51 protein-coding genes, 3 pseudogenes and 2 riboswitches (1 of these 56 only partly in view) are annotated in these 56,194 nt (G+C 71.7%); of the genes and pseudogenes, 36 read left to right on the top strand and 18 right to left on the bottom strand.

Going from position 1 to position 56,194, the window contains the following annotated elements; genetic code table 11:
• Positions 1–125 precede the first annotated feature (125 nt).
• The 3 genes from ACFY9I_RS30645 to ACFY9I_RS30655 form a co-directional block, all read right to left on the bottom strand.
• Entirely contained in the window at positions 126–1,679 is a 1,554-nt protein-coding gene (locus tag ACFY9I_RS30645; protein WP_391007455.1) for a methyltransferase domain-containing protein, read from the bottom strand.
• Between the two features lie 275 nt (positions 1,680–1,954).
• Positions 1,955–2,368 (bottom strand): transposase, encoded by a 414-nt coding sequence (locus ACFY9I_RS30650; RefSeq protein ID WP_391007457.1) that lies wholly within the window; start codon positions 2,366–2,368, stop codon positions 1,955–1,957.
• A 179-nt stretch (positions 2,369–2,547) separates the two neighbouring features.
• Positions 2,548–3,282, bottom strand: coding sequence for an alpha/beta hydrolase (locus ACFY9I_RS30655; protein ID WP_391007458.1), 735 nt, complete (start codon positions 3,280–3,282; stop codon positions 2,548–2,550).
• 295 nt (positions 3,283–3,577) lie between these two features.
• Between ACFY9I_RS30655 and ACFY9I_RS30660 the strand changes: the two genes are divergently transcribed.
• From ACFY9I_RS30660 to ACFY9I_RS30675, 4 genes and pseudogenes are all read left to right on the top strand, one after another.
• The gene (locus ACFY9I_RS30660; RefSeq protein ID WP_391007460.1) at positions 3,578–4,165 is read left to right on the top strand and encodes a hypothetical protein; all 588 of its coding nucleotides are present in this window, start codon (positions 3,578–3,580) and stop codon (positions 4,163–4,165) included.
• Between the two features lie 235 nt (positions 4,166–4,400).
• Positions 4,401–4,778 (top strand): nuclear transport factor 2 family protein, encoded by a 378-nt coding sequence (locus tag ACFY9I_RS30665; protein ID WP_391007462.1) that lies wholly within the window; start codon positions 4,401–4,403, stop codon positions 4,776–4,778.
• 351 nt (positions 4,779–5,129) lie between these two features.
• Positions 5,130–5,556: pseudogene (locus ACFY9I_RS30670) on the top strand (Lrp/AsnC family transcriptional regulator).
• 160 nt (positions 5,557–5,716) lie between these two features.
• A pseudogene (locus tag ACFY9I_RS30675) lies at positions 5,717–5,896 on the top strand (phospholipid carrier-dependent glycosyltransferase); the annotation flags it as partial.
• On the opposite strand, the gene ACFY9I_RS30680 reads toward ACFY9I_RS30675, so the two are convergent.
• On the bottom strand, positions 5,841–6,779 hold the full coding sequence (locus ACFY9I_RS30680; RefSeq protein WP_391007464.1) for an NAD(P)-binding domain-containing protein: 939 nt from the start codon (positions 6,777–6,779) through the stop codon (positions 5,841–5,843). The pseudogene ACFY9I_RS30675 and the gene ACFY9I_RS30680 sit on opposite strands and share 56 nt — an antisense overlap.
• A gap of 148 nt (positions 6,780–6,927) precedes the next feature.
• Between ACFY9I_RS30680 and ACFY9I_RS30685 the strand changes: the two genes are divergently transcribed.
• The 3 genes from ACFY9I_RS30685 (at position 6,928) to cobM (ending at position 9,854) form a co-directional block, all read left to right on the top strand.
• On the top strand, positions 6,928–7,524 hold the full coding sequence (locus ACFY9I_RS30685; RefSeq protein WP_391007466.1) for a TetR family transcriptional regulator C-terminal domain-containing protein: 597 nt from the start codon (positions 6,928–6,930) through the stop codon (positions 7,522–7,524).
• A 345-nt stretch (positions 7,525–7,869) separates the two neighbouring features.
• On the top strand, positions 7,870–9,108 hold the full coding sequence (cbiE, locus tag ACFY9I_RS30690) for a precorrin-6y C5,15-methyltransferase (decarboxylating) subunit CbiE (RefSeq protein WP_391007468.1): 1,239 nt from the start codon (positions 7,870–7,872) through the stop codon (positions 9,106–9,108).
• Complete coding sequence (cobM, locus tag ACFY9I_RS30695; RefSeq protein WP_391007470.1) at positions 9,105–9,854, top strand: precorrin-4 C(11)-methyltransferase; 750 nt, start codon at positions 9,105–9,107, stop codon at positions 9,852–9,854. The genes cbiE and cobM overlap by 4 nt, the downstream gene beginning before the upstream one ends.
• A 380-nt stretch (positions 9,855–10,234) precedes the next feature.
• Here the strand turns inward: cobM and ACFY9I_RS30700 are convergent, their stop codons facing one another.
• Complete coding sequence (locus ACFY9I_RS30700; protein WP_391007472.1) at positions 10,235–11,386, bottom strand: cobalt-precorrin-5B (C(1))-methyltransferase; 1,152 nt, start codon at positions 11,384–11,386, stop codon at positions 10,235–10,237.
• 18 nt (positions 11,387–11,404) lie between these two features.
• On the opposite strand from ACFY9I_RS30700, the gene ACFY9I_RS30705 reads away from it, so the two are divergent.
• The gene (locus ACFY9I_RS30705) at positions 11,405–12,151 is read left to right on the top strand and encodes a cobalt-precorrin-6A reductase (RefSeq protein WP_391007474.1); all 747 of its coding nucleotides are present in this window, start codon (positions 11,405–11,407) and stop codon (positions 12,149–12,151) included.
• A gap of 115 nt (positions 12,152–12,266) precedes the next feature.
• Here the strand turns inward: ACFY9I_RS30705 and ACFY9I_RS30710 are convergent, their stop codons facing one another.
• The 3 genes from ACFY9I_RS30710 to cobG all read right to left on the bottom strand — a co-directional run bounded on the left by ACFY9I_RS30710 (position 12,267) and on the right by cobG (position 15,821).
• Complete coding sequence (locus ACFY9I_RS30710) at positions 12,267–13,757, bottom strand: precorrin-2 C(20)-methyltransferase (RefSeq protein WP_391007475.1); 1,491 nt, start codon at positions 13,755–13,757, stop codon at positions 12,267–12,269.
• On the bottom strand, positions 13,754–14,386 hold the full coding sequence (locus ACFY9I_RS30715; protein WP_391007477.1) for a precorrin-8X methylmutase: 633 nt from the start codon (positions 14,384–14,386) through the stop codon (positions 13,754–13,756). The genes ACFY9I_RS30710 and ACFY9I_RS30715 overlap by 4 nt, the downstream gene beginning before the upstream one ends.
• A gap of 118 nt (positions 14,387–14,504) precedes the next feature.
• Positions 14,505–15,821, bottom strand: a complete 1,317-nt coding sequence (cobG, locus tag ACFY9I_RS30720; RefSeq protein WP_391007570.1) for a precorrin-3B synthase — start codon at positions 15,819–15,821, stop codon at positions 14,505–14,507.
• Between the two features lie 118 nt (positions 15,822–15,939).
• A riboswitch (cobalamin riboswitch) is annotated at positions 15,940–16,016 on the top strand.
• Between the two features lie 93 nt (positions 16,017–16,109).
• Here cobG and cobN point away from each other — a divergent pair.
• Positions 16,110–19,739 (top strand): cobaltochelatase subunit CobN, encoded by a 3,630-nt coding sequence (gene cobN, locus ACFY9I_RS30725; RefSeq protein ID WP_391007479.1) that lies wholly within the window; start codon positions 16,110–16,112, stop codon positions 19,737–19,739.
• Positions 19,740–20,176: 437 nt separating this feature from the next.
• Here cobN and ACFY9I_RS30730 read toward each other — a convergent pair.
• Positions 20,177–20,663, bottom strand: a pseudogene (locus tag ACFY9I_RS30730) (sugar ABC transporter ATP-binding protein); the annotation flags it as partial.
• A gap of 295 nt (positions 20,664–20,958) precedes the next feature.
• Between ACFY9I_RS30730 and ACFY9I_RS30735 the strand changes: the two are divergent.
• From ACFY9I_RS30735 to ACFY9I_RS30760, 6 genes are read left to right on the top strand one after another with little or no spacing between them, the layout of a single operon-like run.
• Positions 20,959–21,810 carry a fumarylacetoacetate hydrolase family protein gene (locus ACFY9I_RS30735; protein ID WP_391007481.1) on the top strand — a complete coding sequence of 284 codons (852 nt, stop codon included), beginning with the start codon at positions 20,959–20,961 and terminating at the stop codon, positions 21,808–21,810.
• A gap of 11 nt (positions 21,811–21,821) precedes the next feature.
• Complete coding sequence (locus tag ACFY9I_RS30740) at positions 21,822–23,159, top strand: enolase C-terminal domain-like protein (protein WP_391007483.1); 1,338 nt, start codon at positions 21,822–21,824, stop codon at positions 23,157–23,159.
• Positions 23,156–23,986: an SDR family oxidoreductase gene (locus ACFY9I_RS30745; protein WP_391007484.1), complete on the top strand. Its 831-nt coding sequence runs from the start codon at positions 23,156–23,158 to the stop codon at positions 23,984–23,986. The genes ACFY9I_RS30740 and ACFY9I_RS30745 overlap by 4 nt, the downstream gene beginning before the upstream one ends.
• The gene (locus ACFY9I_RS30750; RefSeq protein ID WP_391007486.1) at positions 23,983–24,981 is read left to right on the top strand and encodes an aldo/keto reductase; all 999 of its coding nucleotides are present in this window, start codon (positions 23,983–23,985) and stop codon (positions 24,979–24,981) included. The genes ACFY9I_RS30745 and ACFY9I_RS30750 overlap by 4 nt, the downstream gene beginning before the upstream one ends.
• A complete protein-coding gene (locus ACFY9I_RS30755; protein ID WP_391007488.1) occupies positions 24,978–25,289 on the top strand; it encodes an L-rhamnose mutarotase in 312 nt (103 codons plus the stop codon). Before ACFY9I_RS30750 ends, ACFY9I_RS30755 begins: the two co-directional genes overlap by 4 nt.
• Complete coding sequence (locus ACFY9I_RS30760; protein ID WP_391007490.1) at positions 25,286–26,158, top strand: amidohydrolase family protein; 873 nt, start codon at positions 25,286–25,288, stop codon at positions 26,156–26,158. Before ACFY9I_RS30755 ends, ACFY9I_RS30760 begins: the two co-directional genes overlap by 4 nt.
• On the opposite strand, the gene ACFY9I_RS30765 is transcribed toward ACFY9I_RS30760, so the two are convergent.
• From ACFY9I_RS30765 to ACFY9I_RS30780, 4 genes are read right to left on the bottom strand one after another with little or no spacing between them, the layout of a single operon-like run.
• Entirely contained in the window at positions 26,140–27,015 is an 876-nt protein-coding gene (locus tag ACFY9I_RS30765; RefSeq protein ID WP_391007492.1) for an ATP-binding cassette domain-containing protein, read from the bottom strand. The genes ACFY9I_RS30760 and ACFY9I_RS30765 overlap by 19 nt on opposite strands.
• A complete protein-coding gene (gene cbiQ, locus ACFY9I_RS30770; protein WP_391007494.1) occupies positions 27,012–27,761 on the bottom strand; it encodes a cobalt ECF transporter T component CbiQ in 750 nt (249 codons plus the stop codon). Before cbiQ ends, ACFY9I_RS30765 begins: the two co-directional genes overlap by 4 nt.
• Positions 27,762–27,767: 6 nt before the next feature.
• Complete coding sequence (locus tag ACFY9I_RS30775; RefSeq protein ID WP_391007496.1) at positions 27,768–28,232, bottom strand: energy-coupling factor ABC transporter substrate-binding protein; 465 nt, start codon at positions 28,230–28,232, stop codon at positions 27,768–27,770.
• On the bottom strand, positions 28,229–28,936 hold the full coding sequence (locus ACFY9I_RS30780; RefSeq protein WP_391007498.1) for an energy-coupling factor ABC transporter permease: 708 nt from the start codon (positions 28,934–28,936) through the stop codon (positions 28,229–28,231). Before ACFY9I_RS30780 ends, ACFY9I_RS30775 begins: the two co-directional genes overlap by 4 nt.
• 29 nt (positions 28,937–28,965) lie before the next feature.
• Positions 28,966–29,150: riboswitch (cobalamin riboswitch) on the bottom strand.
• 246 nt (positions 29,151–29,396) lie between these two features.
• On the opposite strand from ACFY9I_RS30780, the gene ACFY9I_RS30785 reads away from it, so the two are divergent.
• The 8 genes from ACFY9I_RS30785 to ACFY9I_RS30820 all read left to right on the top strand — a co-directional run bounded on the left by ACFY9I_RS30785 (position 29,397) and on the right by ACFY9I_RS30820 (position 38,406).
• On the top strand, positions 29,397–30,143 hold the full coding sequence (locus tag ACFY9I_RS30785) for a DUF1775 domain-containing protein (protein ID WP_391007500.1): 747 nt from the start codon (positions 29,397–29,399) through the stop codon (positions 30,141–30,143).
• 95 nt (positions 30,144–30,238) lie between these two features.
• Positions 30,239–31,825 carry an ABC transporter substrate-binding protein gene (locus ACFY9I_RS30790; protein ID WP_391007502.1) on the top strand — a complete coding sequence of 529 codons (1,587 nt, stop codon included), beginning with the start codon at positions 30,239–30,241 and terminating at the stop codon, positions 31,823–31,825.
• A gap of 20 nt (positions 31,826–31,845) precedes the next feature.
• The gene (locus ACFY9I_RS30795) at positions 31,846–32,814 is read left to right on the top strand and encodes an ABC transporter permease subunit (protein WP_391007504.1); all 969 of its coding nucleotides are present in this window, start codon (positions 31,846–31,848) and stop codon (positions 32,812–32,814) included.
• Positions 32,815–32,825: 11 nt separating this feature from the next.
• Entirely contained in the window at positions 32,826–33,791 is a 966-nt protein-coding gene (locus ACFY9I_RS30800; protein ID WP_391007506.1) for an ABC transporter permease subunit, read from the top strand.
• Positions 33,792–34,240: 449 nt separating this feature from the next.
• Entirely contained in the window at positions 34,241–35,257 is a 1,017-nt protein-coding gene (locus ACFY9I_RS30805) for an oligopeptide/dipeptide ABC transporter ATP-binding protein (RefSeq protein WP_391007572.1), read from the top strand.
• Positions 35,250–35,903 carry an ATP-binding cassette domain-containing protein gene (locus ACFY9I_RS30810; RefSeq protein ID WP_391007507.1) on the top strand — a complete coding sequence of 218 codons (654 nt, stop codon included), beginning with the start codon at positions 35,250–35,252 and terminating at the stop codon, positions 35,901–35,903. Before ACFY9I_RS30805 ends, ACFY9I_RS30810 begins: the two co-directional genes overlap by 8 nt.
• Positions 35,904–36,013: 110 nt before the next feature.
• Positions 36,014–37,141, top strand: coding sequence for a HoxN/HupN/NixA family nickel/cobalt transporter (locus tag ACFY9I_RS30815; RefSeq protein ID WP_391007509.1), 1,128 nt, complete (start codon positions 36,014–36,016; stop codon positions 37,139–37,141).
• Between the two features lie 146 nt (positions 37,142–37,287).
• On the top strand, positions 37,288–38,406 hold the full coding sequence (locus ACFY9I_RS30820; RefSeq protein WP_391007511.1) for an ABC transporter substrate-binding protein: 1,119 nt from the start codon (positions 37,288–37,290) through the stop codon (positions 38,404–38,406).
• Here the strand turns inward: ACFY9I_RS30820 and ACFY9I_RS30825 are convergent.
• Positions 38,363–38,854, bottom strand: a complete 492-nt coding sequence (locus tag ACFY9I_RS30825) for a MarR family transcriptional regulator (RefSeq protein ID WP_391007513.1) — start codon at positions 38,852–38,854, stop codon at positions 38,363–38,365. The two genes, ACFY9I_RS30820 and ACFY9I_RS30825, sit on opposite strands and share 44 nt — an antisense overlap.
• 256 nt (positions 38,855–39,110) lie before the next feature.
• Between ACFY9I_RS30825 and urtA the strand changes: the two genes are divergently transcribed.
• The 5 genes from urtA (at position 39,111) to urtE (ending at position 44,149) form a co-directional block, all read left to right on the top strand.
• Positions 39,111–40,361, top strand: a complete 1,251-nt coding sequence (urtA, locus tag ACFY9I_RS30830) for an urea ABC transporter substrate-binding protein (RefSeq protein ID WP_391007515.1) — start codon at positions 39,111–39,113, stop codon at positions 40,359–40,361.
• Between the two features lie 249 nt (positions 40,362–40,610).
• The gene (gene urtB / locus ACFY9I_RS30835) at positions 40,611–41,495 is read left to right on the top strand and encodes an urea ABC transporter permease subunit UrtB (RefSeq protein WP_391007516.1); all 885 of its coding nucleotides are present in this window, start codon (positions 40,611–40,613) and stop codon (positions 41,493–41,495) included.
• Positions 41,492–42,664: an urea ABC transporter permease subunit UrtC gene (urtC, locus tag ACFY9I_RS30840; protein ID WP_391007518.1), complete on the top strand. Its 1,173-nt coding sequence runs from the start codon at positions 41,492–41,494 to the stop codon at positions 42,662–42,664. Before urtB ends, urtC begins: the two co-directional genes overlap by 4 nt.
• Positions 42,661–43,452, top strand: a complete 792-nt coding sequence (urtD, locus tag ACFY9I_RS30845; RefSeq protein WP_391007520.1) for an urea ABC transporter ATP-binding protein UrtD — start codon at positions 42,661–42,663, stop codon at positions 43,450–43,452. Before urtC ends, urtD begins: the two co-directional genes overlap by 4 nt.
• Before the next feature lie 4 nt (positions 43,453–43,456).
• A complete protein-coding gene (urtE, locus tag ACFY9I_RS30850; protein ID WP_391007522.1) occupies positions 43,457–44,149 on the top strand; it encodes an urea ABC transporter ATP-binding subunit UrtE in 693 nt (230 codons plus the stop codon).
• A gap of 130 nt (positions 44,150–44,279) precedes the next feature.
• Here urtE and ACFY9I_RS30855 read toward each other — a convergent pair whose 3' ends face one another.
• Positions 44,280–45,608: an MFS transporter gene (locus ACFY9I_RS30855; protein ID WP_391007523.1), complete on the bottom strand. Its 1,329-nt coding sequence runs from the start codon at positions 45,606–45,608 to the stop codon at positions 44,280–44,282.
• Between the two features lie 100 nt (positions 45,609–45,708).
• Between ACFY9I_RS30855 and ACFY9I_RS30860 the strand changes: the two genes are divergently transcribed.
• The 3 genes from ACFY9I_RS30860 to ACFY9I_RS30870 are packed head-to-tail and all read left to right on the top strand — an operon-like array spanning position 45,709 to position 47,654.
• Entirely contained in the window at positions 45,709–46,068 is a 360-nt protein-coding gene (locus ACFY9I_RS30860) for a metalloregulator ArsR/SmtB family transcription factor (protein WP_391007525.1), read from the top strand.
• Between the two features lie 9 nt (positions 46,069–46,077).
• Positions 46,078–46,716 carry a LysR substrate-binding domain-containing protein gene (locus ACFY9I_RS30865; RefSeq protein ID WP_391007526.1) on the top strand — a complete coding sequence of 213 codons (639 nt, stop codon included), beginning with the start codon at positions 46,078–46,080 and terminating at the stop codon, positions 46,714–46,716.
• Positions 46,713–47,654, top strand: coding sequence for an endonuclease/exonuclease/phosphatase family protein (locus tag ACFY9I_RS30870; RefSeq protein ID WP_391007528.1), 942 nt, complete (start codon positions 46,713–46,715; stop codon positions 47,652–47,654). The genes ACFY9I_RS30865 and ACFY9I_RS30870 overlap by 4 nt, the downstream gene beginning before the upstream one ends.
• Positions 47,655–47,667: 13 nt before the next feature.
• On the opposite strand, the gene ACFY9I_RS30875 is transcribed toward ACFY9I_RS30870, so the two are convergent.
• The 3 genes from ACFY9I_RS30875 to ACFY9I_RS30885 form a co-directional block, all read right to left on the bottom strand.
• The gene (locus ACFY9I_RS30875; protein WP_391007529.1) at positions 47,668–49,761 is read right to left on the bottom strand and encodes a family 43 glycosylhydrolase; all 2,094 of its coding nucleotides are present in this window, start codon (positions 49,759–49,761) and stop codon (positions 47,668–47,670) included.
• Between the two features lie 61 nt (positions 49,762–49,822).
• Entirely contained in the window at positions 49,823–50,038 is a 216-nt protein-coding gene (locus tag ACFY9I_RS30880) for a hypothetical protein (RefSeq protein WP_391007531.1), read from the bottom strand.
• Between the two features lie 615 nt (positions 50,039–50,653).
• Positions 50,654–51,544 (bottom strand): (2Fe-2S)-binding protein, encoded by an 891-nt coding sequence (locus tag ACFY9I_RS30885; protein ID WP_391007533.1) that lies wholly within the window; start codon positions 51,542–51,544, stop codon positions 50,654–50,656.
• Positions 51,545–51,732: 188 nt separating this feature from the next.
• Here ACFY9I_RS30885 and ACFY9I_RS30890 point away from each other — a divergent pair, with 188 nt between their 5' ends.
• The 5 genes from ACFY9I_RS30890 to ACFY9I_RS30910 form a co-directional block, all read left to right on the top strand.
• A complete protein-coding gene (locus ACFY9I_RS30890) occupies positions 51,733–52,782 on the top strand; it encodes an iron chelate uptake ABC transporter family permease subunit (protein WP_391007534.1) in 1,050 nt (349 codons plus the stop codon).
• Entirely contained in the window at positions 52,779–53,828 is a 1,050-nt protein-coding gene (locus ACFY9I_RS30895) for an iron chelate uptake ABC transporter family permease subunit (protein WP_391007536.1), read from the top strand. The genes ACFY9I_RS30890 and ACFY9I_RS30895 overlap by 4 nt, the downstream gene beginning before the upstream one ends.
• Positions 53,829–54,102: 274 nt before the next feature.
• A complete protein-coding gene (locus tag ACFY9I_RS30900) occupies positions 54,103–54,924 on the top strand; it encodes an ATP-binding cassette domain-containing protein (RefSeq protein ID WP_391007538.1) in 822 nt (273 codons plus the stop codon).
• A 106-nt stretch (positions 54,925–55,030) separates the two neighbouring features.
• Positions 55,031–56,047, top strand: a complete 1,017-nt coding sequence (locus ACFY9I_RS30905) for an ABC transporter substrate-binding protein (protein WP_391007540.1) — start codon at positions 55,031–55,033, stop codon at positions 56,045–56,047.
• Between the two features lie 87 nt (positions 56,048–56,134).
• Positions 56,135–56,194, top strand: the 5' portion of a protein-coding gene (locus ACFY9I_RS30910) for an ATP-grasp domain-containing protein (protein WP_391007542.1). 1,131 nt of this gene lie beyond the right edge of the window; 60 of the gene's 1,191 nt are visible here — the first part of the coding sequence; its start codon is at positions 56,135–56,137; its stop codon lies off the right edge, out of view.

Genomic DNA, 56,194 nt, shown 5'->3' on the forward strand with positions numbered 1-56,194 from the left:
GGCCCGCGCCAGTCCCCCCCCGCCGCCGGAGGTGGTCCCCTGCGGCCCGCCCCGGGGGGGGGGGGCGGCCGGCGGCGGGGCGGCGGGGGCCCGGCCCCGTCGTGCGGCGCGCGGCGTCGGAGGGCTCAGTCCCGGGACGCCACCACCCTGGTGAGGGTCAGCACGCGTCCCCCGTCACCGAGGACCGTGTCCGTCTCCCCCCGGGCTGGGCCGGCCGTCCACTCCGGGTCGCCGAACTCCGCGCAGGTGCGGCTCCACAGCAGCCACTCCCGCCAGCCGTCCTCCAGGCTGTCTGCGGTCTCCACCGAGACCACCCCGCTCCGCTCCCAGTGCCGACGCCACCACGAGGAGGTGCGGAACGTCCAGAAGTCCGCCTCCGTCTGCCACTCCGACAGGTGCTCCGGCACCGGCTCGGGGTCCAGGTCGATCGTCGTCCCCGGGGCCGCCATGCCGATCTGCCCGCCCGGCCGCACGCACCGTGCCAACGTCGGCAGATAGCGGACGTCCGTCCCGAAGTAGTGGTACGCGTCCACGCTCACGACCGCGTCGAAGTACCCGTCGGCGAAGGGCAGTTCATGCGCCTCGACGCGCATCGGCGTCACCGATCCCGCGCCCGTGTCGGTCTCGCGCAGGCGCCGCCAGTTCTCCCCGGGGGCTATCCACAAGTCGGCCGCTGTGACGTGCACGCCGAACTCCCGGGCCAAAAACACCGAGGTGAGAGCTGTTCCGCAGCCGAGGTCGAGCACCCGCATGCCCGGCTCCAGCTGCATCGCTCCGGTGAGCCACTCCGTCAGCCACAGCGGGTGCGGTCCCATCACGTTGGCCATGACCCACGCCGGGTCGTACGCCGCGCTGCGCGGATACCGCGGCAGCGTCAACCGCTCGGCCAGCACGCCGGGTTCGGCGACGGGTGACTTCCACAGCGAGACCTGCCCGCCGCCGTCGCCCGTCTCTTCGGGTTTCCGGGCGACGACCCGTGCGAGCCCCAGCGTCCGTCCCGCGTCCGCCCGCAGCATCGCGGCGACGCCGGCCGAGCCCCGCTCGGGGTCGGCCGCGAGTACCGCCTCCTCCCAGGCGAGCCAGTTCGCCGCGCCGTCCGGGAGGAGGTCCGCACGGTCGATGTCCACTTTCCCCGAGGACTCCCACAGCCGCCGCCACCACTGCGGGGTGTGCCAGCCGTTGAACTCCCAGTCCCACCACGGCGCGAGGTGCTCGGGCGCGCGGCCGTCCAGCTCCTGTGTGGTGCCCGGGGTGACGACGCCGATCTGCCCTCCGGGCCGTACGAACCGCAGCAGGGACTGCAGGAACCAGTGGTCCGTGCCGAAGTACTCGTAGGCGTCGACGCATACCACCGCGTCGAAGTACCCCTCGGCGAACTTCAGGTCGTGCGCGTCGGCGCGCAGCGGGACGACCGAGTCCTCGACGCCGGCCGCGCGGATCCGCTCCCAGTTCTCGGACGGGTCGATCCACAGGTCTGCGGCGGTGACGTGGACGCCGAACTCGCGGGCGAGGAAGACGGACGTCAGGGCGCGCCCGCAGCCGAGGTCGAGGACACGCATGCCCGGCCGGAGATCCATCGCGGCGGTCAGCTCCTCGACGAGCCAGAGGGCGTTGGGCCCCATCTGGTTCTCGAGAACCCAGTCGGCCGGGTAGGCCGCGGCGCGCGGCGCACTGCTCACGGCAATACGGTTCTGAAACTTTGTCAGGTCAAACGAAGAGTCGCTCATGGCGAGAGAAAGGTTCCTTGTCGAGGGAGATCAAGGACCCGGAGAACTGAACGGACGAAGGGTCGCGGCGTCAGCCCCGGGCCCGGAAGGCGGGGATGGCGGAAGCACTGCGCGCGGCAGCGCCGAACCCGACGGTCATCAACCCACCTCCTCATGCCTCGAACAGCTCCCCGAACGACGGCGTGCACAGTACCAGACCGCCCGTGGGCGTGGGCTCTTGGCCCGGATCACCCCCGCGCGGACCGGCCGCATGCATGAGGCGCTCGACCGTGCAGCGGGCCACCTCGAAGCCCTCGCGCAGGAGGGCGGAAGTGGTCCTTCACCATCTCTCGATCAACATCGCTCCTCGTGGCGCACAGCTCCGCGGCGAAGAAAGCCGAGGCGGACTTCAATATCGCATTCGCCCGCCGCAGTTCCCTCACCTCCCGCTCCAGCCCTGCGATCCGGGCGGTATCCGTGCCGGTGGTGCCGGGCACGATGCCCTCGTCGGTCTCGGCGCGCTTGACCCAGCCGCGCAGGGCCTCGGGGTGCACCTCCAACTGGTCGGCGATGCGCTTGATCGCACCGGCACGGCCGGCCGGATCCTTGCGGGCTTCGATCGCCAACCGCGTCGCACGCTCGCGCAGTTCGTCGGAGTACATACGGGGAGCTGCCGTGATCGGCGTCCTTCAGGGTCTTCGATGTCTCCATCAAACCCGGGGCGGTTCAGTGTTCGGCAGGGGGCCGTGTGTGAAGAGCCGAGGAGGCCGGGACCTGGCCCCAGAGGGGGAAGCATCCTGGCCGACACGGATACCGTCTGCTGGTGGCTTGACGCCCGGCGTCACTTCAGGTGCCGGGCGAGGAATCGGCCTGCTTCGTCGCCTGCGGACTGCGGGACGCCGGTGTGCCCGCCCATGTTGGCGTGCAGGGTCTTCTCCTTGGAGCCGAAGGCGTCGAACAGGTCCAGGGCCGCCTGCCGGTCGTTCCCTTCGTCGTCCCACTGCAGCAGGACGTGCAGCGGAATGGTGACCTGGCGGGCCTCCTCGAACATGGCCCGGGGGACGAAACTCCCGGCGAACAGAACGGCGGCCGAGATGCGCGGCTCGACCACCGCCAGCCGGGTCCCGATGGAGATCACTCCCCCCGAGTACCCGACCGGGCCGCCGATCTCGGGCAGCGACAGGAGGGCGTCCAGGGCGGCCTGCCATTCCGGGACCGACTTGTCGACGAGCGGGAGGATGAGGGCGTCGATGATCTCGTCGCTGACCGGCTCGCAGGCCTCCATGGCCCGGCGCAGGTCGGCGCGGGCCTGCTCAGCGGCGGGCCAACGGGGCCGGTCGCCGCTTCCGGGGAGCTCGATGGTAGCCGTGGCGAAGCCGTCCGCCGCAGCGTGCCGGGCCCGGGCCACCAGCCGGGGGTACGTCTTGCGCAACCCGAGGGGAGGGGGGCTGAGCAGGATCAGCGGCGCCGGTGCGGACGCGGATGCGGGCGTCCACAGGATGCCGGGGATCTCACCGAGGGTGAATTCGCGCTCGAGGACAGCGTCGTCGAGGCGCTGTTCAGAAGTGAAGTGCATGGTCGTACCTTTCGAGGGCGCCTTTGAACGGCGCTCCCGGACGACCTATCGCCCGACCGTGACCCCGGAGGGGAGCACCCATGTCGATACGTTCACGGGTACCACCTCCTCGCTCTCTCGCACGGCTTCCGGAAACGTAGCAGTGGCTGCCGTGGTTCCGCCAACGGGTTTTGCGGAGGCTCTGTGGCCGAACACCATGGTGTCGGAGTCTCGCCTGTCACTGGTTTCGCGATCGCCGGGCTCCGATCTCGGGGGGTCTTACGGTGCGCTGCGGGGCGGCGGATAGCGTGCGGGCATGGCGATGACGGGGAAGCGTCGGGTTCTGCACCGGCAGGGCAGCGGGTTCTGGAGGATGACGGCGAAGTGGGTTCTGGTCTTCGGGGTCCTGTACCTGCTGGACGGCGGGCTGCTCCGGTCGTGGGGCGAAGCTCTGGTCTGGCCGCTGATCGGGATCCTGCTGTGGGTGCCGTTCGGGATAGGCGTCGTCTGGTACCCGAAGAAGGACCAGCGCGTCGAGCTGACGGCGCGTGAACTGCGTGTTCGGCGCAAGCGGCTGCCGATGGAGAAGGTGCACCTGCTGCACGTGGCGCGGCTGTGGCTGGAGGGGCGGTCAACCGCGGATGACCAGCCGGTGCTCGAATGGACACGGTCCGACCGGGTGGTATGGGTGCCGCTGCGGGACGGCCGAGCGTTCGGCGTGGAGTTCCGCGACCCGGCCGCCTTCGCCAAGGTTTTCGGCGCCTTCGCGGTCGAGGCGTGCGGTGGGCCCGACATCGTCCGCGCGAGGGCCGCAGCGGAGACCTACCCGGAGCCGCGCCCGATGCGGCCCCGCCCCGCCGACGACCCGGGCTCCTGGCTGGACCTCCTGGACATCTTCAACTGACAGCCGCTAACGCCGGCGAAGGGCAGCACTCCGTCAGGGACACGGGGAACCGCACAGGGCCGGCGTTTCAGACCGACTCCCCGGGAGGCGTCTTACACGAACACCTGCCGGTCCGCGAGAGGAGTAAAGGTCACGCGCGTGATCACGGAGGTGGTCTGCGGACGCTCGGCCAGGACGCCGTCCTCGAACTTCGTTCCGAAGCCCGCGCCACCGCCACCTGTGGGAGGCTCCGTCGATGGAATCTTCGAAGGTGATCGAAAGACTGTGGGACCGGATCCAGGCTCGGGACTGGGCAGGCGTCGCCGAGTTGATCGCGGAGGATGTCGTAGTCGAGTGGCCGATCAGCCTCGAGCGCATCATCGGCCGGGAAAACTTCGTCGCGGTGAACCGTGAATATCCGGCGGGCTGGTCGATTCGGGTGCTGAAGGTGGTGGCCGAGGGCGATGAAGTCGTCTCCGAGGTCGAAGTGCCACACGACAGCCTTGGCGTCTTCCGCGCGGCATCGTTCTGGACTGTCCGTGACGGGCAGATCGTCCGTGGGACGGAGTACTGGACGAGCCTGGGAGCGGACCCGCAGCCTGAATGGCGGGCCGACCTCGTCGAACCGATGTAGTACGGCCGGCCTCTCCGAGCCCGGTCTCCATCGCACCAGGGCTGTTGGAGGCACCTGCCTCGCAGAAGGAGGCCTGGACCCGCCGCGTTCGCCGGAAGTACGGGCCCACTGGCGTGCGTCGACGGCAGTCGCCAGGCTGACCCGTGGCGCGAAGAAGCGGCCCCGTCGCCCGGATGGACAGGGCGACGGGGTCAGCGTCGGCGGGGTGCCCGTCGGCGGGGTGCCCACGCTCCAGGGCGCCGGCGTCGGGCGCGATCCGTACGGCGACGTTGCCATGTCTTTCCAGAGGCCGAACCGCAGGCCGCTCGCGCGCGCGGATCGAGGCCGACGCCGCCGCCGGGGCACGCCGCCGTGCTGAGGACAAGGAACGCTGCTGTCAGGAGCGCGGCGGCTACAAAGACGAGCAGGCCGTCGCCGACGCCGGGGACAGCGGCGAACGAAGCCCAACTCCCCGCACTGCGCGAGTCGGGGGTGATCCGCCCTACGACGGTCGAGGTGGATTCCGCCGCGGTCGACGGACGAGTGCCGGCCTTTGCCATGGTCGACTCATCCGCATGGATCGGCGACTCCGGCGAGTGCTTCGCCGCGATCCCTGAGCTGCAGGAAGCCCACATCATCGCTGGGCAGCGCGTCGGTCCTGGTCAAGGTCAGGACCGAGACGACCGAACAACTCCAAGACGTCCTGCGGCGGTTGTACGAGATCGAGGGTGTCAGCGGCACCCATGCGACGGTGGCCCTGGAGACGTTCTTCGAGAGCCCGGTGTCGACGGGAGTCTGAGCAACGCTCATGTGCCGATAGCAGGTGAACAGGTGCGAATTTCGGCCCGGGCGACGGAGCGTCATCGGCGCGCTGGAGCATGTTCGGCTTCACGGAAATCCTGGCAGAGCCGTCGGGATTCCCGTTGGCGGCCAGCTAGTGCTCCGGTCAGACTTCGTGTGGCGTGCTGCTGGGTCCGCCGGGCATGGGCGCCGAGCGCCGCAGACGGGGCGTACTGGTGACGGGCGGACTCGTCCTGCTCATCGCCTGGGACTTCATCTACTTCTTCCCGCTCTACTCAGGCTTCACGATCCCGTATCCCGACCGGCGTTCCCGACTGTGGCTGGACACCTGGTTCTGAGTTCCAGTGCGCGTAGCACGGCCACCATGTCCTCGGCCCCGTACCCCTGTTCGACGGTCTCGCCGTACAGGGCGTGGCAGACGTCGAGGAGGGGGGAGGCGAGGCCTGCCGCGCGGGCGGCTTCCGCGATCAGCCGGTTGTTCTCCAGGACGTTCGTCGCCGCGGCCTGGACCGTGAAGTCGCGGCCCAGCAGTTTCGGCCCCTTCACCCGGGAGACGGCGCTGGCCATGGGGCCCGCGTCCAGGACGTCCCGGAGCAGGCGCTGGTCGAGGCCGTGCCGGTCGGCGAAATGGAACGCCTCGGCGAGACCGGTGACCATCGTGATCAGGAAGAGGTTCACGGAGAACTTCATCAGCAGCGCGCCCGGTACCGCGCCGCAGCCGAACGTCTCCCGGCACACGGGTGCGAGCAGGGACCGTACGGTGTCGACCGTGTCCTCGTCACCTGCCAGCATCCCCACCAGTTCGCCCTGTTCGGCCGGGACACGGGAGCCGGAGACCGGCGCCTCGACGTAGCGGCCGCCCGCCGCACGGAGGTCGTCCCGCAGGCCGGTCGAGTAGGTGGCCGAGGTCGTGCCCATGTGGACGACGGTGTGCCCGGTGACGAGCGGAGCGAAGTCCGGGGTGCCGCGTCCCAGCACGGTGTCCACGGCGGTCTCGTCGGCCAGCATCAGGAACACCGTGGCGGCACGGTCGAAGACCTCGGCGGGGCTGGCCGCGATCTCGGCTCCGGCGGCATGGACGAGGTCACACCTGGCGGGGGTGCGGTTCCAGACGACGAGGGGCGTGCCGGCGCGGGCGAGGTTGAGGGCCATGGGCTGTCCCATGACCCCGAGACCGATGAAGCCGACGGTATCGACGGAATCGGCGGAATCGACGTTCACGATGCACTGCCTTTCCGGGCTGATGCGCTGTGCGGGCGTCACCGCGCGTGTGTCACCGGGGCTATGACAGCGGTCATAGTAGTCGGTGTCATGACCGTGGTCATAGTGTGAGGGCGGTGTATTCGCGTGGTGCGGTGGAGGTCGAGCGATGGCGAAGTCCGAACGAGGGCCGCGTGAGCGGATGGTCTTCAGCGCGGCCCAGCTCATCCGGCGCGGCGGGGTCGCCTCGACGGGTATGCGTGAGGTTGCCGTCCATGCCGAGGCGCCGCGCGGTTCGCTCCAGCACTACTTCCCCGGCGGCAAGGAGCAGCTCGTCAACGAGGCGGTCGGCTGGGCGGGCCAGTATGCGGGCAACCGTGTCGCCCGTTTCCTCGCCGCGCTGCCCGAGCCGACGCCGGGCGGGCTGTTCGCCGAGATGGTGCGGCAGTGGACCGACGAGTACGAGGCCACCGGTTTCGCCGGCGGCTGTCCGGTCGCCGCCGCCACGGTGGACTGCGCGGCGTCCACCGTGTCAACGCGCGAGGCGGCCGCCGCCGCGTTCGCCGGCTGGACCGGGCCGGTGGCCCGGGCCCTGACGGACATGGGGGTGCCCGAGGAGCGGTCGCGTTCTCTCGCCACACTCATGATCAGCGCCCTGGAGGGGGCGATCCTCATGGCCCGTGCCGAGCGGGACGTCCGCGCCCTGACGACCGTGGCCCGCGAACTGGTCCCGCTCCTCGACGAGGCGGTGGGCGGGCGCCACTGACGGCCGCCGGCCCGGTGCTGAAGTCGCGTCGCCGCATCGCTACATCGAGGTCGCATCGAGCAGTGCACGGAGTGACGGGAAAGCGCTTTCTGGGGTGAAGCTAGGGGTGCCGCCGTGAACGCATCAATAGATGTGTACGTGATCCTTGTCTGCATGCGTGAACGAGCATGGAGGTGCCGGTGCTCCGTTCCGCGACCTCCCTAGACGGCACATGACGGGTACCCGAGCGCGCGTGCGCGACCGCCGGGCCAGTAGAGTGCGCCCCTGTTGCCTCCCGGAGAGGCGATCGAGAGCCGTCCGCCAAGAACGAGGTAGCGCGCAGTGACCCCCGCACGACCAGGACCGATGCCTGCCGTCACCGTCGTCGGGATCGGGGCCGACGGCTGGCAAGGGCTCCCCGAGGTCTCCCGCACCACGCTGCGTGAGGCCGAGGTGGTCATCGGGGGTCGGCGCCAACTGGACCTGTTGCCGTCCGAGTGCGCGGGGGAGCGGACCGCCTGGCCCTCACCGCTGCGGCCCGCCGTGGCCGGGCTGCTCGCCGCGCACGCCGGACGCCGGATCGCCGTACTCGCCAGCGGTGACCCCATGTTCTACGGCATCGGCCGGGCCCTCGCCGAGGAGACGGAGGCCTTGCGCGTCCTGCCGCACCCTTCCTCCGTCTCCTACGCCGCCGCCCGCCTCGGCTGGCCGCTGGAGGACATCGAGGTGGTCACCCTCGTCGGGCGGCCCCTGGCCGGGCTCGCCGCCGCCTTGCACCACGGCCGACGACTCCTGGTCCTGAGCGCGGACGCCGACACCCCGGGCGAGGTCGCCGCCCTGCTGCGGGACCGCGGCTTCGGACCCAGCCGGATGCGGATCCTCGAACAACTCGGCGGGGAGCGGGAGAGTACGAGCGACGAGACCACCGCCGACGTGTGGTCGCGGCCACGACCGCCCGGCGATCCCCTCAACATCGTCGCCGTGGAATGCCGGCGGGCCCCGGACGCGCTACGGCTCGGCGCCGTGCCGGGGCTCACGGACGAGGCGTACGAGCACGACGGGCAGCTCACCAAGCGGCATGTGCGCGCCGCCACGCTCGGGGTGCTCGCCCCGGCGCCCGGCGAGTTGCTCTGGGACGTCGGCGGCGGCTCGGGCTCGATCGCCATCGAGTGGATGCGTACACACCCCTCCTGCCGGGCGGTCACCGTCGAGCGGGATCCGGTGCGGGCCGAGCGCATCACCCGCAACGCCGAACGGCTCGGTGTGCCGGGGCTGCGGGTCGTCACCGGTGACGCACCCGCCGTACTGGACGGACTCCCGCGGCCCGACGCCGTGTTCGTCGGCGGCGGGCTCACGGCGCCCGGCCTCCTCGACGCGTGCTGGGAGGCGCTGCCCGACGACGGTCGGCTGGTCGCCAACACCGTGACGCTGGAGTCAGAGGCGCTGCTCGCCGACGCCCACCGGCGTCACGGCGGCACGTTGGTGCGGCTCGCGGTGGCGCACGCCGTGCCCGTGGGCGGCTTCACCGGGTGGCGGCAGGCGATGCCGGTGACCCAGTGGGCCGCGTGGAAGACCCTCGACACCCTCTCTGGAGCAGACAGATGACCGTGTACTTCATCGGCGCCGGCCCCGGTGCCGCCGACCTGATCACGGTGCGCGGCGCCCGTACGCTCGCCGTCTGCCAGGTCTGTCTGTACGCGGGCAGCCTGGTCCCGCGTGAACTGCTGGCCGAATGCCCGCCGGGCGCACGGCTGGTGGACACCGCGCGGCTCGATCTGGACCAGATCACCGCCGAGTTGGTGCGGGCCCATGAGGAGGGCCACGACGTGGCCCGGCTGCACTCGGGGGATCCGTCCGTGTTCAGCGCGGTCGCTGAGCAGATGCGGCGGCTGGACGCGGCCGGAGTGCCGTACGAGGTGGTGCCGGGAGTGCCCGCCTTCGCCGCGGCGGCGGCATCCCTGAAGCGGGAGCTGACCGTGCCGACCGTCGGCCAGACCGTCATCCTCACCCGTGTCGCCCACCGGGCCACCCCCATGCCCGAGGGCGAGGACCTGGCCACGCTCGGCCGCAGCGGCGCGCTGATCGTGCTGCACCTGGCGGCCAGGTACGTGGACCGCGTGGTGGACGAGCTGCTGCCGCACTACGGCGCCGACTGCCCCACCGCGGTCGTCGCGTACGCCTCGCGGCCGGAGGAGCTGATCATCCGGGGCACGCTCGACGAGATCGTAGGGAGGGTGAAGGATGCGGGTGTGCTGCGCACGGCTGTGATCATGGTCGGGCGGACGCTGGGGGCGGAGCAGTTCCGCGACAGCCACCTGTACTCGCCGGGGCGGGAGCGGCACAGCTGCTGAGGGGCCGGGTGCGTTGTCGGGTGCGGGTGGGTGAGGGCTTCTCGCGCAGTTCCCCGCGCCCCTGAAAGACCAGGCCCCCGCGCCGCTGGAAGAGCAGGCTCCCGCGTCGCTGGAAGGCCAGGCTCCCGCGTCGCTGGAAGAGCAGGCTCCCGCGTCGCTGGAAGGCCAGGCTCCCGCGTCGCTGGAAGAGCAGACCCCGCGCAGTTGGAAGACCACGTCTCCGCAGGCCTGGAAGCGGACGGCTCTGCGGGCCGAAGAAGTACAACTGCGGGCCGAAAAAGGCACGGGGGCAGCCCCTGCTCCTTAGGGGCGCGGGGAACTGCGCGAGAAGCCCCACGCACCCGCGCCCGACAACGCATGTGACGAGTGGGCCCGGCGCGTCAGCGCACCCCGCTGCGGCCCACGATCGTCCCCGCGCGGTCGACGCAGATCACGTCGACCGCGACGGGTGCGCCGCGCAGCACGGCCAGGGCCTCGTCGCGGGCCGCCGTGGCCACCAGGTCGCCCAGCGGCACCCCGGCCGCCTGGCAGAGCTGGAGCGCGGCGAGCCCGGTGTTGGCGGCGGCCACCTCGGCGGCCAGCGTCTCGTCCGCGCCGCCCCGACGGGCCAGTTCGGCGAGGAAGCCCCTGTCGACCTGGGAGCGGGCGGAGTGCAGGTCGAGGTGGCCGGCGGCGAGCTTGGAGAGCTTGGCGAAGCCGCCGCAGATCGTCAGCCGGTCGACGGGGTGCCGGCGGACGTACTTCAGCACCGCGCCCGCGAAGTCGCCCATGTCGAGCAGGGCGTCCTCCGGCAGGTCGTAAGCGGCGACGACCGTCCTCTCCGACGTCGACCCCGTGCACCCGGCGACATGCGTCCGCCCGGCCGCCCGCGCCACGTCCACGCCCCGCCGGATGGAGTCGATCCACGCCGAGCAGGAGTACGGGACCACGATCCCGGTGGTGCCGAGGATGGACAGACCACCCAGGATGCCGAGGCGCGGGTTCCAGGTGGAGCGGGCGATCTCCTCGCCGTGGTCGACGGAGACGGTGATCTCGACGTCGCCGGTGCCCCCGTGGCGGGCGGCGACCTCGGCGACGTGGGCCCGCATCATCTGGCGGGGCACCGGGTTCACGGCGGGCTCGCCGACGGGCAGGGGCAGCCCGGGGAGGGTGATCGTCCCGACGCCGGGGCCCGCCCTGAACACCACCCCGGCCCCCGGCGCCAGCCGCCGCACGGTGACGCGGACCAGGGCGCCGTGCGTGACGTCCGGATCGTCGCCCGCGTCCTTCACGATCCCCGCCATCGCGGTCGTACCGGTCAGTTCCTCGGCGGCGAGCGCGAACGACGGGGTCTGGCCCTTCGGCAGGGTGATGGCGACCGGGTCGGGGAACTCCCCGGTCAGCAGGGCGGTGTACGCGGCCGTCGTCGCCGCGGTCGCACAGGCACCGGTGGTCCAGCCGTGCCGAAGCCCGGTGTGCTTGAGTTGGGCCGCGCGACCACCCTTCGCCGCACCGGCCGCCCCACCGGCGCCTTGCTCTCCACTGCTGCTCATGAACGGATCCGGACTCCCATGCACGTACTGATACTCGGCGGAACCACGGAGGCCCGCCGCCTGGCCGAACTGTTGCACGGCACTCCCGGCCTGCGGCTGACCACCTCCCTGGCGGGACGTGTCGCCAACCCCCGGCTGCCCCCGGGCGAGGTCCGCGTCGGCGGCTTCGGTGGCGCCGAGGGGCTGGCCGGATGGCTCGGTGACCACGGGGTGGACGCTCTCATCGACGCCACCCATCCTTTCGCCGGGACCATGAGTTTCCACGCGGCACGGGCTGCCGCCACCGCCCATGTTCCCCTGCTGGCGCTGCGCCGGCCCGGCTGGGTCCCGACGGACGGCGACGACTGGCACGACACCGCCTCCCTGGAGGAGGCCGCGAAGCTGCTGCCCACCCTCGGCCGGCGGGTGTTCCTCACCACCGGACGCATGGGCCTGGCGGCCTTCGCCGCAATGGACGACCTGTGGTTCCTCGTACGGTCCGTGGACGCGCCCGAGGCTCCCTACCCGGCCCGGACGGAGGTGGTGCTCGACCGGGGCCCCTTCACACTCGACGGAGAACGTGAGCTGCTGCGCCGCCACCGTGTCGACGTCGTGGTGACGAAGGACAGCGGGGGAGCGGCTACCGCGCCGAAGCTGACGGCCGCACGGGAGGCAGGGCTGCCCGTCGTCGTGGTGCGCAGGCCGCCCGTGCCCGAGGACGTTCCCGTGGCGACCGACCCCGAGGGGGCCACCCAGTGGGTCGAGGAGCGCCTGCGCACCCGCTGAACCCGACGGTGTGCAATGCCCACCCGTGGTGCGGCACGACGGGGTGCGGCGCCCGTGTCCGTGGCGCGGCGCGACAGGGTGCGGCGCCGCTCCCGTGGCGCGGCGCCGCACGTCCTCACCCCTCCGGATACCGGCGAGGCGTCCAGACGATCTCCTCGCCGTCCCCACGCCGTACGGCTTGCGTCTGCGAGGAGCCGACCAGCAGGATCGTGCGCATGTCGACCTCGGCCGGGTCCAGGTCGGCCAGCCGAACGATCCGGACGCGTTCGCCGGAGCCGCCCACGTCCCGCGCGACCACGACCGGCGTGTCCGGCGCCCGGTGCTCCAGCAGCAGCTCGCGAGCCTTGCCGACCTGCCAGGTGCGGCTGCGCGAGCCAGGGTTGTACAGGGCCAGCACCAGGTCCGCCGAGGCCGCCGCACGCAGCCGCTCGGCGATGACCTCCCACGGCTTGAGCCGGTCGGAGAGGGAGAGGACGGCGTAGTCGTGCCCGAGCGGGGCGCCCGCGCGGGCCGCCGCCGCGTTGGCGGCGGTCACGCCCGGCAGCACCCGCACCGGGACATCCGCGTACTCCTTCTGCGAGGCGACCTCCAGGACCGCCGTCGCCATGGCGAAGACCCCCGGGTCCCCACCGGAGACGACCGCGACCCGCCGACCGCGCCGGGCCAGGTCCAGGGCGAACTCGGCGCGCTCCGACTCGACCCGGTTGTCCGAGCCGTGACGGACCTGGCCCGCGCGCCGCGGCACCCGGTCCAGATAGGTCGTGTAACCGACCAGGTCGTCGGCGGCGGCGAGCGCGCCCCGTGTCTCGGGCGTCAGCCACAGCGGACCGGCGGGCCCGGTCCCGACCACCACGACCTCACCCCGCTCGCGCGCCTCGGGCCGCTCGGCGTCGACCTGGCTGGGCAGCACGGCCACCGAGAAGTACGGCACCGACTCCGGGTCCACGTCCGCCAGTTCGCCGATCCGCTCCCCGGGCATGGTGGCCCGTTCCACATAACGGGCCTCGCCGAGCCGCCCTGAACTCTCCAGCGCGCCACGCACCTTGGTGAAGGTCCGCCCCAGCTTCATCACCACGGCCACGTCCGTCGCGGCGAGCCGCGCGGTCAGCTCCTCCTCGGGCAGGGTCCCGGGCAGGATCGTCAGCACCTCCTCGCCCTCGACGAGCGGCGCGCCCAGCCGGGCGGCGGCGGCGGACACGGAGGTGACACCGGGGACGACCTCGGTGTCGTAGCGGTCCACCAGCCGCTTGTGCATATGCATGTAGGAGCCGTAGAAGAGCGGGTCGCCCTCCGCGAGGACCGCGACCGTGCGGCCCGCGTCGAGATGCGCGGCCAGCCGGGCCGACGCCTCCGCGTAGAACTCCTCCATCGCGCCCTTGTAGCCGCCGGGATGGTCAGTGGTCTCCGTCGTCAGCGGGTAGACCAACCGTTCCTCGATGTGGTCGGCGCGCAGGTGCTTCGCGGCGATCGAGCGGGCGATGGAACGGCCGTGCCGGGCGCTGTGATACGCGATCACGTCCGCCTCGGAGATCACCTCGACGGCCCGGACGGTCATCAGGGACGGGTCGCCGGGGCCGAGCCCGACCCCGTACAGCTTGCCGCTCACTCTTCCTCACTCGCGATCGCGTTGAGCGCGGCGGCGGCGATCGCGCTTCCGCCCCGACGTCCGCGTACGACGATGTGGTCCAGGGCCGAGGGGTGTTCGACGAGCGCGTCCTTGGACTCGGCGGCGCCGACGAACCCGACGGGCACACCGATGACGGCGGCGGGCCGGGGAGCCCCCTCGTCGATCATCTCCAGCAGCCGGAACAGCGCGGTGGGCGCGTTGCCGACGGCGACCACCGAGCCCTCCAGCCGGTCCCGCCACAGCTCCAGCGCGGCGGCGCTGCGTGTGGTGCCCAGCTTCGCGGCCAACTCGGGGACGCCCGGGGCGGAGAGCGTGCACAGCACGTCGTTGTCGGCGGGCAGCCGCTTGCGCGTCACCCCGCTGGCCACCATCTGGACGTCGGTGAAGATCGGTGCCCCGGCACGCAGGGCCTCGCGGGCGCGGGCCACCACGTCGGCGGTGTACGCCAAGTCCCGTACCAGGTCGACCATTCCGCAGGCGTGGATCATCCGGACCGCGACCTGGCTGACGTCGGCGGGCAGGGCCGCGAGGTCCGCCTCCGCGCGGATGGTGGCGAAGGACTGCCGGTAGATCGCCGGGCCGTCCTTCTCGTAGTCGTACGTGGTCACGGTGGTCTTCTCACTGCTCTCGTCGTCGTACGGGTGTCGTTGGTGCGGGTGTCGTTCGTTGCTGTTCTTGCTGTTCGTGCCGTTCGTGGTCTTCGTGTGCTGCGTGTGCTGCGTGGGACTAGGGGGTTATCTCTGCGAGGGCGGTGGCGAGTTGGCCGGTGCCGGCCATCGACGCGGTGCGTGGGGCCTGTCCCGGGGTGGTGCGGGAGAGTTCGTAGCCGCCGCCCGGCACGGCCACCACGTCGACGCGTTCGCCCCGGGGGTGCCCGCAGCGGCGCTCGCATCCGGACCAGTACAGGGGGAGGCCACCCGTGTGCCCGGCCGCGTCGAGGCTCGCGGTCGCGTCCGCCCGTACGTCCGCAAGGGACTTGGCGCACCCGGGCCGCCCGACGCAGGCCCCTACGCGGAGCCAGGGGGAGGCGGGATCGGTGACGAGGCCGGTCATGGAGAGCCGGGCGAGCGCGTCGGCCGCCCGCTCCTCGCTCAGGCCCGGCACCGGGATCACGACTCCGCGCCAGGGGGTCAGCCGCAGTTCACGACGGGCGGTGGTGGACGCGAGTGCGGTCAACTCCCGCCACTGAAGGGCGGTGAGGCGACCGAGTGGGGCGTGTACGGACAGGGCGTCGCAGACGGCTCCGAGGGGCGGCCCCCCGGCCGGGGGCCTCCCGGTCTCCGTACGGGCCCGGCCCACCGCGTCGATCCCGGCGGCGGCCAGACGGTCGCGGACCCGGTGGAGCAGCTCGTCCTGGAGCGGCAGTTCGGTCACCCGCCAGACCCGGGCCCCGCTCTCCCGCGCCGTCCGCAGAAAGGCCTCGGCTGCCGTGAGCGCGGCACGGGGTGCGGCGTCCCCCGGGAGCAACAGGGTTTCCTCAGCCGTTCCCAGGAGCAGCGCCGCCCGGCCGCGCCCGGCCGCCCGGACGGTCACATCGGCGTCGAGTCCCGCCACATCGCCCCGCCCGTCGTCGAGCGCGAACAGGAAGCGGCCGGACAGCTCCCGGGCCGCCTCGCTCGCACACAGCGCCGTGTCGAGGGCCGACAGCCAGGGCCGTACGTCCCGCAGGCCCCGCCCGTCGAGACCGGACAGCGGAGAGGCGACGATGTTGCGCACCCGCTCGTGCCCGGCGGAGGGGAGCAGCCCGGCCGCGTCCAGCGACTCGGCCAGCGCGGCCCCGCAGCCGTCGGCCAGGCCCCGCAACTGCACATTGCCGCGAGAGGTGAGGTGAAGATCACCATCGCCGAGCCGTAGTGCCGTCTCCGCGAGAGCCTCGGCCTGCCGGACGGTCAGCACACCGCCCGGTACCCGGACCCGCGCCAGCGCCCCGTCGTCCGCCGCGTGCAGCCGCAGCGTCCCCGGGCAGGCGTCGCCACGGTCCCGTGTGACCGCTGTGGCCTGGGAAGATGAGCGCAGGGGAGGCGTGGGCATGGCGGCGAGCATACCCATCGGCACCCCGGACGTATCCTCCGCCCTTTTGCGGCGACCCTCTTTTTGAGGCGACCCTTACTATGCTGCTTGGTGGATCATCCGGTCCATCGACGCCACCACGGCGACAGGGGAGGAAGCCCGGTGTGAGTCCGGCGCGGTCCCGCCACTGTGAGCCCGTCCCTGGAGGGTCGGGCGAGTCAGGAACTCCCTTCCCCGTACCGCTCGGCCCCGCCCGAGCAGGGGAGATTCAACGATCCGACACCGCCCGGGGCGCGGACCCCGAGGAAGGCCAGCCGCCGCATGCAGCCATCGCCCGGGGAGCGCTCCGCGCAGCCCCGTATCCTGCTCCTGTCGACGTCCGACACCGACCTGCTCAGCGCCCGCGCGGCCGCCGGCCCGGTCCCGTACCGCTTCGCCAACCCCTCCCGCCTCGCACTGGACGACCTCCCCGCTCTCCTCGACGGCGTCGAGCTGGTCGTCGTACGCCTCCTCGGTGGCATCCGGGCCTGGCAGGACGGCCTCGACCTGCTGCTCGCCGACGGCCGCCCGGTCGTCGTCCTCACCGGTGAACAGGCCCCGGACGCCCAGCTGATGGCCGCCTCCACGGTCCCGGTCGGCATCGCCGCCGAGGCCCACGCCTATCTCGCCCACGGCGGCCCCGCCAACCTGGAGCAGCTGGCCCGCTTCCTCTCCGACACCGTCCTGCTCACCGGGCACGGCTTCGACGCGCCCGCGCCCGCCCCGTCCTGGGGCCCGCTGGAGCGCACCCCGCGCGCGGGCACCGACGGCCCGACCGTCGCCGTGCTCTACTACCGGGCCCACCACATGAGCGGCAACACCGCCTTCGTGGACGCCCTGTGCGAGGCGATCGAGGACACCGGAGCCCGCGCACTCCCGCTGTACGTGGCGTCCCTGCGCGCTCCCGAGCCCGAGCTGATCGAGGAACTCCGCGCCGCCGACGCCATCGTCACCACCGTTCTCGCGGCGGGCGGCACGAAGCCCGCCACGGCCTCCGCCGGCGGCGACGACGAGTCCTGGGACGCGGGGGCCCTCACCGGTCTCGACGTGCCGATCCTCCAGGCCCTGTGCCTGACCGGTTCGCGCGCCGCTTGGGAGGAGAACGACGAGGGCGTCTCCCCGCTCGACGCGGCCAGCCAGATCGCCGTGCCCGAGTTCGACGGCCGTCTGATCACCGTCCCGTTCTCCTTCAAGGAGATCGACGAGGACGGCCTTCCGGCCTACGTCGCCGACCCCGAGCGCGCCGCCCGGGTCGCCGGGATCGCCGTGCGTCACGCGCGACTTCGTCACATCCCGGCCGCCGACAAGCGCCTGGCGCTCGTGCTGTCCGCCTACCCGACCAAGCACTCCCGCATCGGCAACGCGGTCGGCCTGGACACGCCCGCCAGCGCCGTCGCACTGCTGCGCCGACTGCGCGACGAGGGCTACGACTTCGGTGGCGCCGACGTCCCCGGCCTCGCCTCCGGCGACGGCGACGAGCTGATCCGCGCGCTCATCGAAGCCGGTGGCCACGACCAGGACTGGCTCACCGAGGAGCAGCTGGCCCGCAACCCGGTCCGTATCCCGGCGGCCGACTACCGCCGCTGGTACGCCACCCTCCCCGAGGACCTGCGCACGTCCGTGGAGGAGCACTGGGGCCCGGCGCCCGGCGAGATGTTCGTCGACCGCAGCCGCAACCCCGAGGGCGACATCGTCCTCGCGGCCCTGCGTTTCGGGAACCTGCTGATTCTCATCCAGCCCCCGCGCGGCTTCGGCCAGAACCCGATCGCGATCTACCACGACCCGGATCTCCCGCCCTCCCACCACTACCTGGCCGCCTACCGCTGGATCGCCGCCCGTGCCGAGGACGGCGGCTTCGGAGCCGACGCGATGATCCACCTCGGCAAGCACGGAAACCTGGAGTGGCTGCCGGGCAAGAACGCGGGCCTGTCGGCCGCCTGTGGCCCCGACGCAGCCCTCGGCGACCTCCCCCTGATCTACCCGTTCCTGGTCAACGACCCCGGCGAGGGCACCCAGGCCAAGCGCCGCGTCCACGCCACCCTCGTCGACCACCTGGTCCCGCCGATGGCCCGCGCCGACTCCTACGGCGACATCGCGCGCCTGGAGCAACTCCTCGACGAGTACGCCCAGATCTCCTCCATGGACCCGGCCAAGCTCCCGGCGATCCGCGCCCAGATCTGGACCCTCATCCAGGCCGCCAGGCTCGACCACGACCTGGGCCTGGACGACCGGCCGGAGGACGACGGCTTCGACGACTTCCTGCTGCACGTCGACGGCTGGCTCTGCGAGGTCAAGGACGCCCAGATCCGCGACGGTCTGCACGTGCTGGGCGCTCCTCCGGGAGGCGTCGACCGCGTCAACCTCGTCCTCGCCATCCTGCGCGCCCGCCAGATCTGGGGCGGCACCACGGCCCTGCCCGGTCTGCGGGAGGCCCTCGGCCTCGACGAGTCCGCCGCGACCCGTACCACCGCCGACGAGGCGGAGGCCAAGGCCCGCGCCCTGGTCGAGCGGATGGAGGACCTCGGCTGGGACCCGGACTCCGTACCCGACGAGCACGGCGAACAGGTCACCGCCGTCCTGGAGTTCGCCGCCCGTGAGGTCGTCCCGCGCCTGCGCGCCACCACCCTCGAACTCCATCACGTCGTCCACGCACTGAACGGCGGCTTCGTCCCGGCGGGACCCTCGGGCTCACCCCTGCGCGGCCTGGTCAACGTCCTGCCGACCGGCCGGAACTTCTACTCGGTCGACCCCAAGGCCGTGCCGTCCCGCCTCGCCTGGGAGACGGGCCAGGCTCTCGCCGACTCCCTGCTGGAGCGCTACCGCGCCGACAACGGCGAGTGGCCCACGTCCGTCGGCCTCTCCCTGTGGGGGACGAGCGCGATGCGCACCGCCGGCGACGACGTGGCGGAGGCCCTGGCCCTGCTCGGCGTCCGCCCGGTCTGGGACGACGCCTCACGCCGGGTGACCGGCCTGGAGGCCATCCCGTACGAGGAGCTGGGCCGCCCGCGCGTCGACGTCACCCTGCGGATCTCGGGCTTCTTCCGGGACGCCTTCCCACACACCATCCAACTGCTCGACGACGCCGTACGCCTGGCCGCGTCGCTGGACGAACCGGCCGAGGCCAACCACGTCCGTGCCCACGTCCAGGCGGACCTCGCCTCGCACGGCGACGAACGCCGGGCCACCACCCGTATCTTCGGCTCCCGCCCCGGCACCTACGGCGCGGGTCTGCTCCAGCTCATCGACTCCCGCGACTGGCGCACCGACGCCGACCTCGCCGAGGTCTACACGGTGTGGGGCGGCTACGCCTACGGCCGTGAGCTCGACGGGCGCCCGGCGCGCGAGGAGATGGAAACCGCGTACAAGCGGATCGAGGTCGCCGCCAAGAACACGGACACCCGCGAGCACGACATCGCCGACTCCGACGACTACTTCCAGTACCACGGCGGCATGGTGGCCACGGTCCGCGCCCTGCGCGGCACGGCCCCCGAGGCGTACATCGGCGACTCCACCCGCCCCGAGACAATCCGCACCCGCACGCTGGTCGAGGAGACCTCGAGGGTCTTCCGGGCCCGCGTGGTCAACCCCAAGTGGATCGAGGCGATGCGTCGCCACGGCTACAAGGGCGCCTTCGAACTCGCCGCCACCGTGGACTACCTGTTCGGCTACGACGCCACCACCGGTGTGGTCGCCGACTGGATGTACGACAAGCTCACCGAGACCTACGTCCTGGACCCGACCAACCGCGAGTTCCTCCAGCAGGCCAACCCCTGGGCCCTGCACGGCATCGCCGAGCGACTGCTGGAGGCGGAGTCGCGGGGGATGTGGGAGAAGCCCGACCCGGCGGTCCTGGAGGAGCTGCGGCAGGTGTATTTGGAGACGGAGGGAGACCTGGAGGGCGACGAGGGCTGACGGCCGCGTGGCCGCCTCCGCCCCTGGGCGGAGGCGGGACCACCTCACCCTGGGGCGGCTCAGAGCGAGCCGTCCGCCGGCATCCCGAGCCGCAGTTCGGCAGTTCGTCGACCTCGGTGACGTGGTGGACGCGACCGGCATGTGACGTCCGTGGCGGCCGGTGCCGTCGTGGTCGGCCCTCGATCGCGCAGAGGGGGCCTCGACGAGACCCGCCGGGTGACCGCTCGTCCGTGAATGCCACGAGGAGGCATCCCCCGGTGCCTACTGCTGCTTCTCGCCGGAGGCGAAGCGCGACGCGAGATGATGCGGCGGCGGACATGACTGCCTTCCGTGCTCTTAGGTGGTGTCGGAGGCGGGGCCGGACGCGCTGTCGGACGTAGGGCTTCCCGCGACCTCGCCGGAGGCGCCGGAGGAGGTGGTTCCGGGGAGGCTTCCGTCCGGCCGGCCACGCCCTCCATGGCGGCGACCACGTGCTCGTCCTTCCAGCCGCGGTCGAACTCGGCGACGGCCCGCCCGTGGAACATCACCACGAGGCGGTCGCACACCTTCAGATCGGCCAGTTCGTCGGAGACGATCAGCGCCGTCTTCCCACCGTCCGCGATCTGCCGGATCCGGCGCAGCAGGAACTTCTTCGATTTGACGTCCACCCCGTTGGTGGGCCGGATCGCCACCAACACCTGCGGGTCGGTGGCCAGGGCACGGGCGACGACGCCCTTCTGCTGGCTCCGCCACACTGCGGTTGGTGACCAGGCCCTGCAGATGCCGGTCCTCCGGCACCAGCCCGACACCGACGGACGGCGCCGACGGCACGCTGCCCCCGCGTACACGCCGTCCGCCGACCGAGATCGTGCCCGCCTCGGGGCGACGCAGCCCGGCGACGGCCTCACCCACCAGTACGTGAGTTTGAACGGCCACTACCTCACCGTAGGGGTGAGGATGATTCCTCCGATGTATCTCGGACGTCGAGGACGGTACGACGGTATTGCCGGGGTTGACAAGAGGTCACTGTCGGAGAAGTCGACAGTCCGGTCGCGGGGCATCCGTGATACCTCGATGGGCTGATGTCGCATATGACGGATCCGTGGGCTGCGGGAAGGCTCTCGGTGATCGAATACATCCGAGGAATACGTTGTCAGGTTGGGGGACTGGCCTTAAAGTCGCCGGTGCGCCATTCCTCCGATGAATGAAGGACATCCTCCATGGCTAGGGAGTTGCCCCGGTGAAACTGCTACGCGTCGGTGCCGCCGGCGAGGAGCGGCCTGCTGTCCGCATGGACGACGGCCGGCTGCTGGATTTGTCCTCTGTGGTCTCGGACATCGATGGCGCTTTTCTGGTCTCGGGCGGAGTGGGCCGGGCTCGTGCGGCGGTCGAGGCAGGCGGGTTGCCTGTCCTGGACGCGGTCGGCCTGCGGGTTGGTGCCCCTGTCGCCCGTCCGGGCAAGATCGTCTGTGTCGGGCTGAACTACCGCGACCACGCCGCCGAGACGGGCGCGCCGATCCCGCCGCGTCCGGTGGTGTTCATGAAGGACCCGGGTACGGTCGTCGGCCCGTACGACGAGGTGCTGATCCCCCGTGGTTCGGTGAAGACCGACTGGGAGGTCGAACTGGCGGTCGTGATCGGCCGCCGGGCGCGCTATCTCGACGGACCGGACGCCGCGCGGGAGGTGATCGCGGGCTATGTGGTCAGCCATGACGTCTCCGAGCGTGAGTTCCAGCTGGAGTACTCCTCGCAGTGGGATCTGGGCAAGTCCTGCGAGACCTTCAACCCGCTCGGCCCTTGGCTGGTCACCGCCGACGAGGTCGGCGATCCGCAGAATCTCGGGCTGTGGCTGAGTGTCAATGGTGTGAAGCGGCAGGACGGTCACACCCGCGACATGATCTTCCCGGTCGACCACATCGTGGCGTACCTGAGCCGGTTCATGGTCCTGGAGCCCGGTGACGTGATCAACACCGGTACGCCCGCGGGTGTGGCCCTCGGGCTGCCCGGCACCCCCTTCCTGCGCCCCGGTGACACCGTCGAACTCGGCATCGACGGGCTGGGGAGCCAGCGCCAGACCTTCGGCCGAGCGTGAAAGGCACTGTTGTGACTGCAATCCCCGGCCGGATCACCGCGGTCGACACCTATGACATCCGCTTTCCCACCTCGCGGGAGCTGGACGGCTCCGACGCGATGAACCCGGACCCCGACTACTCGGCCGCGTATGTGGTGCTGCGCACGGACGCCGGCGACGGCCTCGAGGGCCACGGTTTCACCTTCACCATCGGTCGGGGCAACGACGTCCAGGTCGCCGCCATCACAGCTTTGCGGCCCCATCTGGTGGGCCGTTCGGTGGCGGAGGTGTGTGCCGATCCCGGTTCGGTCAGCCGTGACCTGGTCGGTGACAGCCAGTTGCGCTGGCTCGGTCCGGAGAAGGGTGTGATGCACATGGCGATCGGCGCTGTCGTCAATGCCGTGTGGGACCTGGCCGCCAAGCGGGCCGGGCAGCCGCTGTGGCGTCTGCTGGCCCACGCCTCACCGGAGTGGCTGGTCTCCCAGGTCGACTTCCGCTACATCGCCGACGCTCTCACCCCCCAGGACGCCCTGCGGCTGCTGCGCGAGGGCCGGGCGGGGCTGGCCGAGCGGGAGGCGACCCTCCTGGAGCGCGGCTATCCCGGCTACACCACCTCACCGGGGTGGCTCGGCTACTCCGACGACAAGCTCACCCGGCTGGCCGAGCAGGCCGTCGCCGACGGCTTCACCCAGATCAAGTTGAAGGTCGGCGCCGACCTCGACGACGACCTGCGCCGGATGCGCACCGCCCGGGCCGCCGTCGGCGACGGCATCCGCATCGCCATCGACGCCAACCAACGGTGGAACGTGGACGAGGCGATCGAGTGGACCAACGCGCTCGCCGAGTTCGATCCGTACTGGATCGAGGAGCCCACCAGCCCCGACGACGTCCTCGGCCATGCCGCCGTCCGCCGGGGAGTCGCCCCCGTGAAGGTCGCCACCGGCGAACACGTGCAGAACCGCGTCGTCTTCAAGCAGCTCCTCCAGGCCGGCGCCCTCGACTTCCTGCAGATCGACGCGGCCCGGGTCGGCGGCGTCAACGAGAACCTGGCGATCCTGCTGCTCGCCGCCAAGTTCGGCGTCCCGGTCTGCCCGCACGCCGGGGGAGTGGGACTGTGCGAGCTGGTGCAGCACCTGTCGATGTTCGACTACCTGGCCCTCTCCGGCACCACCGAGAACCGCGTGATCGAGTACGTCGACCATCTCCACGAACACTTCACCGCGCCCGTGGTGATGCGCGACGGCCACTACACCGCCCCCCTGACGCCCGGCTTCTCCGCCACCATGCACCCCGAGTCCCTCGCCGAATACCGTTACCCGGACGGCGCCTTCTGGGCCGCCGACCTCGCTGAACGGGAGGAAGTCGCATGACCGGATTCACAGGTGAACCGAGCGGACCCACAGATGAGCCGAGCGGACCCACAAGTGAACCGAGCGGACCCACAGGTGAACTGACCGGGCTCAGGGCGATCGTCACCGGTGGCGCCTCCGGTATCGGGCTGGCGACGGCCCGACTGCTGGCCGCACGGGGCGCCGCGGTGGCCGTACTCGACGTCGACCCCGCCGGAGCGACCGCGCCGCTGCTCGCCCTCAAGGCCGATGTCACGGACGACGCCTCCGTACGGGCCGCCGTGACGGAGGCCGTGGAACGGCTCGGCGGCCTCGACATCCTCGTGAACAACGCCGGCATCGGCGCGCAGGGCACCGTCGAGGACAACTCCGATGCCCAGTGGCACCGGGTCCTCGATGTCAACGTCCTCGGCATGGTGCGCACCAGCCGTGCCGCCCTGCCCCACCTGCGTCACTCGTCGCACGCGGCGATCGTCAACACCTGCTCCATCGTCGCCACCGCCGGCCTGCCCCAGCGTGCCCTCTACTCCGCCAGCAAGGGCGCCGTCCTCTCGCTGACCCTCGCCATGGCCGCCGACCACGTCCGCGAGGGCGTCCGCGTCAACTGCGTCAACCCCGGCACCGCCGACACCCCCTGGGTCGGGCGTCTCCTTGACGCCGCCGACGATCCACAGGCCGAGCGTGCCGCTCTCAACGCCCGCCAGCCCCTGGGTCGCCTCGTCACCGCCGACGAGGTCGCCGCCGCGATCGCCTATCTGGCGAGTCCCGCGGCGGCCTCCGTCACCGGCACCGCCCTTGCCGTCGACGGCGGTATGCAGGGGCTCCGGCTCCGCCCGGTCGGCTCATGAGGACCGGCACCCTCGGCCGCACCGACGTCCGCGTCACCGATCTGGCGTACGGCGCCGCCGCCCTCGGCAACCTCTTCCGCCCGGTGACCGACGAGGAGGCCGCCGCCGCGATCGACGCGGCCTGGGACGCCGGGATCCGCACCTTCGACACGGCGCCCCACTACGGCCTGGGCCTGTCCGAACGCCGCCTGGGCGCCGCGCTCGGGGGCCGCCCCCGGGAGTCGTACACGATCTCCACCAAGGTCGGCCGACTGCTGGTGGAGAACGAGACCGTCGCAGGCGACGACCTGGCGAACGGCTTCGCGGTCCCGGCGACCCACCGCCGTGTCTGGGACTTCACCGCCGACGGCGTCCTGCGTTCCCTGGAGTCCAGCCTGGAGCGGCTCGGCCTGGACCGCGTCGACATCGTCCTCCTCCACGACCCCGACAACCATGTCGAGCAGGCCCTGCGCGAGGCATACCCGGCGCTGGAACGTCTGCGCGACGAGGGCGTCGTCGGAGCCATCGGCATCGGCATGAACCAGTGCGCCGTACCCGCCCGCTTCCTGCGGGAGACCGACATCGACGTGGTGCTGCTGGCCGGCCGCTACACCCTCCTCGAACAGGAGGGGCTGGACGAGCTGCTGCCCGAAGCCGCCGCCCGGGGGCGGAGCGTGCTGATCGGCGGTGCCTTCAACTCGGGCCTGCTGATCGACCCCAAGCCCGGCGTCACCTACGACTACGCCCCCGTACCGCAGCCCGTGCTCGACCACGCCCTGCGGTTGAAGGCCGTCACCGAACGCCATGGGGTACCGCTGCGCGGCGCCGCCCTGGCCTTCCCCTCCGCCCATCCGGCGGTGGCGGCCGTGCTGACGGGCGCGCGCTCCGCCGAGGAGGTGCGTGACGCGGTCGACCTGCTCGGCCGCCGATTCCCGGCCGCCCTCTGGGACGAACTGCGCGCCGAGGGGCTGCTGAGCCCGAACACCCCCGTTCCGCACACCGAGGAGCCGTCGTGAGAGTCGCCCTGCACACCAAGGTCCGTGCCGACCGCGTCGAGGAGTACGAGGCCGCGCACCGCGAGGTCCCCGAGGAGCTGACCACCGCGATCCGCGCCGCCGGGGTGAGCGAGTGGACGATCTGGCGCAGCGGCACCGACCTCTTCCATCTGCTGGAGGTCACGGACTACGCGGCGATGATCGCGGAACTGGAGAAACTTCCGGTCAACATCGCCTGGCAGGCCCGTATGGCCGACCTTCTGGACGTCGTCCACGACTACTCGGCCGGGGGCTCCGGCGCGGGACTGCCCGTGGTGTGGGAACTGTGACCGGCACGGACGACACCGACGCCTGGACCGTCGACGCCCACCATCACGTCTGGGACCTCTCCGTCCGTGACCAGGACTGGATTACCGGGCCCGAACTCGCCCCGCTGCGCCGGGACTTCACGCTCCACGAGCTGGAGTCGGAGGCGCGCCTCGCCTCTGTCACCGCCACGGTCCTGGTGCAGACGATCACCGTGCCCGAGGAAACCCCCGAGTTCCTGGCCCTCGCCGCCGACAGTGACGTGGTCGCCGGGGTCGTCGGCTGGACCGACCTCACCTCTCCCGCCGTCGCCGACGCCCTGGCGAAGCTACGCGAAGGCCCCGGCGGCGAGCATCTCGTGGGCATCCGCCACCAGGTGCAGGGGGAAGCCGACCCGCACTGGCTGACACGCCCGGACGTACTGCGCGGCCTGGCCGCCGTTGCCGACGCGGGGCTCGTCTACGACCTGCTGGTCAAGCCGCACCAGCTCCCGGCCGCCGTGGAGGCCGCGGCCCGGCTCCCCCACCTCACGTTCGTCGTCGACCACCTGGCCAAGCCGCCCATCGCATCCGGCGAGCTGGAGCCGTGGGCGGGGGAGATACGGCGACTGGCGGCTCTGCCGAACACGGTGTGCAAGCTCTCCGGCATGGTCACCGAGGCCGACTGGCACTCCTGGCGCGTCGCGGATCTCGTCCCGTATGCCGACACCGTGCTGGACGCCTTCGGCCCCGACCGGCTGATGTACGGCTCGGACTGGCCGGTCTGCCGGCTCGCCTCCGACTATGCCGGAGTCCTCGGCGCGGCCGAGGCGTTGATGTCCGGACTGAGCGCGGCCGAGCAGCGGGAGGTCTTCGCGGGCACCGCCGTCCGTGTCTACGGCCTGCGGATCTGAGGCAGCCGCAGACCCGCTTCGGTGTCCGCCCCTGCCAGGGCGGCCAACTCGTCCGGGCTGCGGGGGCCGAGCTCCTCCTCGCTCAACAGACCCCGTCCCCGCAGGAGGTGAGTCACCGCGACCCCCCACGGCAGCCGCAGCCCCGCCTGTTGCAGGAGGTCCGTGCGGGCGAGCATGGTGGCCACGGGGCCGGTGCGCGCACCGGACGGGGTGAGCAGTGCCGCGTCGTCGGCCCACCGCAGGGCGAGGTCCACGTCGTGGGTGGCCATCACGACGGTGGTGCCGGACCGGCGCAGCTCGTCCAGGGTGGCGAGGAGCCGTTCCTGGCCGTCGGGGTCGAGCCCGGCGGTCGGCTCGTCGAGGATCAGGACACGCGGTCGCATCGCGACGGCCCCGGCGATGGCGGTCCGCTTGCGCTGGCCGAAGGAGAGCAGATGGGTGGGCCGGTCGGCGAGCGCGGTGATGTCGAGGGCGGCGAGCGCCTCGTCCACCCGGGCCCGCACCCGCTCGTCGGGCAGCCCGAGGTTCAGCGGCCCGAACGACACGTCCTGTGCGACGGACGCCGCGAAGAGCTGGTCGTCGGGGTCCTGCACGACCAGTTGCACGGTCGTACGCAGCCGGGTCAGGCCCTTGCGGTCGTACCTGACCGGCTGCCCCTCCACCGTCAACTCGCCGGTGCGGGGCCGCAGTCCGCCGCTGAGCAGCCGCATCAGCGTGGTCTTACCGCTGCCGTTGCGGCCCAGCAGGGCGAGCGCGCGACCCTCGGGCACTTCGAAGTCGAGGTCGCTGAGCACGGCCGGGCCGTCCTCGTACGCGAAGGACGCGCCCCGCAGGGAGACCAGCACGGGCTCGCTCATGTCAGCGGCCTTTCCAGGACGAAGGTGAGAGCGGCCACGGCCGCGAGGAGCGCGACGCTGGCCGCGGTGAAGCGGGCGGAGACCCGGGCCTCGGGCACCAGAACGTGCAGGGCGCCGTCGTACCCCCGTCCTGCGAGCCCGGTCTGCAGCCGCGCCGCCCGGTCGAAGGCCCGCACGAACGCGGTGGCGCCGAGACCGGCGAGCGAACGCCAGGCGGCGGCCCGTGTGGTGTGCCCGAGACGGGCCGCCTGTGCCTCCCGGATCCGGCGCACGGAGTCCAGCAGCAGGAAGCTCATGCGGTACGTGACCAGGGCGACGTCCACGACCGGCGCGGGCACCCCGGCCTTGACCAGACGGGGCAGCAGGTCGGACATCGGGGTGGTGAAGGCGAACAGGAGGACGCCGAGGGACGCGGCGGAGGTGCGCAGCAGCAGCTCACTGGCGCGGACCGGACCGCCCTCGGCCAGGGTGACGAACCCGTCGGGCCCGCCGACCTGGACGAGCAGGGGCAGCGCCCCCGTGACACAGAACCCCAACGGCACCCGGTAGGCGCGCCACAGTCGGCGGCCGGGTACGCCCGCCGGGCCCAGCAGCACGGCGAGCGCGGTCAGCAGCACCAGGGCGGAGCCGGGCCACGGCGGCAGGGAGATCGCGAGCAACGTGAGGCCGAGCCCCAGCACGGCCTTGTCCACGGGATGGCGGCGGCGCCAGCGGCTGCTGTGCGCCGCCGCGTCGATCGGCAGCACGAGGGGTCAGCCCCGTCCGGCGGTGGATTCTCCGGAGCCATCCGGTGATGTCCCGTCACTCGCCCGGGGTGCGGCGGTCGAGGAGGCGGACGGGGCCCCCGGGGCTTTCGTGTCCGACGGGGCCGCCGGGCTCGCGCCGCCGTCCTCGGCGCTGTTCCACCCCGCCCGTGCGCGTGCCTCGCCCTGCCGTCGCCCCCGGTGCAACCCGAAGTAGTACGCGAGGACGCCCGCGCCCAGCGCGGCCTGGAGGGCGAACAGGGCGGACTCGATCTCGCCGGAGGGCGGCTCGTACAGCGGGGAGAACCACGGCTCGTAGTCCGGCTCGATCTCGGTGATCGCCGTCTCCGCCTCGCCGTCGGCGCCCGCGAAGGGCTCCTCCTTGTGGTCGCCGAGGCCGAGGGCCAGCGGCAGGACGGCGAGCGCGGCCACCACGAGCAGCAGCAGGACGTTGATCCTCGTGTTCCGGTTCATCGGGCCACCGCCTCGGCATCGGTCTCGGTCCGGTTCGGCTTTCCCGCCAGGAGCACACCGAGCCGGGTCAGTTCGCCCTTGCTCGACTGCACCAGCAGACGCATCACCAGCACGGTGAGCAGACCCTCGCTCACCGCGAGCGGGATCTGGGTGACGGCGAAGATGGAGCCGAACTTGCCGAGCGCGCCCGGGAAGCCGCTGCTCGGGTCGGGGAACGCCAGCGCCAGCTGGACGCTGGTGACGCAGTAGGTGACCAGGTCGGCGACGAACGCGCCGAAGAACACCGTGACCATCAGAGGCACGTCGAACCGCCGCAGCAGCCGGTAGAGGCCGTAACCGGCCCAGGGTCCGGCGATCGCCATCGAGAAGACGTTGGCGCCGAGCGTGGTCAGGCCGCCGTGCGCGAGCAGCAGCGCCTGGAAGAGCAGGGTGATGGTGCCGAGCACCGCCATGATCGGCGGCCGGAACAGGATGGCGCCCAGCCCGGTGCCGGTGGGGTGGGAACAACTCCCGGTGACCGACGGCAGCTTCAGCGCGGACAGGACGAACGTGAAGGCCCCCGAGGCGCCGAGCAGCAGTGTGCTCTCGGGATGCTCCCTGACCTCACGGGTGAGTGACCGTACTCCGTGGACGACGAACGGCGCGGACGCTACGCCCCAGGCGATCGCGTGCGCCGGGGGAAGGAAACCCTCGGCTATGTGCATGGCTCAGCAGACCCTCTCCAGCACCTCGTGGATGGTTGACGCGCCTTGGCCGGTCTCCTGGCTCACGGGTACCACCGCCCGTGCTCCGCCTTCCCGGGTCACAAGGACCCAGTGGCTGCCCGCGAGGGCCGGAGCCGGACTTCCCGATCACAGTGGCGAGGGCCGCACCGGCATCACACCGGATTTCCCGTTCACCAAGGCGTGGTGACAGTAGTGCCCGTACAAGGGCGCTGACAAGCGCGGGACGAGGGCGCGAAAGCGGTGGTGAACAGCACACACCCCGCCGCACACCCCCTCAGTCACACCCGGCACACACTGTCGGGGCAACGGGCGGCCTTGCCCGGGTGCGACGACTTCACCGGTGCGACCGGTCTCCCGGTGTGCCCTGGTCACCCTTGGCCGGGGTCCTCGCCCTGCGCTTGAATGCACTCTTCACACCGCCGTCACAAGGGAGTTAGCCGTGCACCGCCCGACTCTGGCACCCAGTACGCGCCGTCTCGGCGTCCTCACCGCCGTCGCGTTCGCGGTCACCGTCGCCATCGCGGCACCGGCCGCGGCCCACGCCGAGGTCGAGGCGGAGGGCGCCCGAGCCCTCGACCAGAACGTCGAACTCACCTTCTCCGCGGAGTCGGAGTCCTCCTCCGCCGGCATCACCAAGCTGGAGGTGATCCTGCCCGAGGGAATCGCCCCGGCCGACATCACCTACGAGAAGGGACCGGACGGCTGGAAGTTCGCCTCCACCGGCCGGGGCTACACCGTCTCGGGGGAGAAGCTCGCCGTGGGGGCGGACGCCGAGTACGTCGTCACGGTACGGCAGTTGCCCGATGCGAAGTCCCTGGTCTTCAAGACGCTGCAGTCCTACAGCGACGGCAGGGTGGACCGCTGGATCGAGCTGGACGACGCCGGCGAGGACGACCACGGTCATGGCCATGGTCACCCCGCGCCCAGCCTGGACCTGAAGGCCGCCGCCCCCGGCGCGAAGCCCGTGAGCCCGGCCCCGAGCCCTTCGGAGGAGCCCTCGACGGCCGCGTCCTCGTCCGAGCCGAGCACGCGGGCCTCCGCACCGTCGGCGGAGTCCGCGGCGGACAGCACCGACGGCGACGACGGACTCCCCCTCGCCGTCCCCCTGGGCATCGGCGCGGCCGTCCTCGCCCTGGGTGCCGGAGTGTGGTGGTTCCGACGCGGCCGCCGGAGCGGCACCACCTGACGGAACCGGCGGGGACTGACGCCCGGCTGCCAGGGGTAGCCCTTACTGCGACTAACATGCAACAGCGTGTTTTCTGCAGTAAGGGTGTGAGGCTCATGACGTCCCGACCGATACGAGGCGCCGCCGTCGCGGCGGCGGTGGCCCTCGGGGTCACCGCGTGCTCGGCGCCGGGCGGTGGCGCGGACGGCGGTGACTCCGCCGAGGCCGTCGTGATCGGGGTGGCGTCCGAGCCGGAGACCCTCAGCCCGCTCCTCGGCTACGGCAAGGACGGCAACTCCAAGATCTTCGACGGTCTCCTCGCCCGGGACGCCGATCTGGAGCTGAGACCCGCGCTGGCGAAAGCGCTGCCGGAGGTCGCCGACGGCGGCCGTACCTACACCTACACCTTGCGCGAGGGCGTGGAGTTCAGCGACGGCGAGCCCCTGACCTCAGCCGATGTGGTCTTCACGTACCGGACCGTCCTGGACGCGAAGACCAACAACACCGCCCGCAGCGAACTGGACGCCGTCAAGGAGGTGCGGGCGGACGGCGACGACAAGGTCGTCTTCACCCTCAAGTACCCCTACGCGCCCTTCGCCGGCCGCACGGTCCTGCCGATCGTCCCCGAGCACATCGCCCGCGAGCAGGACCCCAACTCCGGGTCCTTCAACACCGAGCCGGTCGGCACCGGCCCGTACGTCCTCTCCGCCTGGAGCAAGGGCGAGAAACTCACCTTCAAGGCCAACCCCACCTACTGGGGCGGTGCGCCGAAGGTGAAGAAGTTCACCATGGCGGTCATCGACGACGACGACGTACGCGCCACCCGGCTGCGCTCCGGCGACCTCGACGGCGCGGTCCTGCCGCCCAACCTCGCCGCGACCTTCAAGGACGACGGCGCCCGCAGGACCTACCAGGCGGAGTCCTACGACTACCGCACCGTCACCCTCCCCACCGAGAACGAGGTCACCGGCGACCGGGCGATCCGACAGGCGCTCGACGCCGCCGTGGACCGCGAGGCCATGGTGGACAAGATCCTCGACGGGGCGGGCCACCCGGCCTACGGGCCGCTGCCCACCGAGGACCCGTGGTTCGCCCGGGGCATCGAACGCCCCCAGGACCTCGGCAGGGCCGGGCGGATCCTCGACGAGGCGGGCTGGAAGGCCGGCGCGGACGGCATCCGGGCCAAGGACGGCCGCAAGGCGGCCTTCACCCTGCTCTACCCCTCCGGCGACAAAGTCCGCCAGGACCACGCCCTGGCCTACGCCTCCGACGCCAAGAAGGCCGGCATCGAGGTGAAGGTGGAGAGCGCCACCTGGGAGGTCATCGAACCGCGCATGAAGAACACCGCGGTGCTCGCGGGCTTCGGCAGCACCGGCGACCCCGACTACGGCCTCTACACGATGCTGCACTCCTCCCTCGCCGGCGACGGCTTCAACAACATGGGCCGCTACGACAACCCGGCCGTGGACCAGGCCCTCGACACCGGCCGCCGCACCCAGGACGAGGCCGCCCGCAAGACGGCGTACGACACGCTCCAACGCGAGCTGGTGAAGGACCCCGGCTACACCTTCCTCACCCACATCGATCACGTGTACGTGCTGGCCGACCGCTGGGACGGGCTGACCACGCAGGTCGAGCCGCACGAGCACGGCTTCGCCAGCGGACCGTGGTGGAACATCGAGGACTGGCAGCCGAAGAAGTGACCCGACTCCCCTGGGGAGCGATGGCACGACTGGCGGGACGGCGGGCCCTGTTCGCCGTCCCCATCGTCCTCGTCGTCACCTTCGGCGTGTTCGCGATCGCCGCCGCCTCCCCCTTCGACCCCGTCAAGGCGTACGCGGGCACCGCCGCCCTCGGCGCCGACCAGGAGACCCTGGACCGGCTACGGGCCAACCTCGGCGTGGACGAGCCCTTCGCCGTGCGCTGGTGGCGCTGGCTGACCTCCGCGCTCACGGGTGACCTGGGCCGGTCCACTGTGATGCGGCAGCCGGTCGCCGAGGTGATCGGTGAACGCCTCGTCTGGTCGACGCTGCTGTGCGCCGTCGCGTTCGCCGTCGCCGTACTGCTGGGGACCGTGCTCGGTGTGCTCGCCGCACGCCGCCCGGGGAGCCCGCTCGACCGGGCCGTCACCTCCGTCGCGTACGCCCTGGAGGCGGCCCCCGTCTTCTGGATCGCCCTACTCGCCATCTGGCTGTTCGCCCTCCGACTGGACGTGCTCCCGGCGGGCGGTCTGACGGACACCGCCAGCGAAGTGGTCACGGCGGGGCAGGTCGCGAGCCATCTCGTCCTGCCGGCGGGTGTACTCGCCGTGTCCCAACTGCCCTGGTTCACCCTGTACGTACGGCAGGGCGTGGGCGACGCGTTGGCGGAGGACCCGGTACGCGGCGCCCGCGCCCGAGGCCTGAGCGAAGGCACGGTCCTCCTGGGCCACGCGCTGCGCTCCGGACTGCTGCCGGTGCTCACCCTGATCGGCTCCCGCGTGCCCGAACTCATCACCGGCGCCCTGCTCGTGGAGAGCGTCTTCAGCTGGCCCGGCATCGCGGCGGCCACGGTGGAGGCGGCCACCGCCGTCGACTTCCCGCTGCTCGCCGCCCTCACCACGCTCGCCACCGTCGCCGTCCTCGTCGGGAATTTGCTGGCGGACCTCCTGTACGGCCTGATCGACCCGAGGGTGAAACTCAGTGAACTGTGACGGTGATTCCCATGGCTGAATCGACAGTGGCCGACAAGGCGGCGGGCGCCGGGGAAGCGGCTGACCGGGCGACGGGTTCCGGGACGGCGGCCGACAGGGCGGGCGGGACACCGCCCGAGTCGGCGTGGCGGTCACGGGGCACGGACCGTCGCTCGACCCACACCCTGCGGCTCCGCACCTCCGCCGCGCTCGTGGCGGTGACCGTGCTCGCCGTGCTGCTCGTCCCCCCGCTGGTCCAGCTCGACCAGCAGGCCGTCGACCTGGCCGCCAAGCTGCAACCGCCCTCCTGGGCCCACCCGTTCGGCACCGACGACGTCGGCCGCGATCTGCTGCTGCGCTGTGTCTACGGTCTGCGGGTCTCCCTGCTCGTCGGGCTCGCGGCCGCCCTCACCGCGACCGTGATCGGCACGGCCGTCGGGGCCACGGCAGGGGCGCTGGGCGGTTGGCCCGACCGCCTCGTCATGCGGCTGGTCGACACCGTCTCGTCGGTGCCCCATCTGCTGCTCGGCATCTTCATCGTGGCCATGTTCCGGCCGGGTGTCTGGCCTGTGGTGGTCTCGGTCGCGCTCACCCACTGGCTCTCGACCGCGCGCATCGTGCGCGCCGAGGTGCTGTCCCTGCGCTCGCGGCCGTACATCGACGCCGCCGTGTCCGGGGGCGCCTCCCGGTGGCGGGTGACCGTACGGCATCTGCTGCCCGGCGTGCTGCCCCAGGCCGCGCTCGCCGCCGTACTGATGGTGCCGCACGCCATGTGGCACGAGTCCGCCCTGTCCTTCCTCGGACTCGGCCTGCCCACCCACACGGCCAGCCTCGGCACCCTCGTCCAGAGCGCCCGGGGCTCCCTCCTCGCCGGCCAGTGGTGGCCGACCCTCTTCCCCGGCCTCTTCCTGATCGTCCCCACCCTCGCCATCGCCGGCCTCGCCGGAGCCTGGCGCGAACGGATCAACCCCCGCCGCCGATCGGAGCTGATGCTGTGACTGCCGGACCCGACGCGGAGCCGACCGAGGCCGGTGACCGGGCCGTCGGTGGTGTGGGCGGGGCCGACGCCGTGGTCGCCGACGCCGTGACCGTCGATGTCGTCGCCGAGGGCGCCGGAGCCGACGCCGGGACGGCCGGAGCCGCTTCCCAAGTCGCGGCCGTCGACGCCGAGATCGCAGGGGTCGTCGGCGGGGCCGCCGGAACCGAGGCAGGGGGTGCCGGAGTCGACGCTCAGGCCGTCGGGATCGCCGGGCCTGACGCCAGGACTGCCAGGCTTGTCGGCGGTGCCGGGGCCCCTGACGGGGGCACCGGTGTCAGCCCCGGTACAGCTGGGGCCGTCCGGACCGGCGCAGGGCACTGCGGAGCGGACGCCGTCGTCGGCGGAAGCGTCGCCGTGGCCCGGCGGCCCGCCGTGCTCTCCGTGCGCGGGCTTTCCGTACGCTTCCTCATGCCCGGCGGACGCCGTGTCGCCGCCGTCACCGACGCGTCCTTCGACGTCGGGGCCGGTGAGTGTCTGGCCCTGATCGGGGAGAGCGGCTGTGGGAAGTCCGTTCTGGCGTCCGCCCTCCTCGGACTGCTCCCCGCCAACGCGCAGACCAGGGGAGAGGCCCGGCTCGGCGCGCTCGACCTGCTGGGCGCCGACGAACGCACCCTCGCCCGCACGGTGCGAGGCCGTCTGATCGGCCTCGTCCCGCAGAGCCCGGCGGCGCACCTCACCCCCGTACGCACGATCCGTTCGCAGGTGGAGGAGACGGTCGCTGCACTCACCGGTGTGCGGGGCCGTGCGGCCCTGCGCGACGCCGCCGAAGCGGCCGCCGAGCGAGCCGCGTTCCCGGCGGACCACCTCGACCGGTACCCGCACGAACTCTCCGGCGGCCTCGCCCAACGTGCCGCCACCGCCCTCGCCCTCGTCGGCGACGCCCCCCTGCTGCTCGCCGACGAACCCACCACCGGCCTCGACCGCGACCTGGTGGACCGCACGGTCGACGAACTACGCCGTCACGTCGACGCCTCGGACGGCGAGGACGCCACCGGCCGGGCCCTGCTGGTGATCACCCACGACCTCTCTGCGGCCGAGCGCGTCGCCGACCGGGTCGCCGTCATGTACGCGGGCCGCATCGTCGAACTCACCGACGCCACGACGTTCTTCGGCACTCCCGGCCCACGCCACCCGTACAGCCGGGGCCTGCTCGAAGCCCTGCCCGACCGCTCCTTCACCCCGATCCCCGGCATGCCGCCCGAACTCGCCGACCTCCCCGCAGGCTGTGCCTTCGCCGCCCGCTGTGACCGGGCCACCGACATCTGCGCCACGCCGCCACCGGTGACCGACGGCATCGCCTGCCACCACCCGCACGGCCGCAGCCCTCACCGGGAGGACTCCCTCCGGAAGGACCCTCTTCGGGAGGACCCTCTTCGGAAGGACCCACAGCCCGTCACACCCACCTCGGAGGACATCCGTGCTTGACCTGAGCGCCATCACCGCCGGATACGACCGGCGCGCTCCCGTCGTGCGGGACGTCTCCCTGACCGTCGACCCCGGCGAGGCCGTCGGACTGCTCGGCCCCAGCGGCTGCGGCAAGTCGACCCTCGCCCGGGTCGCCGCCCTGCTGCACCGCCCCGACGCCGGAACGCTCACCCTGGAAGGCGCACCCGTACGCCACTGGAGGCACCGCGCCCCACGTGAGCAACGCACCGCCTTCGGCGTCGTCTTCCAGCAACCCAGACTCTCGGCGGACCCCCGGCTGCGGCTCACCGATCTGATCGCCGAACCCCTGCGCGCCAACGGGCGCCGAGCGGAGGCACCGGACCGGGTCGCCGAACTGGCGTCGACCGTAGGGCTCACGCCGGACCTGCTGAGCCGACGCCCGCACGAAGTCAGCGACGGGCAGCTCCAACGGGCCTGCCTCGCCCGCGCCCTCGTGCTCCGCCCCCGCTGGCTCATCTGCGACGAGATGACCGCCATGCTCGACGCCTCCACCACCGCCGCGCTCGTCGCCGTCGTCGAGGAGTACCGGACCACCACCGGCGCTGGCCTGCTCGCCGTCGGCCACGACCGCGAACTCCTCGGGCGCTGGTGCGACCGCACCGTCCACTGGGAGAACCTGACCTGACCGAAACGTGGCATGAGCTTTACTGCCACCTTCTTGCAGCTGCCAAGATGTCGCACAAGGCTGAAGGGACTCGACGACCCGCGCTGCACACCAAGTGAGGCACACGCCGCATGGCCACCGTTCCCGACACCGCCCGCCCGACCGCCACCCCCGAGCCGGGCGGCTTCTCCTGGCGTCGTGTCCGCGCCTCCATGACGCGCAAGGAGTGGACGAGCCTCGGCGGGATGGCCGCCTCCATCCTGGCGCTGCATGTCATCGGCTGGTTCACCCTGGTGGTGATCGTCGCCCCGGAGCACTACAGCGTCGGCAGCAAGACCTTCGGCATCGGCATGGGGGTCACCGCCTACACCCTGGGCATGCGCCACGCCTTCGACGCCGACCACATCGCCGCCATCGACAACACCACCCGCAAGCTCATGGGTGAGGGGCAGCGCCCGCTGTCGGTCGGTTACTGGTTCTCCCTCGGCCACTCGTCCATCGTGTTCGTCCTGACCTTCCTGCTCACCCTCGGTGTCAAGACACTCGCCGGGCCGGTGCGCGACGACGGCTCCGGCCTGCACGACATCACCGGCTGGATCGGCACCACGGTCTCCGGGGCCTTCCTGTACGTCATCGCGATCGTCAACCTGGTGATCCTGGTGGGGATCTGGAAGGTCTTCCGTGAGATGCGCTCGGGCGCCTTCGACGAGGCCGCGCTGGAGGAGCACCTGAACAGCCGGGGCTTCATGAACCGGCTCCTCGGCCGGCTGATGAAGTCCCTCACCAAGTCCTGGCAGATGTACCCGATCGGCCTGCTCTTCGGTCTCGGCTTCGACACGGCGACGGAGGTGGCGCTGCTCGTGCTGGCCGGCTCGGGCGCGGCCTCCGGGCTGCCCTGGTACGCGATCCTGTGCCTACCGGTCCTGTTCGCGGCCGGCATGTCACTCCTCGACACGATCGACGGCTCGTTCATGCACTTCGCGTACGACTGGGCGTTCTCCAGGCCGGTCCGCAAGGTCTACTACAACCTCACCATCACCGGCCTCTCGGTGGCCGTCGCCTTCCTCATCGGCACGGTCGAACTGCTCGGTCTCATCGCCGACAGGGCGCACCTGCACGGCGCGTTCTGGGACCGGGTCTCCGGTCTCGACCTCAACATCGTCGGCTATGTCGTCGTCGGCCTGTTCTTCGTCACCTGGGCGGTCGCCCTGCTGGTGTGGCGGTTCGGACGGATCGAGGAGAAGTGGACGACAGGCTGAACCGTGCCCAGCCACTTCGCTACGAGTACCAGCCGCCCGCCTCCAGCGGTGCGACGACCAGCCGCCGCACCGACCCTCCCTGCGAATCGGTCTCGAATCCTGGGCCCGGCCTGGGGCGCCGATGACGATCACGCCATCATGAGGCCATGAACCGGCCACCGCCGCGCCTGCACACCCCCGAGTGGTTCACGGCCGACGACTCCACCCTGAACGTCGCGCTCGTCTTTCCCATGCAGGGCCCCGCCGGGATCTTCGGACCCGCCTGCGGGGCGTGCGCACGGCTGGCCGCCGAGGAGGTCAACAAGGCCGGGGGAGTGCTGGGCAGGGAGCTGCGGCTGATCGAGGTCGACGGCGGGGCCGGTCCCCGGCGGGTCGCGGAACACGTCGAGGCCCTGGTCGCCTCGGGCGTGGTGCAGGGGGTCACCGGCTGGCACATCTCCTCGGTGCGGCAGGCGGTGGCGCCGCGCATCGCCCACCGGGTGCCGTATGTGTACACGGCCCTGTACGAGGGCGGTGAGCGCACGCAGGGTGTCTTCATGACGAGCGAGACGCCCTCCTGGCAGTTGCTGCCCGCGATGCGTCTGCTCGCCGAGTCACGGGGAGTGCGCCGCTGGTTCGTCGTCGGCAACAACTACGTGTGGCCCCGGCACACCGCCCGCGCGGCTCGCGGGTACGCGCGCGAGTCCCGGGGCCGGGTCTGCGGCGAGGCGTATCTGCCGCTCGGCACCGAACACTTCGAGGACGTCCTGCGACGCATCGAGCGGGCCGACGCCGACGGGGTGCTGATGCTCCTGGTCGGCAGTGACGCGGTCCGCTTCAACCGCGCCTTCGCCGCCTCCGGGCTCGACCGGCGGTGTCTGCGGCTGAGCACGCTGATGGACGAGAACATGCTGCTGGGCAGCGGTCCAGAGGCCACCCTCGACCTCTACAGCACGGCCGGTTTCTTCGCCTCGCTCGCCGATCAGAACACCCTGGACTTCCACGGCCAGTACGCCGCCCGCTTCGGCCTGGAGGCGCCGGTCCCGGGGAGTCTCGGCGAGTCCTGCTACGAGGGCGTCCTGCTGCTCGCCGCGCTCATCGAGCGGGCACGCGCGCTGGACGTGGCCGCGATCGGGGCGGCCGCCGACCGCGTCTCGTACGAGGGGCCGCGCGGCCTGCTGCGCCTGGACGGCCGGCATGTGCGCCAGCGCATCTACCTGGCGCGGGCCGACGGTCACGACTTCAACGTGCTCGCCCAGCTGCGCGCTCCGTACGACCTGCGCTGATTCCGCCCCGGCCGTCGTCGTTGCGGCCCTCCAGGGCCCGGGCCAGCCGGTCCAGCAGGACTTCCAGCCGCTTGACGTCCTCCTCGCTGGACAGGGGCTCCAGCTCGGCCCAGTCCGCCCGTACCTCACGGGCGAGCAGCTGCCGGCGCTCCATGCCCCGTGGGGTGAGGTGGGCGAGGACGCGGCGCCGGTCGGTGGGGTCGACGCGACGGAACACCAGGTTCTGGTCGACGAGTTGGTCGATCAGCTTGGTCAGGCTCGGCGCCGGGAGGAAGGCGTGCTCGGCGAGGGCCGTCATGTTGTGGCCCTGCCCGTCGGAGAGCAGATCCAGGACCCGCCATGTCTCCACGGAGCAGTCGAACCCGTCCAGCACGGACTGGACTCGGCGCACGGACAGACGCTCGGCACGGGTCAGCAGATGGAGCAGTTCCTGGGGCCGCCTCGCCATCGCTCTCCTCAACTCGCGTTCCCACGCCCCTGCCACGGGGATGCCCCGAGCCTACCCGCGAACAGGGCGCCCCTGACGGCGAAGCCGGGAACAACCTTTCCACAGGAAGTAATAAATCTTCTGTGACCTCGAAAAATACTTCCCCTGGAAACTGTTCTTCAATTGCCCCGAAACACGAGGGAAACACTTCGCTCGCAGGCTGTGGACGCACTTCCGCTCCCCTTCGCAACGCCCTTCGTGGGCAAGGAGGTATTGCATGTCCGGGTTCAGTATCAGCAGACGCGGTCTCCTCGCGGGCGCTTCGGCGGTCGGCGCGACCGCCGCCCTCAGCGCGTGCGGCGCCAAGACCGGCAGCGCCACGCCGTCCTCCGGCGCCCAGGCGGACACCTCCGGCGACACCGTCAAGGTCGGTCTGCTGAACTCGCTCTCGGGCACCATGGCCATCAGCGAGGTCACCGTCCACAACGCGCTGCTGCTCGCGGTGAAGGAGATCAACGCCGCAGGTGGCGTCCTCGGCAAGAAGCTGAAGCCCATCAGCCAGGACGGCGCCTCCGACTGGCCGACCTTCGCCGAGAAGGCGGAGGCCCTGATCACCGACGACAAGGTGGTCGCCACGTTCGGCTGCTGGACCTCCGCCAGCCGCAAGGCTGTCAAGCCGGTCTTCGAGCGCTACAAGTCGCTTCTCTTCTACCCCGTGCAGTACGAGGGCCTGGAGCAGTCCCCGTACATCTTCTACGTCGGAGCCACCACCAACCAGCAGATCGTGCCCGCCCTCGACTACCTCAAGAAGCAGGGCCTGACACGTCTGTACCTGGTGGGCAGCGACTACGTCTTCCCGCGCACCGCAAACAAGATCATCAAGGCCTACGCGGAGGCCCAGGGCATGAAGGTGGTCGGCGAGGACTACGCCCCGCTCGGCTCCACCGAGTTCAGCACCATCGTCAACAAGGTCAAGGACGCGGGCGCGGACGCCGTGTTCAACACTCTCAACGGCGACAGCAACGTGGCCTTCTTCAAGGAGTACAAGTCCGCCGGGCTGACCGCCAAGAGCCTGCCGGTGCTCTCGGTGTCCATCGCCGAGGAGGAGGTCAAGAGCATCGGCACCCAGTACCTGGAGGGCCAGTTGACCGCCTGGAACTACTACCAGACCACCCCGGGCGCGGCCAACACCAAGTTCGTGGCGGCCTACCAGGCGGCGTACGGCAAGGACAAGCCGACCAGCGACCCGATGGAGGCCGCCTACATATCCGTGTACCTGTGGAAGGAGATGGTCGAGAAGGCCGGCTCGTTCGACGTGGCGAAGGTGAAGAAGGCGGCGGACGGCATCGAACTCGACGCCCCCGAGGGCAAGGTGACGGTCGACGGCGCCACCCAGCACGTCTACAAGACCGCCCGCATCGGCAGGATCGGGTCGGAGGGCCTGATCGAGGAGGTCTGGAACTCCGGCAAGCCGATCGAGCCGGACCCGTATCTGAAGGGGTACGACTGGGCCGCCGGGCTGTCCTGAATCTGACGGTGAGTGGGGTTGCTCGCACAGTTCCCCGCGCCCCTGAAATCAGAGGCTGCGCCCCGTGCTTTTCGGCCCGCAGGCCGTCGTCCTTCAGGCCCGCAGGGCCGGATCTTTCAGGGGTGCGCGGCCTGATCTTTCAGGAGCGCAAAAGGCCTGACCTTTCAGGGGCGCGGGGAACTGCGCGAGCAACCCCCCACCGACCCGCACCCGCCAAGGAACCTCGTACCCCCGACCCGGAGCCGCTCCATGACGGTCATCCTCAACCAGTCCTTCACCGGCATCAGCATCGGTGCCGTCCTCCTGCTCATCGCTCTCGGTCTGACCCTGACCTTCGGGCAGATGGGCGTGATCAACATGGCGCACGGCGAGTTCATCATGGCCGGCGCCTACACCACCTACGTGCTGCAGGAGTCGATCAGCGGCGCCGGTGTCTCCCTGCTCCTCGCCCTGCCGCTGGCCTTCCTCGTCGCCGGCACCATGGGCGCCCTGCTCGAATGGCTGCTCATCCGCCGCCTCTACACCCGCCCCCTGGACACCCTGCTGGTCACCTGGGGCGTCTCCCTGATGCTCCAGCAGCTCGCCCGTGACATCTTCGGCGCCCCCAACGTCCAGACCCGCGCCCCCGAGCTGCTGACGGGCAACATCTCGGTAGGCGGTATCACCTTCGCGAACAACCGGCTGTTCATCCTGGGCCTCGCCCTGCTGTGCGTCCTCGGCCTCACCCTGATCCTGCGGCTGACCCCGCTCGGCCGCCGCATCCGGGCCGTCGTACAGAACCGCGACCTCGCCGAGGTGTCCGGCATCGCCACCGAGCGCGTGGACCGTACGACGTTCTTCATCGGCTCGGGCCTCGCCGGCGTGGCCGGTGTCGCACTCACCCTGGTCGGCCCGATCGGCCCGACGATGGGCACCAACTACATCGTCGACGCCTTCCTGGTCGTGGTCGTCGGTGGCGTCGCCCAGCTCAAGGGCAGTGTCATCACCGCCTTCGCCCTCGGCGTCCTGCAGTCCGTGTTGGAGTACTCGACGACGGTCAGCGTCGCCAAGGTCATCGTGCTCGTGGCGATCGTCGCCTTCCTGCAGTGGCGACCCCAGGGCCTCTACACACTGCGCACCCGGAGTCTGGCATGACGACGACCACACCCATCCCCGAGAAGACGGCTCCCGTGGCCGAGCCGCCGGCCTCCCTCCTGGAACGCTTCCGCGTGCCCGGCGCCTTCCTCCTCGCCGCCGTCCTCCTCGTCGGCGTTGCCCCGCTCGCCCTCTCCGACTTCCGGCTCAACCTCCTCGCCAAGTACCTGTGTTACGCGATCGTGGCGGTCGGCGTGAGCCTCGCCTGGGGCCGCGGCGGGCTGCTCGTCCTCGGCCAGGGCGTCTTCTTCGGCCTCGGCGGCTACGCCATGGCCATGCACCTCAAGCTCGCCGACGCCGCCGCCACCGGCCAGACACTGCCCGACTTCATGCAGCTGTACGGCACCGGGGACACCCTGCCCTGGTGGTGGCAGCCCTTCGCCAACCCGGTCTTCGCCCTGGCGATGACCGTCCTGCTCCCGATGGCGGTCGCCGCGCTGCTCGGCTTCTTCGTCTTCCGTCGCCGGGTCAAGGGCGCCTACTTCGCGATCCTCAGCCAGGCACTGGCCGCCGCCCTCGCCATCTGGCTCGTCGGCCAGCAGGCCACCACGGGCGGCACCAACGGCCTCACCGACATCCAGGGCTTCTTCGGCTACGACCTCAACGACCCGGTCAACCAGCGCATGGTGTACTTCATCATCGCCGTGGTGCTCCTGCTGCTGATGGCCGCCGCCCGTCAGCTGTTCGTCAGCCGCTACGGCGAACTCCTGGTCGCCGTACGGGACTCCGAGGAGCGGGTCCGCTTCCTCGGCTACGACCCGGCCAACGTCAAGCTCGTCGCGTACGTAGTCGCCGCCGGCATGGCGGGCCTCGCGGGCGCTCTGTTCGTCCCGGCGGTCGGCATCATCTCCCCGGCGCTGATCGGCATCGTCCCGTCCATCGGCTTCGTCATCGGCGCGGCCGTCGGCGGCCGGGCCTCCTTGGTGGGCGCGGTCCTCGGCGCCGTCGCCGTGGCCTGGGCGCAGAGCACCCTCTCCGACGCCTTCCCCGCCGCATGGACCTATCTCCAAGGCCTGCTGTTCGTGCTGGCGGTCGGCTTCCTGCCCGGCGGCCTCGCGTCCCTGGCGAGCGTGGTGCGCGGGCGCCGCACGCCCAGGACCGGGGCCACGACCACGAACCAGGCCCCGGCCCAGAACCAGGCCTCGGCCCCGACAGGAGGAACGGCATGAGCGGCGAGGGACTGACGGTCCGCGACCTGCGGGTGACGTTCGACGGCTTCAAGGCCGTCGACGGCGTGGACCTCGACATCCGCCCCGGCGATCTGCGCTTCCTCATCGGACCGAACGGCGCCGGCAAGACCACACTCGTCGACGCGGTGACCGGACTGGTCAGGTCCACCGGGTCGGTCCGCTTCGGCGGTGAGGAACTCATCGGCAAGCCGGTGCACCGGATCGCCCGCCGGGGCATCGGCCGTACGTTCCAGACGGCCACCGTCTTCGAGGAACTGACCGTCCTGCAGAACCTCGACATCGCGGCGGGCGCCGCACGCGGCCCGCTGACACTGCTCCGGCGCCGCAAGGGGGTGCCGGAGGCGGTGACCCGGGCGCTGGAGACCACCGGTCTGACGGCGCTGCGGGACCGTCCGGCGGGTGTGCTCGCCCATGGCCAGAAGCAGTGGCTGGAGATCGGCATGCTGCTCGTCCAGGACGTACGGCTGCTGCTGCTCGACGAGCCGGTCGCCGGGATGAGCCACGACGAACGCGAGGCCACCGGCGAGCTGTTGCGACGCGTCAGCGAGGACCACACCGTCGTCGTCATCGAACACGACATGGACTTCATGCGCTCCTTCGCCCGCAGTGTCACCGTCCTGCACGCCGGCAAGGTCCTCAGCGAGGGCTCCGTCACCGAGGTCCAGGCGGACCCCAAGGTCCAGGAGGTCTACCTGGGCCGCGCGTCGGAACCGGAGCCCGCCGCCGCACCGCTCGCCGCTCCCGTCCCCGTCGCCGAGGAGGCCTGACGCCATGCTGGAGATCGACTCCCTTCACGCCGGCTACGACCGGACGACCGTGCTGCACGGTGTGACCGTCTCCGTTCCGAAGGACGGCGTCGGAGCCGTCCTCGGCCACAACGGCGCCGGCAAGAGCACCCTCCTGCGCGCCACGATGGGCCTGCTCAAGCCGAGGAGCGGGACCGTGCTGCTGGACGGCGAGGACATCACCCACCTCGCCCCGCACCAGCGGGTGGCCAGGGGCATGGCGTACGTGCCCCAGGGCCAGCAGTCCTTCCCGCACCTCACCACTGCCGAGAACCTGCGGCTGGTAGCCGACGGCCGTGCGGACGGCAGGGAGGCCGTCGCCGAGGCGCTTGACCTGTTCCCCGTCCTGCGGGAGCTGTCCGGCCGCCGTGCCGGCCTTCTCTCCGGGGGCCAGCGCCAGCAACTCGCCATCGCCCGCGCCTTGATCACCCGCCCCAGGCTCCTCCTCCTCGACGAGCCGACCGAGGGCATCCAGCCCTCCGTCGTCGCCGAGATCGAGGAGACCATCCTCGCCCTGACCCGCCGAGGCGGTCTCGGTGTCCTCCTCGTCGAACAGCACGTGGGCTTCGCCATGCGCGCGGCCGAGCGGTACTACGTGCTCGAAGCGGGCCGGGTCACCTCGTCGGGCGACGGCGGCACGGGCGCCGAGCAGACCGTACGGGCGGCGCTCAGCGTGTGACATCACGGCGGCACTCAGCGTGCCACACGGGTGGCACCCAGGGTGCGAGATCCGCGGGTGGGCGCCCCGCGTGCCCGCCGACGCCTGGCGCGGGTTCCGTTCCGGGTCCCGCCCCCGGTGCCGGTTCCGCCTACGTTCCGGCGTGCAGACCGTCCGCGAGCCGGCCGTGGCTGTGCCGCCAGCCCGCCCTTACGCGCCGGGCGCCGACCAGATGCGGGTGCCCGACGGGCAGGTCCGCGTGCACGTGGGCCATGGGGGGCGACGCCGGCCACAGCCGTACGGCCAGCAGCGCGGCGGCCGAGGCGATCGAACCCAGGGCGAGGACCGTCCAGTCGAGTCCGGCGGCCGCCCCCAGCCACCCGGCCAGAGGATAAGTGAGCAGCCAGCAGCCGTGCGAGAGGGAGAACTGCGCGGCGAACGCGGCCGTGCGCTCCCCGGGCGGCACCGAGCGGCGGACGAGCCGTCCCGCCGGGGTGAGCACCGCCGAGCACGCGGCACCGAACGCGGCCCAGACGACGAGCAGCGCGGGCAGCCGCCAACTCCCGCCCGACACTTCCGTGACGACCCCGAGCCCGGCGAAGACGACACCCAGCGACAGGGCGCCCGGCAGCATCACCGCCCGGTCCGGCACCCGGTCCAGGACACGCGGCAGCACCAGGGCCACGACCATCGACCCGGCCCCGTACGCCCCGAGCGCCAGCGCCACGGCCCCCTCCGACAGCCCCAGTACATCGCGGACGTAGACCACGGAGTTGACCGTCACCATCGCGCCGGCCGCCGCGACCGCGAGGTTCAGGGCGAGCAGGGCCCGCAGCCGGGGGACGGCGAGGAAGAGGGGGATGCCCGTGCGGGCGACACGGCCACCGTCGGGTGCCTTCGGACGGGCGGTCCGAACGGGCAGCGCGGCGGACACCACCAGCGCGGCCGACGCGAGGAAGCCGAGCACCGTGCCGGTGAAGAGCCAGTCGTAGGTGACCACGGACAACAGCGCCGCCGCGAGCGCGGGGGAGAACAGGCTCTCCAGGTCGTAGGCGAGCCGCGACATCGACAGCGCCCGCGTGTACCGGCGTTCGTCTGGCAGGACGTCGGGGATGACGGCCTGGAACGTCGGGGTGAACACGGCCGAGGCGGACTGCAGGAGGAAGACCAGCACGTACACCTGCCAGACCTCGCCGACGAACGGCAGGAACACGGCGACCCCGGCGCGCACCAGGTCCGCCGCCACCATGAGCGCCCGACGTGGCAGCCGGTCGGCGACCGCCCCGACGGCCGGGGCTATCACGACGTACGCCACCATCTTGATCCCGAGTGCGGTACCCAGCACCGAACCGGCGTCGGCGCCCGCTAGGTCGTACGCCAGCAGCCCGAGCGCCACGGTCGCGAGCCCCGTGCCCACCAGGGCGATGACCTGGGCGGTGAAGAGGTGCCGGTAGGTGCGGTGGCGCAGGACGGCGAGCATACGGACGAGTGTAGCCATCATGTGCGCATCTGCGCACATGATGGCCAAGCCGAGCGTCTGCCCCGCCCTGGCCCGCGGCCCATGGCTCTAGGCTGGACCCATGCCTGAACGCCACGCCGTGTCACCTGCAGCCGGTGCGCATCTGCGCGCCCCCGACAGCGCACGGCTCGCCGAGGCGACCGGCGTCTTCGCGATGCTCTCGGACGTCACCCGGCTGCATCTGCTGTGGCTGCTCGCCGAGGGCGAGTCGGACGTCGGTTCGCTGGCCGAACGCTGTGAGGCCTCCCGGACGGCGGTCAGCCAGCACCTCGCCAAGCTGCGCCTCGCCGGCCTCGTCGACACCCGCAGGAAGGGCCGCCACATCTACTACAGCCTCAGCGACGGCCATCTGCGACGCCTGGTCGTGGAGGCACTGAGCCACGCGGACCACAGGGTCAGCGGGCAGGCACCGCACGACTGAGGGACGGCCATGACCGCTGATTTCTCGCTCGGACAGCTGGAGTACTTCCTGGCCGTGGCGAACACGGGCTCCATGAGCGCTTCCGCCGTGCACTGCCACGCCTCCCGGGCGGCCCTCTGCGCCGCGATCACCGATCCGGAACGCCGGCTCGGGGCGCAGTTGCCGGTACGGCGACGGGCCAAGGGCGTCTTCCTCACCGAGGCCGGAACCCGCGTCCTGGAACACGCCCACGCGGTGCCGGCCCTCACCGAGGACCGCAGCACCAGCGCCAGGGCGGAGCGAGGACAGCTCGCCGGCCGGCTCACGATCGGCTGCTGCGCCACGCTCTCCCCGTTCCTGATCCCGCCCCTGGCCGACGGCTTCACCCGCCTCCACCCCGCCGTCGACCTGCGGTTCGTCGACGGCTCCCAGGAGGCGATCCGGCGAGGCCTTCTCGACGGAGCCTGCGACCTCGTCTTCCTGTACGCCACCGGCTACGCCACGGGCGCCGAGGCTGGCCTCACCTGCACGACGGTCCGCTCGCCGGAGGAGATCCACGTCGTCATCGCCCACGCCGCTACCGTCACACCCACCCACCGGGCACGCGCCTTCGCCCGGTACGCCCGCGAGACCCTGGCGACGGTGGTGGCAGAGGCCGTGACCCGGTGAAGCCGACCAGCCCGGTCGGGGCGTCGGGACGGGTGGCCGCCGCCCTGGCGGTCCTGACGGCCGGGCTGCTGGCGTTCCACCGGGCGGTCCCCAACTCCGTGGGACGCCTGGGCAGTCTGCTGGAGACGTTCCTGCCCTGGCTCGGCCTGGTGGTCGTGGTCCTGCTCGGTGTGGGACTCGTGCGCCGTTCGGCCCTCGCGCTGCTGGCTCTCCTCCTGCCGGTGGCGGCCTGGACGCACCTCTTCGGCGGGCTGCTCCTGCCCGGCCCCGGGGCGAGCGCGTACGACCTGGTGGTGGTGCAGCACAACGTCAGCGACGAGAACACCGATCCGGCGGGCACGGCTCACGCCCTGGCCGACGCCGGGCCCGATCTCATCGCGCTGGAGGAGTTGGTGCCCACGGCGCTGCCGGTCTACGAGAGGACCCTCTCCCCGGCCTACCCGTACCACGCGGTCCGGGGCACCGTCGGACTCTGGTCGCGGTATCCGCTGACCGAGGCCCGGCTACTGGACATCAGACCGCGCGGGATCACCACGGACTGGAGCCGCGGACTGCGGGCCGTGGTCCGCGCGCCGTACGGTGAGATCGCCGTGTACGTCGCGCATCTGCCCTCGGTCCGCGTCGGGGCGGGCGGTCTCGCGTCCCAGTGGCGTGACGAGAGCGCGGGCCTGCTGGGCGAGGCCGTAGCCGCCGAGCGGCGCGATCCGGTGATCCTGCTGGGTGACCTCAACGGCACCGTGGACGACCGTGGGTTGCGTCCGCTCACCTCACGGATGAACGTGGCGGAGCGGGGCTTCGCCCTCAGCTTCCCCGCCGCCTTCCCGCTGGCCCGGATCGACCAGGTCATGGCCCGCTCGGCGACCGTCGCCCACATCCGCACCCTGCCCGCCACCGGCAGCGACCATCTGCCGGTCGCCGCCGGTGTCACGCTGGACTGACCATCGGTGGGTCTCAGACCGGGTCGATGGACTCCAGTGTCGGTACGACCTCCTCGATCGAGCCGTCCGCCGCGAACACCAACCGGTCCAGGGTGGACTCGCGACGCATGCCGTCACCGCGCGGAGTGCCGGGGCCCGGGATCGCGAAGCGGTGGTAACAGATGAACCAGTCGTCGGTACCGGGGACGTTCACGACCGTGTGATGGCCGGTGGCGAGGATCCCGTACTCCGGCCGCTTCCGCAGGACGACCCCCCGCTCGGTCCACGGGCCGAGCGGGGACGGGCCGGTCGCGTACGCCACCCGGTAGTCCTCGCTGCGGGTGTCGTCCTCCGACCACATGAAGTAGTAGACGCCCTGTCGCTTGAGGACGAACGCGCCCTCCCGGAAGTCGCCCGGAGTGAAACGCCGTACCCGCGCCGGGTCGAACGACACCATGTCCTCGTTGAGAGGCACCCCGTACGCCTCGCAGTTGCCCCAGTAGAGATAGGTCGTGCCGTCGTCGTCCCGGAAGACGGCCGGGTCGATCATCTGGCCCTCGTAGTCGCCCCGTGCGACGAGGGGACGGCCCAGGGCGTCCCGGAAGGGGCCCGTCGGACTGTCCGCGACCGCCACACCGATCTGCTGCTCGGCGCAGAAGTAGAAGTAGTAGGACCCGTCGCGTTCCCCGGCCGCCGGGGCCCAGGCGTAGCGGTCCGCCCAGCTCACGTCCGACTCCAGGTCGAGGACCACCCCGTGGTTCTCCCAGGTCACCAGGTCGTCGGACGAGTACACCTCGAACCGCGTCCCGCCCCAGCCCTCGAAGCCGTCCGTCGTCGGATAGACGTAGTAACGACCATGGAACTCCTGGATGTTGGGGTCGGCGTGCAGTCCCGGCAACAGAGGGCTGCGCATGTGCACGGCCTCGACGATCCAGGTGCGACCGGTACCGTCGGGCGTCGTGACGGTGTAGGGCCGGGGGGTGCGGAAGTCGCGCGGAGTGCCGGAGGGCGGGTCGATCCGGGCGTCCGAGGACAGGCCGAACTCCGGGGCGAGACCGTCGAGTTCGGTGCCGGGATGCAGAGGCAGGACGACCTTCGAGGCGGTGTCGTCGACGACCGCGTACGCCTTCAGGCCGTCGGGGACGGTGGCATCGACGACGGACGCCTTCGGCGCGAACGAGGCGAGGAGCCGGTCGTACTCGGCCCGCGTCACCGGGAGCACCGAACCGTGCCGGGCGCCCGGCGGCAGGGCGTAGGCCTCGCACCGTGTCCACGTGCCGGAGTCGAGATCGGTGGTCTCGAAGGGGACATAACCCCGCCCGCTGAACTCGTCGACGAAGAGGTACCACTTGTGGTCCTCCGTGTTCGACCTGAAGACGATCGGCCCCTCGCCCTGCTCGATCGCCCCCTGCCCGATCCGGTCGGCCACGAAGTCGTACGAGGGGGCGCACAGTTCGGCCGACTTCTCCACGGTGATGAACTTGCCGCCGGGAACGGCGGGGGAGTTGCCCCGTTCGTCCTTGGTGAAGCGGTAGTAGGTGTCGCCGTGCCGCACGACGGTGGAGTCGATGACCGAGTGGCCGGGGTCGTTCCAGAGGCGGGGCTCGCTGAACACGCGGAAGTCGCGGGTGGTCGCGTACAGCATCCTGTCGTGGGTGTCGGCGGTGTGGTCCGGGTCGTCCTCGGCGTACACCTTGGAGGCCCAGAAGACGACGTACTCGCCGAGGTCGGCGTCGTGGCAGGCCTCGGGCGCCCAGACGTTGCCGGCGGTGTCGGGGGCCACGCGCACCAGTCGGCGGTCGGTCCAGTGCACCAGGTCGGTGCTCTCCCACACCATCAGCGAGGTGCTGCCGGTGCGCTGCACCTGATCCCAGTCGCCGTCCGGCTCGCCGTGCATCCTGAGGTCGGTGGCGATCAGGTAGTACCGGTCGCCCTCCGGAGCGCGGACGAGGAACGGATCGCGAAGACCCCGCGTGCCGAGGTCCGAAGTGAGCACCGGCGCACCGCCGTTGAGCTCGCGCCAACGCAAGGGGTCGTTGCCCCTGCTGAGCGCGAACCGGACCCGCTCGCCGTCCGGGCTGCCCTCGCCGGTGAAGTAGACGAAGACGTAACCGGCGTACTCCTGCAAGCCGACCTCCAGAGCCGTTAGCTTTTGACGCTTCCTGTGGGAAACCCGTCGAAGAGTGTTGCTATCTGCGGCGAGGCACGTCAATCGCCCAGCGGCTCGGTGACGGGTCGAAAGTTTCGGCCGGGGCGTCGCCGCGCGGGTCAAGGTCGTCGCGGGAGAGCAGCAGACCGCCCAGGCACGCCACACACGCGGAGGCGATCACGGCCGCGGCCATGGGCAGCGCGGTGTCCTCGCCGCCCAGGCCCACGAGCGGGGCGACGAGCGCGGCCAGGCCCAACTGCAGCGTGCCCGCTGTGTGCCCACCGCGTGCAGGGCGCGTGCAGGGCGCGTGCGGTGGCGAGGGCCGTGGCGTTGGCGGCGACCAGCCCCCGCGAGGACATGGCCAGACAGGTCAGCACGACCGTCGCGACGAACGGGGGGGCGCCCGGCCGCCGCCGGCGCGCACATAGGGCGCTGCGGCCGCTTGCGCCTGCACCTCTCGACGACGGCCCGCTCGACGCACGGGTCCGCGCCGAGACCAGGGGCCACGGCGCGGACATCTGCATCGACGCGCTCGGTCCCGGCGTCCCGCACGAAGACGTTCCGCGTGGGCATGCGGGCATGCGGGCCATGGCGCGCGGTGGCGTCGCGGTCAACATCGGTGCCGTCGCCGGGAACGTCCCCGGCGACGTCCACCGCATGATGGACCAGCAGCTCAGGCTGATCGGCTCCGCGTGGTTCACCTCCGGAGAGGGACAGGGCATGGCCGACCTGGTCGCGGCCGGGCTGCTCGGCCTCAGCCCGCTCGAACACCAGGTGTATCCGCTGGAGCGGATCAACGACGCCGTCAGCGGCACCGCCCGGCGCAACGGCGGCTTCAGCAACTTCGTCGAAGCGGGGCGCCGGACGGCGGTCAACCCTCCAGGCGGCGCAGTCTTTCGGCCTCGCAGGTACGGGGGCAGGTGGAGCAGGCCTCGGCCGGGCGGATCGTGTAGTAAAGGCAGCACCCCTTACGGGTGCGGGTCGGGTGCTCGCGGCCGTCGCTCGTGCGCAGGAAGCGGAAGTCGGCGCCGCCGGGAAAGGGGGCGTGGGGGGAGGGCAGGACCTCGGAGGCCGCCCGTACGCCGGCGGCCTCGTCGCCCTGCGCGCGGCCCAGGTACCAGAGCCCGGAGACCAGGTCGTCGGAGACCAGGCCCCACAGCGCGCGCGAACCCCGACGCGCATACGGGCCGATCGCCTCCAGCACCGGGCCCATGTGGTCCGCGACGGCGGCCCTCAACTCGGCCCGCAGGGCCTCCTGGTGGGCGACCGTACGCACCCCGGGCAGGGCTGCCGCCTGGTCCTCCGGCAGACAGACGAGGTCGTCACCGGGGGTGATCTCGAACGTGCCCGACACGAGGTCGACCCGTATGTCTCCGGGGGCGATACGGGGCACCCGGCGCTCCAGGTACCAGACTCCGCTCATCAGCAGGCCGACCGACCAGGCGTAGTCGTGCAGGGCGCGGGAGGCGGCGACGTGGCGGGGCGCGGTGTGGTCGTAGCGGTCCTGGATGCGGAAGGCCTCCGCTTCGACGAAGGCCTCCATCTGCTCCGGGCCACTCATCAAGTCCACCGTCCGTGCGGGCACTTGGCCTGCGAGCGCACGGCCGGCCGACGGTGTCCGGGCGACCGATCGGCCGCGCTCCGTGACGCGCACGGACAGCGCCTCGCACAGGGCGTCCAGGCGGCGGTAGGAGGGGGCGAGGAGCTCCGGGACACGTGTGGCGGTGTCGGCCTGGACGTGCTCCAGGGATGCCACGGTCATCGGTGACTCCAAAGCGTGAGAGGTTTGATATCTGGAGGAGGTAAGCCTTACCTTAGCTGCAAGATCGCGTGTTGATGACCATACGGGGTGTGGAGCGGTGAATCGCGTTGATGACCAGCGAAGTTACTTGCGAGTTGATCAAAAGCGGCGTGGGTCACAGTGAACTCACGGCCGTTGAAGGCTAAAGCATGCCTAACCTAAGCTCACGTTTCGTGACTGCGACCGAACGGGCCGCGCCGATCGGCGCGCCCCCGCGTGCCCTGAGGCACTTGCCCCTGTTCCTCGGCGGAATCGGCGCGCTGGCGCTCTGCGCCGCGCTGAGCCTCGCCCTCGGAGCCCGCTCCGTGCCCCTGTCCACCGTGCTTGACGCGCTGTCAGGTAACGGACAGAGCCGCGACGCGCTGGTGGTGACGGGGCTTCGGCTACCGCGCACGGTCATCGGTCTCGCCGTCGGCGCGGCGCTCGGTGTGGCCGGCGCCGTGGCGCAGGGCGTCACCCGCAACCCGCTCGCCTCGCCGACCACCCTGGGAATCAACGCCGGTGCCGGCTTCGCGGTCGTCGTCGCCATCTTCGCGCTGAAGCTCACCGACCCCGTCGAGTACCTGTGGTTCGCCTTCGCCGGGGCCGCCGGCGCCGCCGTCCTCGCCCAGGCGCTGGCACGCCGCTCCGGCGACATCGACCCCGTGCGCCTCGCGCTCGGCGGCACCGTGCTCCAACTCGTGCTGCTGTCCTGGACGTCGGCGGTGATGCTGGCCAGCCAGCGCACCCTCGACGAGGCACGCTTCTGGCTGGCCGGCTCCATCGCCGGACGCGGGCTCGACACCCTGTGGCCGGTTCTGCCGACCCTCGTCCTCGGCCTGCTGCTCGCCCTGGCCGTCACACCCGCCCTGAACGCCCTCGCCCTGGGCGACGACTCGGCGCAGGCGCTCGGCGTACCGGTCACCCGCATCCGGCTCGCCGGCGGCATCGCGGTCGTCCTGCTCGCCGGATCGGCGGTCGCGGTGGCCGGCCCCGTCGCCTTCATCGGGCTCGCCGCACCCCATCTCGTCCGCCCGCTCCTCGGCGGCGACCACCGACTCCTGGTCCCCGCCTGTCTGATCGTCGGCCCCCTGCTCCTACTCACGGCCGACATCCTGGGCCGTCTGGTCATCCGCCCCGCAGAACTGGAGGTCGGCATCGTCACTGCGTTCCTCGGCGCGCCCCTGCTGGCCCTGCTAGCCCGGAAGGTCGCCCGATGACGCTGACCTACAAGGCGGTCGCACGGCAGGACACGCGCCGCGTACCCGGCCGTGGCCGTCTCCTCGCGTACGGTGCGACCGGCCTTCTCGCCCTGCTCGTGCTGCTCACCGTCTCCGTCTCCACGGGCGAGATGGATCTGCCCGCGTCCACCGCCCTCCGCGCCCTGGTCGGGCTCGGTGACGCCGGTGACGTGCTGGTGGTGCAGGAGTTCCGCGCGCCGCGCGCCGTCGCCGCCCTCGTGGCCGGCGCCGGACTGGGCGCGGCCGGCTGCGTCCTGCAACGGCTGTTCCGTAACCCCCTCGCCTCCCCGGACGTGATGGGCGTGACGGGCGGCGCCTCGCTCGGCGCGGTCGCGCTGCTGGCCGCCGGCGCCTCCCAACTACTCGTCCCCGTCGGCGCGCTGGCCGGCGGCATGCTGGCCGCCCTGCTGCTCGGCGTGTTCGCCTGGCGGTCCGGGCTCCCCGTCACCCGGCTCGTCCTCACCGGCCTCGCCGTCCAGGCGGGCCTCGCCGCCGCGGTCAACCTGATGATCGTGCGCTTCCCGGCCGAACTCGCGGGCTCGGCGCTGCAGTGGGTGACCGGATCGGTGTACGGCCGCACCTGGACGGAGGTCTGGGGCGCGGGCGCTGCCGTGCTGCTCGCCCTCGCCGCCGCGCTGGTCACCCACCGACGCCTGGCCGTGCTCGACCTCGGAGACGACTCGGCGGGCGCCCTCGGCCTCAACACCTCAGCCGCCCGACTCCAACTCCTCCTGGTAGCCGTCACCCTGGCCTCGCTGGCGGCCGCCCTTGCGGGACCGGTCACCTTCGTCGCCCTCGCCGTCCCCCACATCGTCCGCTTCCTCACCGGCCCGCCGACCGCCGCGACCCTCGTCCTGGCCGCCCTCACCGGAGCCGTCCTGCTGCTCGCCGCCGACCTCGTCGTCCAGCACCTCCTCCCCATCGAGGGCCTCCCGGTCGGCGCCGCCACCGCCACCCTCGGCGCCCCCTGGCTGCTGGTGCTGATGTTCCGGCAGAGCAGCCCGGTGCGGGGGAGTGGGGCATGAGGGCGCGGTCGGTGGGAGATGTCCGCGGTGCGTCGTCGGGTGCGGGTGCGGGTGCGGATGGCTGGGGGCTGATCGCGCAGTTCCCCACGCCCCTGAAAGACCGGACCCCTGCGGGCCTGAAGGGCGACGGCCCCGCGGGCCGAAAAGCACGGGACGTAGCCCCTGCTCCTCAGGGGCGCGGGGAACTGCCCGACCAGCCCTCACCGGACCCGCACCCGAAAACCGCACCCGAAAACCACCCCCGCCCGTCGCCGCCCGCCCCCAGGAGCCCCGCATGACCCCCACCAACCAGCTCTCCACGCAGGGCCTCGACCTGCGCTACGGCGACCGGCGCGTGGTCGGTGGACTTGACCTGACGCTGCCCGGCGGGGCCGTCACCGCGATCGTCGGGCCCAACGCCTGCGGCAAGTCGACCCTGTTGAGAGGCTTGAGTCGACTGCTCGCGCCCACCGCCGGCACGGTCACGCTCGACGGCTCCGACATCCACCGCATGTCCGCCCGCGCGCTGGCCCTGCGCATGGGCCTGCTGCCGCAGCAGCCGGTCACCCCGGAGGCGATCACCGTCGAGGCGCTCGTACGGCTCGGCCGGTACCCGCACCAGCGGCTGCTGAGCCCCTGGTCGGCCGCCGACCAGAAGGCCGTGGACGAGGCACTGGAGCGGACCGGTACGGCCGTGCTGCGGGACCAGCCCGTGGACCGGCTCTCCGGCGGACAACGCCAACGAGCCTGGATCGCCCTGGCGTTGGCCCAGGACACCGAGCTGCTCCTGCTCGACGAACCCACCACCTTCCTCGACCTGCGGCACCAGCTCGACGTCCTCGACCTGGTCGCCGCCCTGCACACCGAGGCAGGCCGCACCGTGGTGATGGTGCTGCACGACCTCGGACAGGCCGCCCGCTACGCCGACCACATGGTCGTGCTGAAGGACGGCAGCCTCGCCGCCGCCGGTCCACCGGCCGAGGTGCTCGACGCGGAGCTGGTCAAGTCCGTGTTCGACGTGGACTGCCGGGTCATCCCCGACCCGGAGACCGGCACACCGCTGGTCGTCCCGAAAGGCAGCGCGGTACGGCACACCACCGCGCCCGCCCCCGCCTGACCGCTCACCCCTCACCTCTGGCACGCCCTGGGACCCAGAGGCGCGGCCGGTGCGCCCGTAGATCCGTACACCCGTACGCCCGTACGTCGAGAGAAAGACCGTCCTCATGCTCAAGCGTTCCCCCCTGCGCGGATTCGGCCGACCCGGCGCCGCGCTGCTCGCCGTCGTCCTCGGTACGGGCCTGCTCGCCGCCTGCGGCGACGGCGGTGCCACGAAGGAGGGCGACACCGCCCAGGCAGGCGCCGACAGCGCCGCCTTCCCGCGCACCCTCAAGACCGTGATGGGCGACGTCAAGATCCCGTCGCAGCCGAAGAAGGTCGTCGTCCTCGACACCGGCGAGTTGGACGACGTCACCCTCCTCGGTATCGACCCCGTCGGCGCGGTCGCCCCGCACTTCAAGACCGAGGGTGGCTTCCCCACGTACCTGGAGGGCGACCTCAAGAACACCACGGACGTCGGCCCGCTGCTGGAGCCGAACCTGGAGAAGATCGCCTCCCTCAAGCCCGACCTGATCCTGTCGTCCAAGGTCCGGCACGAGAAGGTCTACGACAAGCTCAGCGCCATCGCCCCGACCGTGTTCACCGAGACCACCGGCGGTGTGTGGAAGGAGAACCTCAAGGTCCACGCCGAGGCGCTGGGCCTGGAGGACGAGGCCGCGGCCAAGCTGAAGGAGTACGAGACGCGGGCCGAGGCGCTCGGCGCGGCCGTCAAGGAGAAGGACGGCGCCCTGCCCACCGTCTCCGTGGTCCGCTTCGTCGCCGGCCCGACCCGTCTGTACGCCTCCAACTCCTACAGCGGCGTCGTCCTGGACGACATCGGCTTCCAGCGCCCGAAGTCGCAGGTCTCCGACGACCCGGCCGTGACCATGAAGGACGTCAGCCCGGAGGAGATCGACCAGGCCGACGCCGACCTGATCTTCGTCACCACCGCCGACACCCCGGACAAGACCCAGCAGAAGCAGGTCACCTCCAACCCGGTCTGGAAGGACCTGCCCGCCGTCAAGGGTGACAAGGTCTTCGAGGTCCCGGACGAGACCTGGATGTCCGGCATCGGCGTCCAGGCGGCCGAGGAGATGCTCGCCGACGTGGCCAAGGCCACCGGCGTCGAACTGCCCAAGCCGTAACTCCCGCCGCACCCGGGGCGGGTCCCACCACGAGCCGGGCCCGCCCCGCCCACCCCCCACCCACCAGCGGAAGCCGTGGACCACCCCATGCGCCTGTACCTGCTCGCCCTGAACCCGACCGACTCCGTCACCGAGGGCTTCCTGCCC

The organism is Streptomyces sp. NPDC012510 (assembly GCF_042955065.1).
Lineage (GTDB): Bacteria > Actinomycetota > Actinomycetes > Streptomycetales > Streptomycetaceae > Streptomyces.

Excerpts from the sequence above, each read along its gene's own strand:
- ACFY9I_RS30825 (WP_391007513.1), bottom strand. The coding sequence starts at position 38,854 with ATGGCGAGGCGGCCCCAGGAACTGCTCCATCTGCTGACCCGTGCCGAG.
- cobG (WP_391007570.1), bottom strand. The coding sequence starts at position 15,821 with ATGCTCGCCGCCATGCCCACGCCTCCCCTGCGCTCATCTTCCCAGGCC.
- ACFY9I_RS30860 (WP_391007525.1), top strand. The coding sequence starts at position 45,709 with ATGCCTGAACGCCACGCCGTGTCACCTGCAGCCGGTGCGCATCTGCGC.
- ACFY9I_RS30700 (WP_391007472.1), bottom strand. The coding sequence starts at position 11,386 with ATGAGCAGCAGTGGAGAGCAAGGCGCCGGTGGGGCGGCCGGTGCGGCG.
- ACFY9I_RS30795 (WP_391007504.1), top strand. The coding sequence starts at position 31,846 with ATGGCACGACTGGCGGGACGGCGGGCCCTGTTCGCCGTCCCCATCGTC.
- ACFY9I_RS30885 (WP_391007533.1), bottom strand. The coding sequence starts at position 51,544 with ATGACCGTGGCATCCCTGGAGCACGTCCAGGCCGACACCGCCACACGT.
- ACFY9I_RS30905 (WP_391007540.1), top strand. The coding sequence starts at position 55,031 with ATGCTCAAGCGTTCCCCCCTGCGCGGATTCGGCCGACCCGGCGCCGCG.
- ACFY9I_RS30665 (WP_391007462.1), top strand. The coding sequence starts at position 4,401 with ATGGAATCTTCGAAGGTGATCGAAAGACTGTGGGACCGGATCCAGGCT.
- ACFY9I_RS30765 (WP_391007492.1), bottom strand. The coding sequence starts at position 27,015 with ATGAGCGAGCCCGTGCTGGTCTCCCTGCGGGGCGCGTCCTTCGCGTAC.
- ACFY9I_RS30855 (WP_391007523.1), bottom strand. The coding sequence starts at position 45,608 with ATGCTCGCCGTCCTGCGCCACCGCACCTACCGGCACCTCTTCACCGCC.
- ACFY9I_RS30800 (WP_391007506.1), top strand. The coding sequence starts at position 32,826 with ATGGCTGAATCGACAGTGGCCGACAAGGCGGCGGGCGCCGGGGAAGCG.
- ACFY9I_RS30660 (WP_391007460.1), top strand. The coding sequence starts at position 3,578 with ATGGCGATGACGGGGAAGCGTCGGGTTCTGCACCGGCAGGGCAGCGGG.
- ACFY9I_RS30815 (WP_391007509.1), top strand. The coding sequence starts at position 36,014 with ATGGCCACCGTTCCCGACACCGCCCGCCCGACCGCCACCCCCGAGCCG.
- cobM (WP_391007470.1), top strand. The coding sequence starts at position 9,105 with ATGACCGTGTACTTCATCGGCGCCGGCCCCGGTGCCGCCGACCTGATC.
- ACFY9I_RS30775 (WP_391007496.1), bottom strand. The coding sequence starts at position 28,232 with ATGAACCGGAACACGAGGATCAACGTCCTGCTGCTGCTCGTGGTGGCC.
- ACFY9I_RS30890 (WP_391007534.1), top strand. The coding sequence starts at position 51,733 with ATGCCTAACCTAAGCTCACGTTTCGTGACTGCGACCGAACGGGCCGCG.
- ACFY9I_RS30780 (WP_391007498.1), bottom strand. The coding sequence starts at position 28,936 with ATGCACATAGCCGAGGGTTTCCTTCCCCCGGCGCACGCGATCGCCTGG.
- ACFY9I_RS30895 (WP_391007536.1), top strand. The coding sequence starts at position 52,779 with ATGACGCTGACCTACAAGGCGGTCGCACGGCAGGACACGCGCCGCGTA.
- ACFY9I_RS30790 (WP_391007502.1), top strand. The coding sequence starts at position 30,239 with ATGACGTCCCGACCGATACGAGGCGCCGCCGTCGCGGCGGCGGTGGCC.
- urtA (WP_391007515.1), top strand. The coding sequence starts at position 39,111 with ATGTCCGGGTTCAGTATCAGCAGACGCGGTCTCCTCGCGGGCGCTTCG.
- ACFY9I_RS30805 (WP_391007572.1), top strand. The coding sequence starts at position 34,241 with ATGCCCGGCGGACGCCGTGTCGCCGCCGTCACCGACGCGTCCTTCGAC.
- urtE (WP_391007522.1), top strand. The coding sequence starts at position 43,457 with ATGCTGGAGATCGACTCCCTTCACGCCGGCTACGACCGGACGACCGTG.
- ACFY9I_RS30745 (WP_391007484.1), top strand. The coding sequence starts at position 23,156 with ATGACCGGATTCACAGGTGAACCGAGCGGACCCACAGATGAGCCGAGC.
- ACFY9I_RS30655 (WP_391007458.1), bottom strand. The coding sequence starts at position 3,282 with ATGCACTTCACTTCTGAACAGCGCCTCGACGACGCTGTCCTCGAGCGC.
- ACFY9I_RS30705 (WP_391007474.1), top strand. The coding sequence starts at position 11,405 with ATGCACGTACTGATACTCGGCGGAACCACGGAGGCCCGCCGCCTGGCC.
- ACFY9I_RS30900 (WP_391007538.1), top strand. The coding sequence starts at position 54,103 with ATGACCCCCACCAACCAGCTCTCCACGCAGGGCCTCGACCTGCGCTAC.
- ACFY9I_RS30820 (WP_391007511.1), top strand. The coding sequence starts at position 37,288 with ATGAACCGGCCACCGCCGCGCCTGCACACCCCCGAGTGGTTCACGGCC.
- ACFY9I_RS30650 (WP_391007457.1), bottom strand. The coding sequence starts at position 2,368 with ATGTACTCCGACGAACTGCGCGAGCGTGCGACGCGGTTGGCGATCGAA.
- ACFY9I_RS30685 (WP_391007466.1), top strand. The coding sequence starts at position 6,928 with ATGGCGAAGTCCGAACGAGGGCCGCGTGAGCGGATGGTCTTCAGCGCG.
- ACFY9I_RS30750 (WP_391007486.1), top strand. The coding sequence starts at position 23,983 with ATGAGGACCGGCACCCTCGGCCGCACCGACGTCCGCGTCACCGATCTG.
- urtC (WP_391007518.1), top strand. The coding sequence starts at position 41,492 with ATGACGACGACCACACCCATCCCCGAGAAGACGGCTCCCGTGGCCGAG.
- urtB (WP_391007516.1), top strand. The coding sequence starts at position 40,611 with ATGACGGTCATCCTCAACCAGTCCTTCACCGGCATCAGCATCGGTGCC.
- urtD (WP_391007520.1), top strand. The coding sequence starts at position 42,661 with ATGAGCGGCGAGGGACTGACGGTCCGCGACCTGCGGGTGACGTTCGAC.
- ACFY9I_RS30865 (WP_391007526.1), top strand. The coding sequence starts at position 46,078 with ATGACCGCTGATTTCTCGCTCGGACAGCTGGAGTACTTCCTGGCCGTG.
- cobN (WP_391007479.1), top strand. The coding sequence starts at position 16,110 with ATGCAGCCATCGCCCGGGGAGCGCTCCGCGCAGCCCCGTATCCTGCTC.
- cbiE (WP_391007468.1), top strand. The coding sequence starts at position 7,870 with ATGCCTGCCGTCACCGTCGTCGGGATCGGGGCCGACGGCTGGCAAGGG.